Here is a 57,671-nt window from a genome sequence, read left to right as displayed (position 1 = left end):
GGAGCAGCGATTGGGGTAGGTCTGTTTCTAGGATCAGCAACGGCTATCAAGCTTGCAGGACCAGGTATAATACTGGGATATGCATTTGCTGGTATGATTATGTTCTTTATTATGAGGGCACTTGGTGAGATGGCGATTCAAAAGCCTGTTGCCGGATCCTTCAGTCAATATGCTCGTGACTATTTAGGCGCATTGCCTGGTTTCCTAACTGGGTGGAATTATTGGTTTTTATGGGTTGTTACTTGTATGGCGGAGATTACGGCAGCAGGGATTTACATGGAGTATTGGTTCCCGGAAGTACCTCGATGGATTTGGGCACTGGCAGCACTTGTCATCATGGCTGCAGTCAATTTCTTAAATGTTAAAGCATATGGTGAACTTGAATTTTGGTTTGCGTTAATTAAGATTGTAACCATCGTGTTCATGATCGTAAGTGGTATTGGCATGATTGTGTTAGGGATTGGCAATGGCGGAATTGCCACCGGTATCAGCAATCTTTGGGAGCATGGGGGAATCCTTCCAAATGGTGTCACTGGTGTGTTAATGTCTTTGCAAATGGTTATGTTTGCTTTCTTGGGGATTGAAATGATTGGGATTACGGCAGGGGAAGTAAAGAATCCTGAGAAAACACTTGCGAGAGCCATTGATTCTGTTTTTTGGCGGATTCTTATTTTCTATGTTGGTGCATTGATTGTCATCATGTCCATTTATCCATGGACAGAAATTGGCGTCCAAGGCAGTCCATTTGTATTGACCTTTGATAAGCTTGGAATTCCAGCAGCAGCAGGAATCATTAACTTTGTTGTCTTAACAGCTGCACTTTCTTCTTGTAATGGCGGTATTTTTAGTACAGCACGTATGCTATTTAATTTGGCTGAAAATGATGAGGCACCAAAGGGATTAGGAAAATTAAACAAGAATGGTGTTCCTAGTAAAGCCGTTTTAGTAACAGCGGGTGCCCTATTAGTGGGTGTGGTACTTAACTATTTAGTACCAGCAAAAGTGTTTACATGGGTAACAGCGATTTCAACGTTCGGTGCGATTTGGACGTGGTCGATGATTTTATTATCACAAATCAAGTATCGTAAGGGCTTAACGCCAAATCAATTGAAGGGCTTAAAATATAAAATGCCGTTATTCCCATTCACATCTTACTTTTCATTAGCGTTCTTAATTCTAGTAGTAGGGTTAATGGCATTTTTCCCAGATACAAGAATCGCGCTAATCGTCGGACCGCTTTGGCTTGGGATTTTAACAGCCTTCTATTATGGTAAGGGATATCATAAACGCGGAAAAAAAGAACAGGAAAGTGTAAAGCAAGTCGGATAAAAAGAAGCATGTTTTTGGCAGTGATATTGCCAAAAGCATGCTTTTTTTTAAGGGTTTTTTTGCTATAATTTTTATATGAGAATATACTTTTGAACTTAGTAGGGAGAGAGAATTTTGGAAGGTTTTTTTGGTTTAACTTTAAATATTATCCTCACCATTTATTTGGTGATTGATTCTAAAAAGCATGGTAAAAACCCCATCCTTTGGGGGATTCTAGGTTTCATTTTTGGTTTGATTGCTTTAGGCATTTATTTAATTAAGACCGATCGAAAGGTGATTGGTTGGATTGTCACTATTCTTAGTATTATTGGATATTTAGCTCTAATCCTGATCGTTGGCTTAGCGATATTTTTCACAGTCGTAGGTTTCTCATAAATTTCAACAAAAAAGAATAATGAAAAAAGACGATTCAACTGCGAATCGTCTTTTAATTTTCCCTCCTCTGAGGCTGACATAGTAGGGTCTGACTCCCACAGTGAGGTCTGGCCGGCATGTGCGGAGTTGAAACCCTTACACCGCTACTACTAAACTCCGTAAGCGAAGGAAAAATTACACTGAAACAAGAATGTGATTTATTATCGGAAAACCCGGCTAAGCAGTATGGTATTTTTCCAAATAAGGGGCTATAAAATATCAAAAAAGACACACGAGATTTCTTGGATGAATTCTCGTGTGTCTTTTTATTGAATTCCCTATCTCGTTGCAACAATCGATTTCCTTTTATACAACCAAGACCCAAGCAAAAAGGATATTGCTCCCCAAATGACTAATACTCCAATCCCAAACCAGAGTGTACTTGAGAACACGCCCGTTTCATAGACCATACTGTCTCTCAGACCTTCGGCAAAATAGGTGAGCGGCAGGATATTGGATACCGGCTGCAGCCAATCTGGCATTGTTTCAACAGGAAAGAAGACACCGCTCAAAAACATCATAAGGAAGCTGACAATGTTTGCTACACCCATATAAGCATTTTGTGTTTGGCTGAAAGATGAAATGAGGTAGCCTACGGCATTGAAAGATAGTGCACCTATTAAAAAAACAATAAGAAGGCTGGAAAAATTGATGTAAAGGTTTGCCCCAAAGATGAAAACTCCGATTAACGATAAGAGCAGGATTTGGATAATACTGAATAACAGCCTCATGACCATATCACTTAGGCCGAATATTCCCATATTAGCAGGTGTCATCCGCAGCCTTTTAATCAAGCCTTTTCTGCGCATTTCCACTAAATCGACCATTCCAAACAGCCCGCCTTGAGCAATCGATAAGGCGATCATCCCGGTTAAGAGAAAATCGGTATAGTTTAATTCGTTACTTCCACTCGTAACGGATTCAAACTGAATATCAAAAGTAGGGGCTGCACCGACAGCAGACAAATTTGCCTGTTGAACGATTTTATCGAGAATCGCAGAAAGAGCTTGAGTGGTTACCCCTTTTTCATCTTCCTTGTTGACGACAAGTACAAAAGACGTATCCTCTGCCGATTCAGGCAAGACAATTGCCGCGTCGACTTCTTGGTCCTTCACCCATTGTTCGGCCGTGTCTCGACTAACCGGCTCGCCAGTTTTCACATTAAGGATTGGAAGTTGATTGATTTGAGTTAATAGCATTTCAGAGGTCGGATTAGGATTATCTGCTACAATCGCAATTTCTGATTCAAATTCGGTATCTGAACTGCCGCTGAAAATCACCATGAAGATGACCATTAAGATGACGGGGAAAAAGATTCCCCAAAACCATGCTTGTTTTTCACGAAGGGTCAATTTTAATTGTGCAGCGAACATTTTTTTAAATTGTTTCAAATTGTTCATTCTAATCCCTCCATTCCTTCCCTGTAAAAGCAATAAAGACATCTTCCAGACTCATTTCGCGGATGGAGACCTGCTCAACCTGATATTCCCTTTCCTTTGTAAATTTAAATAAGTCCAAAAGGGTATCCTCAGGTTTTATTGTCCAAAGCTTTAATGTCGTACCTTCAAGCTCCGTCCGGGAGACTGAATCGAGATTGTTCGCGAAAACGTCAGCCTCGTTCGCTGCTTCTTCACCGTCAAGGAAGGATAATCGTACTTCTCGTTCTTTGGTTAGTTTTTCAATCAGGGCTGACGGTGTATCGATTGTCACGATGTTCCCTTGATCAACGATACATACACGATCACTTAGTTTTTCTGCTTCTTCCATATAATGTGTCGTTAGAATGGTGGTTTTTCCGAGTTTTTTTAGCTCGAGAATAATATCCCAAATATGACGGCGTGCTTGAGGATCAAGACCAGTTGTAGGTTCATCAAGGAAGATAATGTCGGGATCACTAATCATCGCAAGTCCAATCGCCAGACGTTGTCGCTGACCGCCAGATAGTTTTTTTACCTGGTTTTTACGGTGTTCGGTTAGGTTGATAAGTTCGAGAATTTCTTCTGTTGGCCGGGCTTTTTCATAAAAGGTAGCAAAAAGATCTAGATTTTCTTCTGGAGTTAATAAGTCGAACATCGCACTTGATTGGGGTTGGACCCCGATTTGCATCTTAATCGCTACTGCATGATTCCCCCAGTTCATTTCTCCAAAATGTATTTCCCCTTGATCAGGGGTAACCAACCCTTCAATCATTTCAAGCGTGGTCGTTTTTCCGGCCCCATTTGGTCCGATGATGGTGAACACTTCTCCGGCTTCTACAGAGAAGCTAATGTCCTCTACAGCACGAATCGACCCAAATGTTTTTTGTAGGTTCTTCACTTCTAAAACGTTCATTTACTCTCCAACCTTTCCTCGAAGATCAAGACTTGTATTGGATACAAGTTTCCCTTTTTTTGTATATGTTCTCTTTAAGGAAATCATTCGAACTTTCGACTAATTATGGGTTAGTCCGGAGCTGTTTAACGTATCGTCATAACATGGAGATTCCTAAGTGTCACAGTTCTTTGTAATCGTTTCCTAAACTAGTAGTTAAATCGGTTTAATAATAAATAGATCAAAACTCTTAGTGAATATTAACCAATATATGATAAAACTACTAAAATATAAAATATTTTCTAAAAAGTATATTCTGAATATTGTATTGTTTTGAATTTGTGATTATCATGAAAGCGTGTTTAACTATTTAACCGGATTTATGATTTTATTGTCACATTATGCTACATTTACGATATTTCGCTTAAATTTCTTGATTTATTTAATGAAAATTAAAGATAGTTTTTGCTTTTTTCTATTAAAGTATTAAACCGTTCTAATAGAAGTGCAGTTCCCACTGATTATGTCCATTTCCTCTATTCCCTGCGTTGGCAGATTGAAATTTTATTTAAAACATGGAAGTCATTATTTGAAATCGATGAATGCAAAGCGATCAAAAAGAACGCCTTGAGTACCACCCCTGTTTAAAAAAAAGAATAGGTTTGAGAAAAAAAGATGATTGAAATATGGTGCAATTATACTATTCTGACTTTTTGGAAAATTTATTGACTTTGACTAATAGATATAATATAGTCTTTTCTTGTAAACGCTTTTATTAAACCGGTTTAATTCACAAAGATTTTGTGTCGAGTGAATGAAAAAAGTTGATTCGAAAGTGTTTCATCAAATTTTTAATAGTTTAAGGGAGGATAGCTGATGAAAACTTCTATAATTTGATTTTAAGCAATCAATCATGAGTGTATTTTGGTATTAATAGTGTCTGAGATGAAATAGTATGTGAAAATGAAAGGCAGCCACTGTAGAAGAATCCAAGAGATTTAGAAGTAAGTGCAAAGAAATTTGGAAGAGACTCTTTAGGAAATCAAGAAACAAAGAACAATGGGAAATTATTGTATAGGAGGAAAAATAGTGAACAAATTTAAATCTGCATTATCATTTTTGATGTTGATCACAATGGTTTTATTTCCGATAATGTCGCAAGCAAACGCAGAAGAAGATTTGGTACAAGATCCTTCCGCAAAATCGAAACAGTTGAAAGTAATGAGCTATAACTTAAGATACGCTAGTGCCTCAGGCCCTGATTCATGGGGAGACCGACGACCTGTTATGGCTCAACTGTTGGATATAGAAAAACCGGATATCATCGGAACTCAAGAAGGCCTCTTTCACCAGTTGAAAGATATGGAGGAGGATATGCCTCAATATGACTGGATTGGAGAGGGAAGAAGAGGCGGCAGCAAAAGCGAATACATGGCGGTCTTTTATAACAAAAAACGTTTTTCACCGTTGGAATACGATCACTACTGGCTGTCTGATACACCAAACGTTATTGGTTCAACCACATGGGGTGAAAAATGGGATAACCGAATGGTCACCTGGGTAAAATTTATGGATAAAAAAACAAAGCAAGAGTTTTATTTCGTTAACACTCACTTAGACCAAAGTTCAGCAGAATCGAGAGAAAAAAGTGCAAAATTAATAGTTGAAAAATTATCCGAATTTGAACCACACTTGCCAGTTATCATTACAGGGGATTTTAATAGCAAATCTAATTCCATACCTTATCATACCATCATTAACGATGGCGGATTTACAGATGCTTGGGCACAGGCTGAAACAAAGATTGGAGAAAACCTCGGTACCTTTAACGGTTTAAAGGATCCGACGGGTGGCGGACCGGGTAACATCATTGACTTCATTTTTTATAAAGGTAATTTAAAAGTGAAACAAGCCAAAATAAATGATTATACAAAAAATGGGCAGTTTCCTAGCGACCATTTTCCAGTCATTGCAGATTTAGCCATTGAACCTAGTCAGTACTCAGAAAATTTAGCGTTAAATAAAACGACAATCGGCACAACAGCCTGCAATCAAGCGGAAGCAGCCGGAAATGCATTTGACGGAACTATCTATAATAACAGTAAATTTTGTTCTAAAACAGTACCGGCATTCGTTCAGGTTGACCTAGGATCACCTCAAGCCGTATCTGATTTTGTCATTAAACATGCTGGAAATGGTGGAGAGAATCCGGGATTAAATACGAAAGACTTCAACATCGAGGTAAGTGAGGACGGGACAAATTGGACGAGGGTTGTGGAAGTAACCGGAAACACTTCCAATACAACATTGAATGAAATTTCTCCGGTATCCGCCCGCTATGTGAAGTTAAACGTGGTAAATGCCGGAAGTGACAATGTAACACGAATTTACGAATTTGAAATTTACAGCAATTAGTTTGAAGGGACAAACTTAGTATTCTCCTAAGAATCGTTTGTTTTCTTAAGGTGACGGCGAACTCTCTTGTCAAGTTCAGGACCATATTGATGTACCCAACGCATGATGGTTGTGTGAGCGATGGATAAGCCTAGTTCCTCTATCATTTTCACCAAATCACGAAAACTGAGATTGTACCGTAGGTACCATCTTACAGTTAGCAAAAAAGCGGAGATCTTGAAACAAACAGTGGAAGGCGAAAAAACCAACTATGTTCCTTCCAGTTTTGTTAAAGACCAATAGAATGTACACTTTTTCTAGATAAAGAGGTTGCTAGTTTACTTGTAGAATAAAGAAACAGTCAACTACAACGAGTGTAGTTGGCTGTTTTTCTATCTTGTAAACACTAGCGATTAAATCGATTTAATAAAAACAGAACCAAATACCTACTAATCAATCAAGTTGTATATGATGAAATTATTGATATATAGAAATTTCCCCAAAATGTATATTCTTAATATTGCTTTATTTTAGAATTCTCATTATAATGAAAGCGTACTCAATTATTAAACCGGTTTTATGAATTCTGCCGTGAGTTACAATCGAACTTATACGAATATTTTGTTTTAATGTAAATTTCCACAATGGGAAAATGTCTGGAATCGTTTGTCACTAAAGTATTTTCATACATATTTACGTATTTTATTAGATTAAATAATTTTTTTGGTGCTGATTAAACCGGTTTAATGACCGGAAGAAAGAAGATGAAAAGATGGTTACAATTGCTGATGTTGCCAAAAAAGCTGGAGTTTCCAAGGGAACGGTTTCGAGTGTGTTTAGTAAAAAGAGACCGATTAGTGTCGAGGTAACTGAAAGGGTATTAAATGTAGCGAAGGAACTAAACTACGTCCCGAATCACGCTGCGAGAAGTTTGGCAATGAAGAAAAATATGATTATCGGGCTAAAAATGCCTACGTTGGACACAGAATTAAGCAGCTTTGATTTAAAAGTGATCAATGGTGTCGTCAAAAAGTGTACAGAAAGTGGATACCGAGTCCTTCTTGACCGGGTATATGAAAATGAAGAGTCAGCCATTTTTTCAAGGGATCCAGTAGATGGAGTTATTTTATTAAATCCAAAAGAAGAAGATCCGAGAATTGTTCAATACAAGCAATTAAATTTGCCTTTTGTACTCATAGGAAGACCGGACCAAGAGGATACCTATACTAAATTTGTTGATAACAACAATACAGAGATTGTGAAAGAAGTTGGGGAGTTCCTAATTGAAAATGGCCATCAAGATATTCTCTTTCTCAATGCTTCCTATGGGATGACGGTAGCGGAGGATCGTATGGAGGGCTTAAAGCGGGCCTATGAAAATTTTGGTTTACCTTTTAAAGAAGAGAATGTGGTTTACAACAATCAAGAAAAATATAAGTGTGCTTCCGACTATGGATTTAATAGTTTGCTAGATACCTTTCATGTAAAAAAATACACAGCCATCATTGCAGATACAGATCGTGTTGCATTAGGGGTGCTTCGAGCTGCAAGGGAATTGGGGATTAATATTCCAAGTGACCTGTCTTTGATTGCCTTAAGTAACAATGAAACACTTGCATTGGAGACTACACCGAAATTAACGAGTATCGAATTGTTTCCAGAGAAACTGGGGGAAGAAGCAGCAGAAATCTTGATCAATGTTTTAAATGATCAATTGGCACCAAGGCAAAAAATTATACCTGCAAAATTGGTGATAAGAGATTCTTGTAGAAAACCATCTTTAACTCGATAGCGGACTAGCTATCCTTCAAGGGGGTGAGACACCGAAAGTGAATAAGCAAGAGGAAGGCAGCCTTGAACAGACAAAATGTATAGGTTTGCAAGGCCAAACATTACTAGGGGGATTTGTATGAAAAAGTTTTTAGTCGCTCTTTTAGGGGTACTCCTTATTTTGTCAGGATGTCAATCCCAGGCGGGAAATTCCGCAGAAAAACCAAATGAAAAAGTAGATGTAAAGCCGCCTGATCGTGATTTAGTTAAGGATGGGCTGCCTGCATTTAATGAAGAAGTTGCTTCTTTACCAAAAACGGACTTAGAAATATGGCTTGCAGCTGATTATGCCAATGAGAAGCCGATCCAAGATGCCATAAAAGAATTTAAAACCATTTATCCAAATATTTCCGTTAAGACTGTGGGAATTGAATGGGGAGAGATGACGAATAAAGTAAAACTAGCCGTTTCTAGTGGAGCTGTTCCAGATATGGCGCATAATCACGCATTTGCTTTTGGTGCACAAGGGTTAGCCGAGCCTCTTGATGATTTATGGAATGGATGGGGCGAAGAAGATCAGTTTTTACCAGGTGGAATTGAAGATGTAACCTGGAAAGGTGCTAAATATGGTGTTCCACTAGATATTAATACCCTCATCTATTTATATAACAAAAAGGCTTTTGATGAGGCTGGAATTAAGGAAGCACCAAAGACTCTAGACGAATTAACAGAAGTTTCTAAGAAACTAACAAACAAAGATAAAGGTCAATTCGGTTTTGTTACGAATGCGAGTGGCTGGTCATTTTTTGGAAACGTTGTCGCAGAAGGAACAAACATTTTAAAATTTGATGGTGACAATGCTACAGCCAATTTAAATGATCCAATTGTAGTAGAAACAATGAAAAAATATACTGATTTAGCATTGGTTCATAAATCTTCACCAGTACCGCCTCCACAAGAACGTCAAACAGATCATCCTGTTGCGATGTTTGGGACAGGCAGAGCAGCATCTTTCATTTCAGGACCATGGGATATAGCCCGTATTAAAGATGAGTTTCCTGATGCGTATAAAAATTTAGCAACTGCTGTTATTCCTGCTTCTGAAAGAGGTTCAGTATTGGGTGGAGGAAGTTTATTCGTTCCAAAAGGTTCTAAAAACCAAGTTGCATCCTTTGAACTTATGAAATGGTTTGTCTCTGACAAATATTCTATTAGATTAGCAAAAGAAATGGGACGTCATCCAGTTAAAGAGCACCAGTACAACGATGAATTCTTTAATGATCCATTATTAAAGCCATATATTGAAACGTTAAAATATGCACAGCCTTATAAACTAGAAGCATACCCAGAAGCCAATGATGCTTGGGGGAAAGCTCTTCGATCCGTATTTGATGGTGCTGATGTAGAGAAAACACTTGATAATGCACAGGAAGTAGCAGAAAAGGCGATTAAGAACGCAAAATAATCCAAGATAGGAGGGGTATGTGTCTTTTTACATACCCTTTCTAATTAGGGAGTGAAAAGATTGAAAACAGAAACGGTCCCTTCTATGAATATTAAAAAAGCAAAGAATAATAGGGAGCTACATAAGTTCAAGGATATTCTAGGATCTTACTTATTTGTGTTACCAGCTCTAAGTTTTCTATTTTTGTTCTCGATTGTCCCGATTATCTATTTAATCTGGCTGAGTTTTACAGATTATAGTCTCCCTAATCCAGCGGTGTTTATCGGATTAGAAAATTTCTCGAGAATGCTAGAAGACAAGCTGTTTTTGAAGAGTATTTTTAATACATTAGTTTATACGTTTGGCTCAATGGCTTTAGGGCTGGTTTTTGCATTAGCAATTGCCGTTTTGCTTAACAGACAGCTTAAAGGATTACGTATTTTTAAAGTGTTTTACTTTTTACCAACGATTACTTCTGAAGTTATTACAGCGATGATCTTTTTATGGGTGTTTGATAATAATTTAGGAATCTTAAATTATCTTTTAAAAGTACTAGGAATGGAAAATCCACCAGCCTGGTTACTAGAGCCAACTACTGCCATGCTCATTCTCATTTTTATTGGAGCTTGGCGGGGAGCAGCGTATAATACGCCGATTTTTCTCGCAGCTCTTCAATCTGTTCCACAATCGTATTATGAAGCAGCAAGGTTAGATGGGGCCAATGCATGGAAACAATTTATCCACATTTCCTTACCATCGATTACTCATATGCTGGTTTACAGTATGGTCATGTCAGTGATTGGTTCCTTCCAGGTCGTTGCGGTTGTTGATATTTTAACAAACGGCGGACCAATGGATAGTACAATGGTTGCGATTAAACACATTTGGCAGCAATCATTCGAATTTAACTATGTTGGTTACGGGGCAAGCTTATCTTTAGTTTTATTCCCGTTCTTATTATTGATTACATGGCTTCAACTGAAGCTATCTTCTCGAAAGGAATCATAATATGAAAAAGTCTACGATTATGAAGAATACCACTTTATATGGCTTGTTGTTTTTTGTATTACTCATCTTTCTGGGACCATATATCTGGATGTTTATGACAGCTGTAAAATCACAGGGGGATGTGATGGTATGGCCGCCAAAAATCTTTCCATCTGAATTTCATTGGGAGAACTTTTTGAAAATATGGCAAGAAACCAATCTGCCAAGAGCATTTTTTAATAGTTTTATTGTTGCTGTGATCGCTACGGCTATCAATGTATTCCTTTCCTCGTTAGCAGCTTTTGCTTTTGCGAGATTAACTTTTCCAGGGCGAAATAAGTTGTTCTTAATGGTTTTGGCAACAATGATGATTCCTTCTGGTTTAATGGTTGTACCTTTGTTTTTCATGATGAAAAATATGCCATTTTCTGGTCCTAACGGATGGTTGGATTCGTATCCGGCGTTAATCCTCCCGTTTGCAGTTACAGGTTTTGCCATCTTTTTACTAAGACAAAATTTTTTAACCGTTCCCAGGGAGTTAGATGAACAAGCAACCATTGATGGATGTAACAAGTTTCAAATTTTTTGGAGAATTATCCTTCCTTTAAATAAGCCTGGCCTTGCATTAGTTGCTATTTTTAGTTTCCTAAGTCATTGGAATGAGTATTTATGGCCTTTAACGGTGGCGAGATCGCAGGAAATGTATACGATCCAAATTGCATTAAAAGCATTCCAAACCCAATATAATATCGATTGGCCGATGATTATGGCAGGAGCGACAACTGCTGCACTTCCAATGATTCTACTGTATTTTGTCCTCCAGCCTCTTTTCGAACAGGGCTTAGGTGGAATGGGTTCAACAGGGAAAGAGTAGTTCATTTCTGTTTAATAAGGAATCTATCCATGCAGGAGGAAAAACATGGGGATTGACCAAACGTGTTCAATGCATGAAATCAAAACAAGATTTATTTCAAGTAATGAAGAAGGATTGTATATTGAAATCCCATTCACCCTTCCTGCAGATACGGAACAAATCAAGGTTAAGTTGGAGGTCATTCAAGAGGGTCTGGCTTCCAGCATTATTGATTTAGGTGTAAAAGACCAAAATCGTATCCGCGGCTGGAGCGGTGGTGCTCGTTCTGAATTTTTTATCCATCAGGCAAAGGCTACTCCTGGCTATTTACCTGGTGAAATGGAAGCAGGGGATTGGGCTGTTATCCTCAATGCTTATAAAGTTGCTGCAAAAGGATGCACGGTGAAGCTAACGATTGAGTACACTCTTGAAGAGTTCCGCTGGTTAAAAGGTGATCTTCATACGCACAGTGTCCACAGTGATGGGACCTTCACATTAAGAGAAAAAGCTGACATTTGTGAAGAGGCAGGCCTGGATTTCATAGGGTTGACGGAGCATAACGCTGCCAGCCAAAATGACGCCTTTCCGCGTGATGTCGACACACTTTTTATCCCAGGGATGGAGCTTACGACAAACAAAGGACATTTAAACCTTTTAGGGGTAAACGATCCGATTCGCGATTTTCGTGTGAATACAATGGAAGAATTACACAGTGTGTTAAAAGAAGCTCGTGAAAATGGTGCCTATATTACTTTAAACCATCCACATTGCCGAAACACAGGCTGGAAATGGGAACGGGATTTTGACTATGACTGGGTTGAAGTATGGAATGGACCATGGCGCGATGAAAACCAGGATACGCTTGACTGGTGGCAGGAGCAGCTGGTGTCAGGTAAAAGACTTGTTGCCGTTGGTGGCAGTGATGCGCATCGTCCTCATCCTAATGTAATCCACGGCATGCCGACTACATGGGTGTACAGCAAAAGTTTAACATGTTCTGGGATTTTAAAATCTATCGATAAAGGCCATGTTGTTCTTAGCTATTCACCTAAAGGACCATTTATCAGCTTAACTTGCGGAATGAGCATGACAGGTGATGTATGTAAAAAAACAAATCTGCCTGTCCAGTTAAACGTGAAGGATGTTCAATCTAGTGACGTTGTTAAAGTGATTTCCAATCAGGGAATCGAACAAGAAGTGATGGTTAAGGAAGGCCAGGATACGCTGAAATTATCTTGGACAGCCGGCAGCCGTTCCTTTTATAGGGTGGAAGTATGGCGTGATTTTCCTGAAGTAAGATCACAATCATTAGCAGCGTTATCTAATCCGATTTATTTTATAAATTAAATTGGATGGACACCCATATTCAGGATGACATGAATACAGAAGAAATAGATTTTTAGAAACGAGGGGTTGCGGATGAACTATATTACTCTTAAGGGTTTGGTTGACAACAAATCTATCGAAAAAAAGTGTTCACGTTTAATTATGGGAACAGCCGGCTTTTATCAATTTGATGATAGGAAACAGGCCTTTACGATTATGGATCAGTATGTTCAAGCAGGTGGAAATATGTTTGACTCTGCCCATCAATATATTAATAGTGAAGAGATCTTAGGCGAATGGGCTGAATCAAGAGGCATCCGTAAGGATATCTACATCCTGACAAAAGGAGCCCACCCTGATGATCCGGAACCAGGACCACGCTTGACCCCTGAGATGATCAATAAGGATGTTAAGGAAAGTTTAGCAAGGTTAAGAACCGATTATATCGATTTTTATGCCCTCCACCGCGACGACCTAAGTGTTGAAGTGGGACCAATCATGGAAGTATTAAATGAGCATATTTCTGCAGGCAGAATCCATGCAATCGGCGCTTCAAACTGGTCTCATACACGAATCCAGGAAGCAAATGATTATGCGGTAAAACACGGTCTCATCGGTTTTACTTTTAGCAGCCCGAATTTAAGTTTAGCACAATGTAATAAACCCCGATGGGCTGGTTGTGTTTCCGTAAATGAGGAAATCTCTAACTGGCATAAGGGAACGCAAATGCCATTATTATCTTGGAGTTCTCAGGCGGGAGGTTTCTTTAGTGGCCGTTTCTCACCTGATAATCTAGAAAATGAGGAAATGGTTGAAGTCTATTACAGTGAGGATAACTGGGAGCGCTTTAATCGTGCGCAACAGCTTGCGGCAGAAAAGGGAGCAACTGCAATTGAGATTGCCCTCTCTTATGTGTTGAACCAACCATATCCGACAGCAGCAATTATTGGTCCAGAAAAAGTAGAGGAGCTACTATCTTCGATCAGGGGGTCAGAAATTCTGTTAACTTCTGAAGAAATGGACCTTCTCAACTTACGTGAATCGAAAATAGGAGGAGCGAAATAATATGAGACATAAATTTGCTGCCCAACTTTATACAGTACGAAATGAAATAAGTAAAGATTTTCCCGGAGTGCTGCGTGAACTAAAGAAAATGGGCTATGCAGCTGTACAAATAGATGGTCTTTTTGATTATCCAGCAGAAGAAATTGCTGAAGTTTTAAAAGAAGCAGGATTAAAGACAGCGGGAATGCATATCAGCCTTGACCGGATGAACAATGAGTTAGAAACCGTATTAAAGGAAGCTGACTTGTTCGGGACTACCGACTTTTTCTGCCACTACCTTGAGGAAGAAATGCAAAATGTCGAAGGCTATTTGAAAGCAAAGCATGATCTGCTTAAAGTCGCGAAAAAGGTAACACCAAGAGGTTATCGTGTTGGGTATCATCACCATGATTTTGAATTCAGGACACAGATCGATGGAAAATTTGCACTTGATTATATTTTAGAAAAAGAAGATGGGTTGTCTCTTTATCCAGAAGTTGATACCTATTGGGTTAAAATGGCCGGAATTGATCCTCTTTCCTATATGAAAAAATTCCCTAATCGAATTCCAATCCTTCATCTAAAAGATATGACCAATGATGAAAGAAAATATTTTGCAGAAGTGGGAACGGGATCGATTGACTTTGCACCAATATTATTGTGGGGCGAACAAAATGGGGTAGAATTCTATGCGGTTGAGCAAGATTTCTGTCCTGGTAATCCTTTGGACAGTTTGGAGCTTAGTTTGACCAATCTTAAAAAATTGTCCGAAAAAGTAAACGTATAGAGACGTACACAAGGTGGTGAGCGACAACATGAACGATATTGAAGTAGTGCATGTGATTTTCAAAACACATCTGGATATTGGTTTTACCGATTTAGCAGAAAATGTGACAGAACAATATATAAAGTCCTACATACCAAAGGCTATTGAATTAGCAGAAGGTCTGGAGAAAGAAGCCACTTCAGTCGGTTTTGTGTGGACGACAGGCTCGTGGCTGATCCAGGAGTATTTAAAACAAGCAAATACAGAAGAAAAGCAGAAAATGGAAAACGCGATTGCAAAGGGATTTATCGCCTGGCATGGTCTTCCTTTTACGACCCATACCGAATTAATGGATGCGGAGTTATTTCAATACGGGCTATCGATTGCAAAACGATTAGATTCCAGCTATGAAAAACAAACCATTTCGGCAAAAATGACTGATGTTCCAGGGCATACAAAAGCGATGATTCCTTTTCTGGCACGAAACGGAATCCACTATTTCCATATTGGCGTAAATCCAGCCTCAAAGGTTCCTTCCGTGCCATCGATCTTTGTATGGAAGGGGAAAGATGGCTCTGAAGTTATTGTGAACTATGCCGATAACTATGGGGACGTTCTGAAACTGGATGGATTAAAGGAAGTGATGGTGTTTGCCCATACGGGTGATAATTGTGGACCGCCTTCGATTGAAGATATTAAAGCTGAGTTTGCCAGTTTACAAGAAAGGTTCCCGAACGCAGCCATCAAAGCATCAACCATGGATGCGTTTGCGGCCAAGATCCAGGATATTAAACACAATCTGCCTGTTGTTTATGAAGAAATCGCTGATTCGTGGATCCATGGAGTGGGTACCGATCCCAAAAAGGTGGCGCAATACAGGGAGTTACTTAGACTTAGAAATCAGTGGGTAAGCGAAGGCAGATTAGACGTAAATAGTGAGGAGTATACAAAGTTCTCTGACTGGCTGCTATTAATCCCTGAACATACATGGGGTTTAGATGAAAAGAAATATCTTAATGATTATAAAAACTATGCCAAGCACGATTTCCAGCAAGCAAGACAAAGAAACACGATAGACGAAGATTCTGTGTCAGATAAATATTGCTATATTGGTTCATTTGCGATGGATGAGTATGATCGTTTATCCAAGGAAGTTTTTTCAGGTGCACCGAAAAATCGCGACTATCAATTATTTGAAGATTCCTGGAAGGAACAGCGTGGTTATATTCAAAGAGCAGTTTCGACATTATCCTTCGAGCGGCAGCAGGAAGTGTTAGAAGCTTTCCAGGCACTGAACGCTCAAATTCTGGAACCTGGAAGTGAGAGTTTAGAGCTTAACATGTCTTATTCCCTTGGAGGGCTGACTGTATCGTTTGCAGATGACGGCTCTATTTCTAGTTTAGTAGATAGAAGCGGCAAAGAGTGGGCAAATAAACATAAACGGATTGGTGTTTTTTCCTACGAGTCATTTGGTGTAGAAAATTACAATCAATGGTTTGAGGAATATGTTGAGAACATTGGGCAAACATATCGTTGGTCAGAAGCGGACCAGGGAAAACCCGGATTCGAACTCATCACTCCAAGACCAAAACATAAAATCTATCAACCCAAGGTTGTTTCATTAACAAAAACAGAAACCGCAGCAAGTGATGATGTGAGGGTCCAACTGCGTTTGCCTCAGTATCCAGTAGAGTCATTGGGTGCCCCAAAAGAGGTTATAATCCAATATAAATTTTATAAGCAGGATGACCAAATTGATATTGAGCTTCATTGGTTCGAAAAGGATGCAAACCGCTTACCTGAGGCGATGTGGTTTTCATTTGCTCTTGAAGTCGATAATCCAAACATTTGGAAATTGGATAAATTGGGAGAGCGAATTTCTCCACTCGAAGTAGTGAATAACGGAAACCGCAACCTCCATTCTGTTGATAAAGGTTTGTATTATGCCGGGGCAGATGGTGAAGTTGTGATTGAGACAAAAGATTCACCTCTGGTATCACCAGGTGAAAAAAGACTGTTACAGTTTAACAATACCTTTGCTTCATTAGAAGGTGGATTCCACTTTAACCTCTACAACAATATTTGGGGAACCAATTTCCCAATGTGGTATGAAGAAGATGGGAAAAGCAGATTTACATTGAACTTGAAATCGCATTAATAATACAACATAAAGGTCCAATTTATGGGCCTTTACCCATTTTGGGTAACTCTTCTACCAATGGATGAGGCAGGACGAATTTATTAAATCTTAGCCTGTAAAGAGTACATAGATAAGGTCGAAAAACGGAGGTTAATTTTTGCATATGGGAGGATGTAGTCGGATGACGTTAACGGTTGGAATCATTGGAGCTGGACGTATTGGAAAAATACACGTAGATAATTTAAGGAGGATTCCTCAAGTAAGGGTAAAAAGCGTGTCAGATGTTGCAATTGCACATCTTGAGGAGTGGGCAAAGGAAAAACAAATAGAAATATTGACAGCCAATTACCAAGATATTCTGAACGATCCTGAAATAAATGCAGTATTTATCTGTTCTCCTACCACTACCCATGCCAACCTGATTAAAGAATCGGCTTCAGCAGGGAAGCATATCTTTTGTGAAAAACCAGTTAGTTTTTCAGTGGAAGAAACGGAAGAGGCACTTGAAGCTGTCGAAAAGGCATGTGTAAAGCTGCAGGTGGGTTTTAACCGCCGCTTTGACCCGAATTTCCGTAAAATTCGCGAGCTCGTTCAAGCTGGAGAAATCGGTACCCCGCATATCTTACGTATTACATCACGTGACCCTCAGCCTCCTGGTATTGATTACATAAAAACCTCTGGCGGTCTCTTCATGGACATGGCCATTCACGACTTTGACATGGCTCGCTATATCATGGGAAGTGAAGTGGTTGAAGTATATGCAAACGGTGCAGTGCTTGTTGATCCTGCCATCGGTGAAGCTGGCGATATTGATACCGCAATTATTTCATTAAAGTTTACGAACGGTGCTCTTGGTGTCATTGATAACAGCCGCCAGGCAGTTTACGGATATGACCAGCGTCTAGAGATTTTTGGAGATAAGGGATCAGCTCAGGCTGATAATAACCGCGCTAATACCGTGGAGGTTTCAACTGCTCAACATGTATTCAAAGAGAAGCCATTATACTTTTTCCTTGAACGCTATACACAAGCTTATATCGATGAAGTTAATGAATTTGTAACCGCTATCGTTGAGAATAAAGAAGTCATTTGTAGCGGTAGAGATGGCTTACAAGCGGAGCGGATTGCCAAGGCGGCAAGAAAGTCGCTTGAAATTGGTGGACCCGTACAGCTTCAGCCAGCAGACCAATCTGCAGTATCTATTAATCTATAAACCAGGAAGGATGGAGAAATATGAACCCGCTCAAATTTAACCAAGACCGACCATTTGATTTGATTGCTATTGGACGTCTCTGCGTTGACTTAAATGCAAATGAAATCCACCGCCCGATGGAGGAGACCCGCACGTTTACGAAGTATGTTGGCGGTTCACCTGCAAATATAGCCATTGGATCTGCTAGGCTCGGACAGAAGACTGGATTTATTGGAAAAGTATCGAATGATCAGATGGGCCGTTTTATTACTGATTACTTAGAGAAGAATGCAATTGATACCTCTGCTGTCAAGATTGATCAAACTGGAGCGGTCACTGGGCTTGCTTTTACTGAAATTAAAAGTCCCGAGGATTGCAGCATCTTAATGTATCGGGATAATGTTGCAGATTTGAAGCTGCATCCATCCGAGGTTGAAGAAGACTATATCAAACAATCAAAGGCCTTGTTGGTATCTGGAACAGCATTGGCAAAAAGTCCATCACGTGAAGCCGTATTTCTTGCACTTGAATATGCAGTGAAACACGAGGTAACCATTTTCTTTGACCTTGACTATCGACCGTATACCTGGACAGATGAGGATGAGACAGCTGTTTACTACAATCTGGCTGCAGAAAAATGTGATGTGATTATCGGAACACGTGAAGAGTTCGACATGATGGAAAAATTATTGAATATAAAAGAATCAAATGATGACTATACAGCATCCCGCTGGTTTTCATACCGTGCAGAGTTGATCGTAATCAAACATGGTGGATCCGGTTCCATTGCCTACACAAAAGACGGAGCGTCACACAGAAGCGGTATTTTCCGGACGAACGTATTAAAAACATTTGGTGCAGGAGATTCGTATGCCTCGGCGTTTATTTTCGGTCTTATGAATGGAAAAGAAGTTTCTGAGGCTATGAAGATGGGTAGCGCGTCAGCGTCGATTGTTATTTCTCGCCATAGCTGCTCCGATGCGATGCCAACAAAGGAAGAGCTATTTAACCACATGGATACGGCTGTTTATGAACTAGCTTAAGAGATTCAGTTTCTATTTAACTACAGAAAGGGAGTATTTCAGATGACTGTAACAACTGTAAAAACGTTAAAAAACTATATTGGCGGAGAATGGGTAGAGTCTTCATCGGAAAAAACAGAAATAGTTGTTAATCCTGCAACAGGAGAAGAGCTTGCGATTGTCCCTCTTTCCACAAAAGAAGAAGTGGACCAGGCTGTTCAAGCTGCAAATGCAGCGTTTAAAACATGGTCACAGGTTCCTGTTCCAAAACGTGGACGGATTCTTTTTAAATATCAACAGCTATTAGTTGACCACTGGGATGAACTTGCGAAACTCGTAACCATTGAAAATGGAAAAAGCTTTGCAGAGGCACACGGTGAGGTTCTTCGCGGAATCGAATGTGTGGAGTTTGCAGCAGGTATCCCAACATTAATGATGGGTAAACAGCTTCCGGATATTGCGGCTGGATTGGAATCAGGTATGTACCGCTATCCAATTGGGGTAGTTGGCGGGATTACACCATTTAACTTCCCGATGATGGTTCCATGCTGGATGTTCCCGCTTGCCATCGCATGTGGAAATACTTTTGTGTTAAAGCCTTCAGAGCGTACACCTCTTCTTGCAGCACGACTTGCAGAGTTGTTTGAAGAAGCGGGTCTTCCAAAGGGCGTGTTAAACATTGTCAATGGTGCTCATGATGTGGTTAATGGATTATTAGAGCACAAGCTTGTAAAGGCAATAAGCTTTGTTGGTTCTCAGCCTGTTGCTGAGTATGTATACAAAACAGGCACTGCTAACTTAAAGCGTGTTCAAGCACTTTCAGGCGCAAAAAATCACTCTATTGTCTTAAAGGATGCCAATCTTGATGTGGCAACGTCTCAAATTACGAGTGCTGCTTTCGGTTCAGCAGGCGAACGCTGCATGGCAGCTGCAGTTGTAGCGGTAGAAGAATCAATCGCAGATGAACTAATTGAAAGACTTAAAAAGGCTGCGGATGAGATCTTAATCGGAAATGGACTTGAAAAAGGGGTATTCCTAGGGCCTGTTATTCGTGAAGGCCAAAAAGAACGGACACTAAGTTATATTGAAGCAGGTATTGAACAGGGAGCAACATTGATTCGTGATGGACGTGGTGACGAAGCGGTAAATGGTGAGGGTTACTTTGTGGGACCAACGATTTTTGATAACGTGACGCAAGAAATGAAGATTTGGCAGGATGAAATCTTTGCACCGGTTCTTTCTATTGTACGTGTAAAAGATTTATCGGAAGCGATTGAAGTAGCAAACGCTTCTGCTTTTGCGAACGGCGCTTGTCTTTATACTGACAGTGCGTCTGCAATCCGTCAGTTCCGTGAGACCATTGATGCGGGTATGCTTGGCGTTAATATCGGGGTACCAGCACCGATGGCCTTCTTCCCGTTCTCAGGATATAAAGATTCTTTCTATGGAGATCTTCATGCGAATGGTACAGATGGTGTTGAATTCTATACTAGAAAGAAAATGGTAACAGGGCGGTATGTTTAATTAAAGATAAGGGGGAGTGGTGGGACGGATTAGGTCCGTGCTGCTTCCCTTTTCCTTTGTTTTTATCATGAAGCCAAAAATGGAGAAGAGAATGAAAAAGTGGTCCTCATGAAGGGCTCATGAAGCCCAAAATGATGAAGAAAAGGGAAAAGTGGTCCTCATGAAACCAAACAATCAAGTAGTTATATAGAAAATGGAATCTAGTAAATCATATTCTTTTAATGAGAGGGGATTCGATTAATGGTGGGTACAATTCGTTTAACGACTGCGCAAGCTCTTGTAAAATTCTTAAATGTACAATATGTAGAATTTGATGGCATACAACAAAGATTTATAAAAGGTATTTTTACGATTTTTGGACATGGGAATGTTCTTGGACTTGGTCAGGCATTGGAAGAGAACGCTGGTGATTTAGAAGTATACCAAGGTCGAAATGAACAGGGGATGGCAAATGCGGCAGTCGCTTTTGCTAAGCAGAAGCATCGAAAACAAATTATGGCGTGTACGGCTTCTGTTGGACCAGGATCCGCTAATATGGTTACGTCCGCAGCAACGGCTTCAGCTAATAATATTCCAGTTCTTCTCCTGCCAGGTGATGTGTTTGCGACGCGTCAGCCTGATCCAGTTCTCCAGCAAATTGAACAGACACATGATTTATCGATTTCAACAAATGATGCTTTTCGTGCTGTGAGTAAATATTGGGATCGAGTAAATCGACCGGAGCAGCTGTTGTCAGCAATGCTGAACGCGATGCGGGTCTTAACAAACCCTGCTGATACAGGGGCAGTAACCATTGCACTTCCACAGGACGTACAAGGAGAAGCATGGGATTTCCCAAAAAGCTTTTTTGCAAAGCGAGTTCATCGCATCGAGCGTCGCCAACCTTCAAAGGAAAGCGTGAATGATGCAATTAACCTCATTCAATCAAAAAAGAAGCCGTTATTGATTTTAGGAGGGGGCGTGCGTTATTCGGGAGCGGCCAATTCCTTCCTAAATTTTGCAGATAAACACCAAATTCCTTTTGGTGAAACACAGGCAGGAAAAAGTGGTGTCGAGAGCTCTCATCCTTTAAATCTTGGCGGGCTCGGGGTAACGGGGAATTCAGCTGCCAATTCGATCGCTATGAACGCGGATTTAGTTATTGCAGTGGGAACCCGCTTTACTGATTTTACAACTGCCTCAAAACAATTATTTGCAAATGCAGACGTCCTAACCATCAATATTTCAGAGTTCCATGCAGCAAAGTTGGATGCATTGAGTGTGGTGGCTGATGCACAGGCTGGGCTTGAGGCCATTTCAAAAGAACTTGGAGATTATCGTGCCTCTTATGAAAATGAAATCACTGAAGCAAAAAGAAACTGGGAAGCTGAATTAAATCGTCTGGTACGTATTACATATGGAGAAAACTTTACACCTGAAGTCGACGGACATTTAGATGAATATCTTCCGGAGTATAAAGAAGCATTTGATTCTGAATTGACACAAACAAGTGTCATTGGGAAGGTGAATGAGCTGATTGATGATAATGCGGTAATTGTCGGTGCCTCTGGCAGTCTGCCGGGCGACCTTCAACGGATGTGGGTTTCAAAAGCTCGAAATACCTATCATATGGAATACGGGTATTCCTGCATGGGATATGAAATTGCCGGCGCGCTCGGTGCAAAGCTTGCAGAGCCTGACAAGGAAGTATACGCAATGACTGGGGATGGAAGCTATTTAATGCTCCATACAGAGCTTGTTACAAGCGTTCAAGAAGGTAAAAAAATCAACGTTATCCTCTTTGATAATTCTGGGTTCGGCTGTATCAATAACTTACAAATGGGAAATGGCATGGGCAGCTTTGGTACGGAATTCCGCAAACGGAATCCTGAAACAGGTAAACTAGACGGTCCAATCATGACCATTGATTATGCAAAAGTGGCAGAAGGCTATGGTGTAAAAACATATACCGTTCTAACGATGCAAGAATTAGAAAATGCCATACTTGACTCGAAAAAACAAAGTGTTAGTACGTTGATTGACATCAAAGTCCTTCCGAAAACCATGACACATGGCTATGATTCCTGGTGGCATGTTGGTGTCGCTGAAGTTTCTTCAAAAGAAGGTATTCAGTCTGCCTTTAAAGACAAAGAATCTAATCTTGTAAAAGCTCGTGCTTATTAATAATAGGAGGTAGTAATCATGTTTCAAGGAATGGATGTGAAATTGGCCATCGCGCCAATCGGATGGACAAATGATGATATGCCAGAGCTTGGCAGTGAAGTAACATTTGAGCAATGTGTAAGTGAAATGGCGCTTGCAGGTTTTTCTGGAAGTGAGGTTGGTAATAAATATCCTCGACACACAGAAGTGTTAAAAAAAGCTTTAGGACTCCGTGGTCTTGAAATCGCGAGTGCATGGTTTAGTGCCTTTTTAACTTCGAAACCCTTTGAGGAAACAACCCAAGCATTTATCGAACACCGGGACTTCTTACATGAAATGGGAGCAAAGGTGATTGTCGTTTCTGAACAAGGCAATAGTATTCAAGGGCAAATGGAGACGGCATTATTTGATAATAAGCCTGTTTTTTCAGAGGAAGAATGGCAGCTTTTAATCGAAGGATTGCACCTTCTTGGCGACCTTGCCGCAGAAAAAGGGATGAAAATTGTCTATCATCATCATATGGGTACAGGGATCCAAACGACTGAAGAAATTGACCGGTTGATGGCAGAAACAAATCCTGAAAAAGTTTCTCTTCTATATGATACAGGGCACCTTGTTTTTTCCAGAGAAGATCATATACATGTACTTACTAAACATATGAATCGGATCCACCATGTGCATTTAAAGGATGTACGAATGGAAGTGGGCAATAAGGTTCGTGAAGAGAAGTTGAGTTTCCTTCAGGCTGTTAAAGAGGGAGTATTTACGGTTCCTGGAGACGGAGTAATCGACTTTGAACCTGTTTTTGAAGCATTGGATGCTGCTGGATATCAAGGCTGGTTTGTTGTTGAGGCTGAACAAGATCCTGCTAAAGCGAACCCTTTAGAGTATGCCTTAAAAGCACGAGCCTATATTCGGGAAAAAAGTGGGTTATAAAGGAGGATTACGATGCCATTAGTTAAGATGAAGGATATTCTTTCTCATGCCGAAGAGAATCAGTACGGAGTTGGTGCATTCAGTGTAGCCAACATGGAAATGGTAATCGGAGCGGTGCGTGCAGCTGAAGAACTGCGCTCACCACTTATTTTACAAATTGCGGAAGTATGATTGAATCACTCTCCGCTTCACTTAATCGGACCTGTCATGGTGGCAGCGGCAAAGAAAGCAACTGTGCCGGTTGCGGTCCACTTTGACCATGGCTTAACGGAAGAGAAGATTCGTGAAGCATTGGAAATCGGCTTTTCTTCTATTATGTATGACGGTTCCCATCATCCTCTTGAAATAAATATAACGGAAACGAAAAAAATGGCGGCGATTGCCCGTGAATATGGAGCTACGGTTGAAGCTGAGATTGGGCAGGTAGGCGGAAGCGAAGACGGTTCAGTAGATCTGGAAGTCCTGATTACCTCAACTGAAGAAGCAAAAATGTTTGCTGTTGAAACGAAGATTGACGCATTAGCCATTGCTATCGGGAATGCACACGGAGTATATAAAGGTGAACCTAAATTACGGTTTGATCGTTTAGAAGAAATTAATCGCGAAGTTGATATTCCTTTGGTGCTCCACGGAGGTTCAGGGATTTCTGAAAAGGATTTTCGCACAAGTATTCACCATGGCATTCGAAAAATTAATGTTGCTACTTCTACTTTTCATTCTGTTATAAATACGGTGAATGAAGCGGCTCCCTTCAAGGATTATTTTTCCTATCATGAGACTGTGATTGCAGCTGCCGCAGAAAATGTGAAACGCCATATGGAAATGTTTCAAAGTGTTGGGCGTGTAAAGGAGGACAATGTGTATGTATGAAAAATTTGGTGAATTAAAACCAGGATATACAACGATTACAGATATGGAGAGTAAGCATCCGGATATGCTTCAAGATATCGGAATTTACTCTTTGGCAGCGGGTGAAACGCAAGTGCTCTTTGATTGCAGTAAAGAGTCTGCCATCCTTCTTCTCGAAGGAGAAATTAAACTGGAGTGGAACGGGAACTCTCAGGGAATGAAGCGTGTTAGTGTGTTTGAAGAAGATCCATGGTGTCTGCACATTCCTAAAGAGGTGGAAGTGAAGATTACTTCTCTTTCCCCATGCGAGGTCCTTGTGCAAAAAACAGACAATGAGAACGTTTTTGAAGCAAAATTGTATACTCCGGAGGATTGTGAAAGCACTGTTGCAGGTGAAGGCGTTTGGAATGGAACAGCTGAGAGGATTATTCGGACGATTTTTGATTATAATATTGCCCCTTATTCCAATCTTGTAATTGGTGAGGTTATTTCCTATCCAGGTCGCTGGTCAAGCTATCCGCCGCATCACCATGATCAGCCTGAGGTTTATTATTATCGTTTCGATAAGCCACAGGGTTTTGGCTGCGCAATGGTTGGACCGGAAGCGTACTGTGTCGAACATAATAGTTATATTACCATCCCTGGTGAACTTGACCATCCACAAGCCACTGCACCTGGATACGCTATGTACTTTTGTTGGATGATTCGCCATCTTGAGAATAATCCATGGACAGATAGAATCATGGAGGAAGAGCATAAGTGGATGCTCGAGCCTGGCGCAAAAATTTGGCCGGAAAAGTAATCTCCCCCTGAAATGCAGCATTTTTGATAAAATCAAGAGGAGGAAGCTCACATGCTAGGTGCAATTGAAGCTGGCGGTACGAAGTTTGTTTGTGCTGTCGGAGATGAAACGGGCAATATTATTGAGCAAATTCAGATTCCAACCACGATCCCTGAGGAAACCATGCCGAAGGTTATTACCTTCTTTAGCCAATATCCTGTAAAAGCGATTGGCGTTGGTTCATTTGGACCGATTGATTTGAACCAGGAATGTTCGGCATATGGTACGATTACATCTACCCCAAAGCCAGCTTGGAGGGATTATCCATTCGTTCAAACGTTAAAGGATGCCTTTGGTATACCTATTGGTTTTAATACGGATGTAAACGCTGCGGCATTGGGTGAAGTTACTTTTGGAGCAGCAAAGGGACTGGATAGCTGCTTGTATATTACAGTAGGAACTGGAATTGGTGCAGGTGCCGTTGTACAAGGAAAGCTCCTTCAAGGTCTTTCCCATCCTGAAATGGGGCATATATTGGTGAGGCGTCATCCTGATGATCGATATCAAGGAAATTGTCCTTATCATCGGGATTGCCTTGAAGGTCTTGCAGCGGGTCCGGCAATTGAAGGCCGCTGGGGGATAAAGGGTCTAACTTATCAGATCGGAAGGAAGTATGGGATTTGGAAGGTTACTATATTGCACAGGCTCTCATGCAATATATATTAATTCTTTCGCCAAAAAAAATCATCCTTGGCGGCGGTGTCATGCACCAAAGCCAAGTGTTTTCTTCTATTTATAAGCATTTAAAAGAGCTAGTTGCCGATTATGTTTCCCTGCCGGAGCTGCGTGATTATATCGTGAGTCCAGGTTTAGGAGATGCAGCAGGAATTACCGGCTCACTGATCCTTGCCCATCAAGCGTTAGAAGAATTAGTTTGATAAATTTTAAAAGAAAGAAGCGTAACGGCCATCTTTACGCTTCTTTTTTGTTGTTTAGGAAATTACACTAGCGTTGCATAAAAAGAAAATAAATTAGTTAAGGCACAATTTTCCGGCCCCATTTGGTCCAATGATGGTGAACACTTCTCCGGCTTGGACAGAGAAACTGATGTCCTGAACAGCCCTAATCGCCCCGAATGATTTTTGCAGATGCTTCACTTCTAATACGTTCATTTATTCTCCTACCTTTCCATGAAGCTTTGGACTATTTGCCCTGTTTTTCTATATGTTCTTTTTAAGGAAATCATTCGAACTTTATGTTAAATACGTGTAATTTAGAGCTGTTCAATATTCCGTCAAATCATTTCATACAAACTGTGAACTTAACACTGCACTTATGTTATTAACACGCAAATCCTTATATAGTGGAAGTATAAAGAACAAGTAAATTTTGAAAGGCGGAATGCTTTATGTTTAACAAATCTTTACGAGAAAATAAGATCTCTGCCGCTATTTTAACAGTGATTCGTTTATACCTAGGCTACGCATGGTTCACAGCTGGTTTTCATAAAATTACAGGCGGATTCGACGCTTCAGGTTTCTTAAAAAATGCGGTAGCAAATCCAGTAAAAGGTCCAGATGGCAACATGGTTTACGGTTGGTACGTTAACTTCTTAGAAAGCTTTGCTTTACCAAACATAGATGTCTTCAACTTCATCGTTCCTTGGGGTGAAACATTAATCGGTTTAGGACTTCTACTAGGATGTTTAACAACTGCAGCAATGCTCTTTGGTCTTGTAATGAACTTCTCTTTCTTCCTAGCTGGGACTGTATCTCACAATCCAACTGACATATTCTTAGGTTTCATTATCTTAACAGCAGGTTACAACGCTGGCAGATACGGCTTAGACCGCTGGGTGGTTCCATTCATCCGTAAAACAGCTAAGACTTACATCGGCAAAGACAAAGCTAAAGCAGCTGCATAAATAGCAGGCAGCAAAAAGACGATTCGTCCCCCACGAATCGTCTTTTTGTTACTCCTTTTGTAGCAGCAATGCTTAAAGAAATCAGCTCTAGCTGCCGCTTCGTACGTACTCTTCGCCGTTTGCAGCGTTAACTACAAGCTTTAATGTCTTTAAACGCTTTTGCCACTCAAATAGCTTAGTTTTTATCAACTTTTATGTCATAAATTGCTGGGGTTTTTCCTTCCGGCCATTCAATCTTTAGGTCTAACACAGGCGGGATATGATCTGTTGAGAAATATTGGTAGCCAGAATCAACCGTTCCAAGATTTCTCCAACCTTTTGTAGTTCTTACAGAAACCTTACTTCCTGATAAGCTGTTTGGATCTTCAAGAATGGTAATCCCTGTTACTGACTTTTCTGCTTCCCCAATATGGTAGAGAATTTCACCAGCTTCCGTTCCGGCCGGTTTGAATTTCGTATTGAGTTTGCCATCAATCAGATAATCCTTAGAATTACCTGCTGTATTTGCCGCAGTGGTTGAAATCGTTGGATTATTGGTTTCAGGGTAATACTTGCCATCGTTGATGACTATTTCCTGCATCCGCACCCATTTATCTGAACCGACCTTTGTTCTTGTCATCTTAAATCTTAAGTACTTCATCTTTTGATCTAAATCTCTGACTTCTTTTGTTCGGTATGGGGCTTCGTGCTGGTCAAATATCGCATCGGCCATGTCTGCATTTGCAGCTTCACCCTCATTTGCCCCTTCTTGGCTGCCAAAGGTCATGACGGTCGTCCATTCATTTCCATCTAATGAAGCCTCAAGAATAGCATGTCTTGGATAATCATGCTCGCTCTCATTAATCACTGCTTTTAGACTATTTAGTGTAATTTCTTGACCCATATCATAGGTAATATACTTACCGGCAACTTGACTATTCTTAAACCATCCAGGTGTATTAAAATCACCATCAAAAAGGCCAAGCGGGTTTTCAACACTTGTGTAATTTGTTTCTGTAACGGATTTAGGTTCAACCTCTAAGGATGTTACGGTAAGACTTTCTAACGTAAACTCTACGGGAGTTGCTTGTTTATTTAGCAGCCTTATATATCTGGCATCAGCCGGAGCAGCTTCGCTTTTTACCTTCTCCCACTTAATGCCGTTTAAGGATGTTTCTACTGTTAATCCTTTAACATTTGGGGCTTCAATGTCAATTACATCCTTGATTCTGCTTAATTTTACGCCTAGGTATTCACCTTTGTTGAGCGTAATTGGACCGGCAGCATTAATAGAAGTGGTTGTCTTGTTTTCTGTTAGCTCTATGTTTTTATACGCTTCTACATTTGTAAAGATACTAGCTGTTGTTTCTACCACTTGAAGATCCAGCAGTTCGGCTACCTTGGGTGAAATTTTAGCCTCTAAGTTATTGGTAAATGGCTGCAGTCTCTTTTTAGCTGGTTTTGCTTTCATCGTGCCACTTAATAGTGGGCGGTCATAGTTTAAGCTTTGCTTACGTAAAGCTGTTGCTTTTGAAAAATGATCCCATGTATCTGCTTTATTACCTGCTTCGATAGCTAAATCTGTTTTAATAAACTCAATGTCTGCTAGAACCATATCTCGTAATGCTTTTACAAATGGCGCTAACTCTTCCTTTAGCTTTTCATTTTTTGTTTTTGCTAAAAATTCATTTGCGGCATCGGCGATTATTTGCAGCTGGACAATTGCTTCTGGTGCACCATCTTTTAATGATTCTGCGTTATTCACTTTAGCTGTAATGGAATCTAACAAACTCTTAATATCTTCACTCTCTGACAGTCTAAGTCCGTTAGGATCCGCATCGGACATATGTTTTGCTAACGTATGAAACTCTTCTGCTGCATCTGGTTCGATATAGTTAAAGCTGTCCTCCCAGCTTTTTTGAGCATCAAACTTTTTTGTATTCCATGCATAATCAGCAACAGCAAAGATGGCAATTTTTGAAGCTTCAGCTTCCTGCATCGGGTTTGTCACAGCACCAGCTAGATTTTTAATGCCAGTCTGGAGCATTTCCCCTTTTCCTAAAAACACACGAGACATATCGACATCATTGACAGGCCAGTTGAGCCAGAATAATGGATCTCGTCTTGTGACTCCATTGTTACTTCTGTTCTTAAATGTATCAATGGTCGACTGGACAATCGGGGCGCAGGTTGTAGAACCAGTCCAGAAGATTTGTATATTTTCATCAAATCCCTTTTCATAGGCATTCAACTCCGCAGCGTTCCACGCCCAGCTGGAATTGTAGCTTGCCGGACAGTATAAGATATCATATACATCGCCTTTTTCATCGGCCCATTGGGATACAGCATCCATCAATTGGACCACATAATCAAGTGGAAGATTTCCAACGTCATCACCTAAAACACCGAATTGACGTACCCCCACATCATATAATTGATCGAATTTTGCCAGCATTTTTTCTGTGTTTTCCGGAAGTAAATCCATGGCGGCTTGTTGACCTTGTGTTCGAGCGATATGAGCCACTTCTCCTAATGGGGAGATTGTCCAAACAAAACGAGTTTTCGTCTCATTCCCCACTTGAGCCATTTTGCCGATATCTGCTAACATATCTGCAGGATAAGGCTCTCCCCATTTTTCTCTATGATACGGGTCGTCCTTCGGTGCAAAGACATAGGAGGTCGCTTTAAATTGACCGCCAAACCGCATGAGTGACATACGGTCCTCATTGCTCCACGGAATTCCGTAGTATCCTTCAATAAAACCTCTGATTTCTGTATTGGCGTAGTCGTTAATGGTTAAATGCCGGACAACCTTGTCAGGGGCTTGTGCTAGGATCGCTTCTAACGTCACCACACCATAGAAGCTTGCGTCTGTGTCTTTGCCTAATATCGTAATGGCATTCTTCTGAATGTCTAATTGATAGGCATCAATTTTTGAAAAATCAGTGCCATCGCTATTTACATTTGTGGCTGCATAGGAATCTACCGGGCCATTTGAGCCTTTTGTTCCTACTAAAATATTTATTTTATCATCAGCTGGTTCGGTCCCAATGGTTGGGGCGGAGTAGCCATTTTGTTTAAAAATCGTTTCTACTTTTTTTCTTGTGACGGGATCAATGGTGTTGTCGAAGATGACTTGAATTGCTTTGTCCAACGTGAGAGAGCCTTCATGGTAGGTTACATCTTGAGGTAAAGGGTATATTTCATATTCAATAGGTGAATTCTCCTGCGCTGCTGCAGTAGATTCGTTCATGCTTATTACGGTTGATAACAACATCGTGAAAATGATGGCTAAATTAAGCCAAAACTTTGGTTTCAAAAACCTTCCCTTCTTTCTGTTTAAATTTTTCCCTATGGTTTTTTGCTATCCTCCTTTGCGAATTCTTCAAATATATTGGTTGTTTGCTAGAAAACAAAAAGGCATGGAAAACAACCGGGAATAATCCCGTTCTGTTTTCCATGCCTAGTATGATCCAGTCACATGAAACCAAATATATACCACAATTCTAAAGCGCTTACATGATGGAGGTCAATACATTTCCTATTTTTGGTAAGAAAGTACCGCAAAGAATAATCTATGTAGGTAAAAAGGAGTAACTGGCATTCTAGTAAACATTATCACTGCAGCCTGCTTCTTTAATTTGGACAGTGAATCTATTATTACTCCACTATTATAAAATCGGACTGAATTTTATAATAATTGAAAGTGCTTCCATTTTTGGAAGTAAATAAATTTAAGAGGAGGAGCAATATGGGAAGAAAAGGAAGTAAGTTGTACAGCCGCATTTTATCTGCATCGGCGGCATTCATGTTACTTGGTTCAATGGGTGCACCGGGGGCTAAAGCCGGGGTTAATGGGGACGGAACAGCAATCGTCAATGAGAACTTTGCGGATAAGCTCAGTCTAAAGCCGCTGGCACCAGCCTTCAACGTAGATTCACTCATGGAATGGTCTCCTGAGAAAGATCCTGACGCAGAATTGAACCGCGCCAGCGTCCCTTTAAACCAAGATCGATTCAAAGGATCTCAGATTAATCCACTAGCCAATCCAAAGGCTGGTATCACCTCTGCAGCGATCACGACGTGGAATCATGATGAGGCAAGTTCTGTTGGCAGCAATGACTTTAATGTATACGCTTTCGACAACTGGCAGCTGCTTGACTCTTATATTTACTGGGCAGGAACCAATGAGGGGATTTTTGCCATCCCTACACCAGATATCGTTGATGCCGCCCACCGAAATGGGGTGCCTGTTTATGCAACACTTGGTTTCCCTTGGGGCAGATCAGCGGAAGGGCTTGCTGAAATAGAAAAGTTTACAAAGCAAGCCTCAGACGGAAGTTTCCCAGTGGCAGACAAAATGATTGAAGTAGCAGAGTATTTTGGATTTGACGGTTATTTCTTTAACCAAGAAACGTATGGTGTTAATCAGGAAACAGCTGTACGCATGAACGAAATGATGCGCTATATCAAACGGAAATCAGAACTTCATGTCAGCTGGTACGATGCTCAAGACAATACCGGAAATGTTAACTATCAGGATTCCATCAACAGCAAGAATGACATGTACGTAAAGCCGGCAGAGGATGGGGAATACGCCGTTGATGAGTTCTTTTTAAATTATAACTGGAATACTAGTAAGATTAACACAACAGTTGAAACGATGAATAGTCATAACCGGAACCCTTTTGACGCCTATGCAGGTTTCGAAATTCAACAGAATTCTTATAATACAAAGATTAATACGGAAGCACTTTTGGATGAAAAGAAACAGCCAAAGGTTTCCATCGCGCTTTATACACCAAACTCGACAATGGGGCTGGCGGAAAATCCTGCTGACTTCCACGAAAAAGAAAAAAATCTCTGGACGGGACCGCAGGGTGACCCAACCCTTGCAGATGATTCTTCCGATTGGAAGGGAATGGCTCGGTTTGTGACCGATTCGTCCGTTATTCAGGAAATGCCTTTTACCACTAACTTTAATAGCGGCCATGGGAAACAATATTTTGTTAATGGAACCATCGCTAGTAATCTTGAGTGGAATAATCGCTCCATCCAGGATATTATGCCAACCTGGCGTTGGTGGATTCGCAGTGAAGGCAGCCGAATAAATGTATCCTATGATTTCGATAAAGCATATAACGGGGGGAATTCACTGAAATTCAGCGGAACGCTCGATACCAACTCCGAAAATGAGACTATGCTTTACAGCACCAAACTTCCGATTACTGACAGCACAAAGGTCCGCTTGGTCTATGAAAATCAAACAGGCGCAGAAGTTAAACTTGGTGTTGCATACAGTGAAGATTATTCGCAGGATCATATGAAATACTATTCACTTCCAGCGACTGAAAAGGGCTGGCAGACAGTGATTGTTGATTTGGGAGAAGACGCAGGAAAGACTGCGTATGCCTTAAGTCTTAAGGTTAGTAACTCTGAAAAATACGAAAACTATGCTTTTCATTTAGGTCAGCTATCCATTTATGATTCAGCTGAAGCAGTTTTATCAAAACCTGCAGATGTGGAAATTTTAGAAGAAATGCCGAGAACAGCATTTGAGGCGGAAGCTCGTTTAGGCTGGACTGAGCAGAAGAACGTACTGCATTATGAGATTTACCAAGAGAATGCCGATGGGGTGGAAACACTCTTAGGAGTTACACCAAATAACTATTTCTACACACCGAATATTACTCGAACGAATGAAAACGCTTCAAGCGATAATATTACTTCATTAAAAGTTGTACCGGTCAATCAAGATTATGTACGAGGTGACGCTGCTGTCGTTGACTTTGACTGGGGCATGGGTACGGATGCAACGGAGATTGAACAAAATCCAACCTCTGATAATGTTGTCCTTGGTGCGCAAGTAACAGGTGTGTCAGCAGAAAATGATGCGGAGCCTGCTGCGAAAGCATTAGACGGAACAGCAATTGGTAATAGTAAATGGTGCGCAACGAATGAAAAAACGGGTTATATGACGATTGATATTGGCGAGGAGAAAACAATCAGCCGCTGGCGCGTAGAACATGCTGAATATGGCGGAGAAGCAAGTAACATGAACACCGTTGATTTCGAGCTACTTTATAAAAATGAGAACGGTGAATGGGTCAGTGCTAAAAGGATTACAGATAATACGAAGGCTGTGACCGATATTGTTTTAGACCAGCCTATCACGGCACGAGAATTTAAACTGCAGGTCTACAATAGTGGTACTTCTCCTTGGGGCGCGATCCGGATTTACGAATGGCAGATGTTTGAAAGTGATGCGCTGCCAAGAACGGACAATATTATGATGCATTTTGCAGGTGCTGAAAATAATACGGGAGCCAAAGATAAAGTGACAATCGACAGAGTTCAAAAGGGACAAACGGTTAGATTATACAACTCCTTGGATGCAAAGAATGTATTAGCAGAGAAGGTTGCTGAAAATGACGGAACCATTTCCTTTGAACAGTTGGACTTTGGCCAAGAAGGCGGCAGAATCTATTATACTGTTCAAAATGAAGGTGAAAGAGAAAGTCTAAGGTTCAGCACAGCTTACTTACATGAAAAGGTAACGGAAGTGATTCATCAAATCAATGGTCTTCCTGATGTTGCTGATTTGACGTTAAAGGATAAGGATATCGTCAATGATTGTAAAGTTGCCTACAACAAGCTTCACCCAACATTAAGAGACCAGGTCACTAACTATGATACCTTGGTTCAAGCTATGGATCGTATACAGGAATTGAAAAGAGATTTTAATAATGGAGGCAAATAGGGGGAAGAGCGGGGAGCTCTGACCCTCACATTCTTCTGACACGAAAGGGTCCAGTTTTTCACTGTAACTATGCAGTGGGAAACGGGCCCTTTTTAATAGATCATTCATTTTATGGATTAATTTAATATCGACTGTAATAACTTTATGACTTGCGGCTATTCTATTGCTGTTTACGTCTGGTTTTCTTATTGTAAGTACTAGAAGTATTTTATTTTTCAATAATGACAGCGTTTTCGCGCTTTAAAAATCGTTAAAGGAGTGGAAGTTTCGTGAACAAGACGGCCCATATTATATCTCATTCCCATTGGGACAGGGAATGGTACTTACCTTTTGAGAAACACCGCTATTATTTCATACAGCTTATGAATAATCTTATTGAACAGTTCAAAAAGGAAGGAAGCGGCTTTCAATCGTTTCATCTAGATGGCCAAACGGTTCTGTTGGAGGATTATTTCGCCGTTCACCCGGAGAATCGGGAAATTGTTAAGCAATTAATAAAGGAGAAAAAGCTTCATATCGGTCCTTGGTATGTACTGCAGGATGCGTTTTTAACAAGCTCCGAAGCAAATGTTCGAAACCTGCTGATTGGTATGAATGATACGAAAGCCTATGGGCATGTTTCAAAAATAGGTTATTTTCCGGACACTTTCGGTATTTACGGGCAGGCACCTCAGCTTTTAAAGCAAGCGGGAATTGACACGGCTGCCTTTGGCAGAGGAGTGAAACCGACCGGCTTTAATAACACGGTATCAGACGTTCCTGACTATGAATCTCCTTATTCCGAAATGATCTGGAAATCACCTGATGGTTCAAGTGTTTTAGGGATTCTTTTTGCCAATTGGTATTCCAATGGGAATGAAATCCCGGTGGATGAAGAGGAAGCGCAAGCATTCTGGGATAAGAAACTCCAAGATGCTGAGAAATATGCCTCAACGAATCAGTTGTTGTTTATGAATGGCTGTGATCACCAGCCGCTGCAAAAAACAATTCCACAGGCGATTGAAACGGCATCTGCCCTATATCCTGATTATCAGTTTAAGCATTCGAGTTTTGATGAATATACGGAGGCGTTAAAACAAGCACTGCCTGAGCAGCTGCAAGTAATCGAAGGGGAATTGCGCAATCAGCGGACAGATGGCTGGTCAACCCTCGTAAATACTGCGTCAAGCCGTATTTACTTAAAGCAAATGAATCATCATTGTCAAACTCTTTTGGAAAAAAACGCTGAGCCGCTGGCGGCCATGTTAGCTTTAGCGGGGGGGACCTACCCGCGAGAATACATCCGCTTTATGTGGAAATCACTGATGAAGAACCACCCGCATGACAGTATTTGCGGCTGTAGTGTCGATGAAGTTCACCGTGAAATGGTTACTCGTTTTGAAAGTGTAGCGCAAATGGGAGAGGTATTTGTCGAGGAAAACGCAGCTGCGCTTGTACAAAAAGTTGATACTTCACAGACACCTGAAGGAGGCATTCCGCTAGTTGTCCTGAATACGACCGGATGGGAGAAAAATGAAGTTGTTTCAAAAGTAGTCGACCTAGAAAAGGTGTATTTTTCACAAATGCACTTTGAAGAAATTCCAGTGTATCTCGAGGATCAACCATTGCCAAAATACAAACTGATTGATGGGGAAGGCAAAGCGGTTGACTATCAGCTTGAAAGTCCTGCCGTCGAATTTGGCTATGACTTACCTGATGATAAATTCCGTCAGCCGTTTTTTGCCAAACGAGCAAAGCTTTCGTTTTTCGCAGAGGGAATTCCGTCATTTGGATATAAAACATTCTACCTAGTGCCAGGTGCCAAAGAAGAGCAGGAGTATGTGCCTTCTTCAGAAACCCAGTTCGTAATGGAAAATGAATATGTACATCTACAGTTTCATGAAGATGGCAGCTATGATTTAATGCATAAAGATACCGGTGAGTCCTTCCATCGTCTCGGAATTTACGAAGACACTGGGGATATTGGTAACGAATATATGTACAAGGAAGCAAAGGGGCATGCCGCTATTACGACAAAGGGTGTACCAGCGGAATTTAAATTCCTAGAAAGAAGCACACTCAGAACAGTCCTAGAGTTTACGCACAAATTATTGATCCCGGTCTCTGCAGATGATCACCTAGCGATGGAACGTAATAGGCTTATTTGGCATAAGGAAAGAGAAGCCGGAAGGTCAGACGATATGACAACAATCACCATGCAAACGGTTGTAACCCTTGAAAAGGGAATGAAGGGTCCGGCATTTAAGCTGACTATTAACAACCAAGCAACAGACCACCGTCTGCGTGTCCTGTTCCCAACAGGTTTACGGACGGAAACACATAAAGCTGACAGTATTTTCGAGATTGTCACCCGCCCGAATACGCCGGAGAAGGAATGGGAAAATCCGAGTTTTTGTCATCACCAGCAGCGGTTTGCCAGCCTAGCGGATACCACGATGGGATTAACAGTAGCAACGGATGGTTTGCAAGAATATGAAATCCTGGAGGAGGACGGAACCATTGCAGTAACCGTGCTTCGTTCGACAGCAGAGCTCGGGGACTGGGGTTATTTCCCTACACCAGAGGCACAATGCTTAGGAATGCAAACAGCAGAATGGCAAGTGCTGCCGCATGAAAAAGATGTCATCCAATCGCAGGCATTTGTCGATGCGTATCAATACAAAGTCCCGCTTGTGTCTGTTCAGACAAGCGTCCATGAAGGTTCATTACCGGAAACACATCAGTTTGTTAAAACAGAATCCAAAGGACTTGTTTGGTCGTCTTTGAGAGTAGCGGAAGAACATGATGATGTGATGATTCGCTGGTTTAATCCAGCTGAAGAAGAGGTAAATCTTAAGGCCGATATCCAGGATTATGAATCCTGTAAGAGTAACATCCTTGAAGAAAAAACAGACGATACCCAAGATTCATATGAAGTAAGTAAATATGAAATCATCACACTGGGTTTTCATAAGAAGAGATAGGAGAGGGTAAAATGACGACAGTAATTCCTGAATCCATGCAAAAGCTGATCAATCACGTAAAAGGATTTTTCCCAGAGGATGAAAAGTTACAGCTCATGTTTGAGCAATGCTTTGTCAATACGTATACTACGACAATGAAGAAACAAGAAGATGGAAAAACATTTGTAATTACCGGGGATATTCCTGCAATGTGGTTAAGAGATTCAGCCGCACAGGTAAGACCATACTTAATGGCGGCAGAAGAAGATGAAGAATTGGCTGATTTCCTCGAAGGGGTAATCCGTCAGCATTTTGCTTTTATCCTGCACGACCCTTATGCCAATGCTTTCAACGAAAGTGCTAATGGCAAAGGGCACCAGAATGACCTGACTGAGATGACACCGCATATTTGGGAGCGAAAGTACGAAATTGATTCCCTTTGCTATCCCATCCAGCTTGCCTACCTGTTTTGGAAATCGACAGGACGTACCTCTCATATAAAGGATACGTTCAAACAGGTGATGGAAACGATTATTCATGTATGGCGGACAGAGCAGGATCATGAAAATCAATCTTCTTATCGCTTTGAACGTACAGATTGCCGCCAGTCAGATACGTTAACTCGGGAGGGCAAGGGAGGACGAGTTGTTCCGACAGGCATGACTTGGAGTGCTTTCCGTCCAAGTGACGATGCCTGCACTTATGGCTATCTTGTCCCGGCTAATATGTTTGCTGTAGTCGTCTTAGGGTATGCAGCGGAAATGTGTGATGTTCTTAAGGCTGCAGAATTAAAAGAAGAATGCCTGAAGCTTCGTGAAGAAATTCAAAAAGGTATTGAACAATACGCTAAGCTGGACCACCCGATTCATGGAGATATGTATGTATACGAAACGGATGGAGAAGGGCGTGTGAATTTAATGGATGACGCCAATGTTCCGAGTTTGCTTGCTGCACCGTACTTAGGCTATCTTCCATATGATGATCCCGCTTATTTAAATACACGTTCCTTCCTTCTGAGCAGGGATAATCCATATTATTACGAAGGAAAATATGCAAATGGAATTGGCAGTCCGCACACTCCGGATCATTATATTTGGCATATAGCACTGGCGATCCAAGGGATGACCACAACGAGTAAAGCAGAAAAACAAGAAATTTTAGCTTATTTTAATCAAACAGACGGCGCTACCAATTTCATGCACGAAGGCTTTAATGCCGATTGCCCTGAAGAATTTACTAGAGACTGGTTTGCTTGGGCAAATACGATGTTCAGTGAATTCGTCTTAAGTTTAACGGGTAAGGCAGTAAAAGGCAGTCCGCTTTATGACCAATTAATGAAGAACAAAAGTAATTAAGTTTGAAAATTCGTCAAGTTAATCATATGAAAGGGTGATGGATCATGAAAAAAGTTCCATGGATGATTGTCGTATGTGAATGGATCTGGAGGGCAATTTTGGTCAATCTATACTGGATTGCCTTTACCATCCTTGGGTTAGGGGTCTTTGGCTTTTTTCCAGCATCCATTGCCCTATTTACCATTGTGCGGAAATGGCTGAGAAAAGAAACGGATTTACCTGTATGGGCGAAGTTTAAGCAAGTTTATTTTAAAGAATGGAAAAGAAGCAATGGAATAGGCCTTGTATTTTACAGCATTGGCCTTTTTCTTTTTGTCGATATTCGAATTGCAGAGCAAGTCATGACAGGCGTATTTGCCAGTTTTCTGTTAATCATCTTATATATCTTAGTATTTGTCCTGCTATTGGCTGTTGGTAATTTCTTTTCGATTTATGTCCATTATGAGGTCTCAACGAAAGAATATGTAAAACAATCCTTTTTATTTACCTTAACAGGATTGCCATCCACGATATGGATCGGAGCAGGACTATTGGTTATTGGCATGCTCTTAATTAGGATGCCAGGTCTAATTCCGTTTATTTCCGGAGTTGCTCCTGCTTATTGGATGATGAGAGTCAACTTGAATCGGTTTAACACGATAGAGAAAAGAATGTCTCTTTCTTAGGGGTGCGCAGTGCTTGTTATAAAAGTGAAATGAAATGAGGGAGAAAGATGAAACTACACTTAACCGGTGATGTATCCTCCATAGCGGAAGGGCTTAATCTTGTAATAGGGAATTTAACGGTTCAACTTTCAGAGGATGGCTATCCGATACATGTAAAACAGCAAAAGGGTCCGCTGCACGTTATGAATCACAATGGGCAGGGGGAAATTAGCTTTGAGAAGCCTATTCACTTTTTTCGCGGCTTAGGATTATTCCTTGAACATTTTAATAAAGTGAACGAGTTTGACTTGTCAGAGGAACCACAGTTTGAAATGAGCGGAGTTATGCTCGATGCGTCTAGAAATGCGGTCCCAACCGTTTCTGATGTAGAAAAGCTGCTGCAAAGAATGGCTGTAATGGGATTAGATACATTGATGCTCTATACAGAGGATACGTACGAGGTAAAGGAACATCCTTATTTTGGGTATATGCGGGGAAGATATTCGGCTGAGGAGTTAAAGGCATGTGATGACTATGCGGTGAAATTGGGGATTGAAATGATCCCTTGTATTCAATCACTGGGTCATTTACGGGAAGCGCTTAAATGGAATTATGCCTCCAATTTTAAAGACACAGACGATATTTTATTGGTTGATCAGCCCCAGACATATGAATTCTTGGAAAACTGTATCAGGGCTGCCTCCGAGCCTTTCCGTACCAAGCGTATTCATATCGGTATGGATGAGACGTTCCAGCTTGGTTTAGGTAAATATTTAGAAAAGCATGGCTATGAGAATCATATTGATATCATGAATAGGCATTTGGAAAAGGTCGTTTCTATTACGGAAAAGTATGGTCTAAAACCGATGATTTGGAGCGATATGTACTTTCCCTTGTTTTCGGAAGACAGTAAATACCGAGACGAAAACGGCAAGATTCGCGACGACATACTTGCCTCCATCCCCGATGTGGAGCTTGTTTATTGGAATTATTATCGGAAAGAGCAGGAAGTTTATGAAAAAGATTTTCAACACCATAAGCTGCTCGGTCAGACTCCAATTTTTGCTGGCGGCGCTTGGACATGGAATGGGATTGTCCCTAACTATGGGAAAGCCATTGCGACGACTGAGCCTGCTATGGAAGCATGTAAAAAAGTGGGTATTAAAGAAGTGTTTGTCACATTGTGGGGCGACAATGGAGCCGAAACGCCATTCTCAACATCCTTACCAATCCTACAATTATTTGCGGAGCACACCTATCATAAGGAAGTCACCTTAGAACAAACAGCTGAGCGCTATGCATTCTGTGGTGAAGGAAACTTTGATGATTTTATGGTCCTGAAAAAGCTGGATGAAACTCCTGGAGTCATGAAGGACAATATGAATACATCCATGACCTCTAAAGTATTGCTGTACCAGGATTTATTAATCGGTTTATACGATGAAAATAGTAAAGGATTATCCTTAGGGGAGCATTATGAAAAACTAGTTTCTGAGATTGAAAAAGCAAAACACAACAACCCAAAATGGGAAAGTCTATTTGACTTTTATGAGCAATTGGCAAGGGTTCTAAGCGTGAAGGCGGAAATCGGAATTAAGATAAAAGAAGTTTACGATCAAAAAGATTACGAGAAAATGGGATCAATCCTCTTAGAGCTGGATTGGATTCAAACCAATGTCGACCAATTACGCCAAAAGCACCGAAAAGTTTGGTTTGATTCGTACAAGCCGTTTGGCTGGGAGGTCATCGATATTCGATACGGCGGCGTCATTACCCGAATTGACTCGGTAAAATATCGTATTCAAGAATGGCTGGAGGGCAGGATTTCTGCTATTGAGGAATTAGAAGAAGAACGATTACGCCATGATGGGCCTTGGGAAATTGTTGACGGCTTGGTTGGCGGCAATGTCTATCATCGTATCGTCACTGCAGGAAACTTTTCATTATAAAGGATAGAAATAACTAAATGAGGTGAACAGATTGTTTTTAACGGAAAGAAAATTTGAAGCGCGTATTCACGAATTAGAGGGTTACCGTTATCGTGATTGCGTAGCGATTGAGCAATTTACCACACAGGAAGATGACGGCAAAGTAGGGGCCAATCCACCTATTTCTTATGATGAAACTAGCGTGATGAAGCTGGGTGATTATTGGAAAGGCCGTGATCGATACATCTGGCTTCATGCGGATGTTGATTGCCATCTGCCAATCAGCAGCAAGCAGATAGTCGGGCTGTTCTCCTTCGGTAAAACAGGCGGCGGGAATAATTCAGGGTTTGAATCTTTACTTTTTGTAAATGGAAAACCATACCAAGGTGTCGATTCCAATCACGAAGAGGTCCTCTTTGATGAACAAACCAGTAAGGGGCCAATCCGTTTAGATTTTAGACTTTGGTCGGGCCTAGAAGGCGGCGGCGTTCCAGTTGAGAATGAATTTAAACTGGAGATGGCGAAAATCGGCTGGCTCGATACACGAGTGGACAATTTATACTATACTCTTTTAGCTGGGTATGAGGTGTTAAAAGAAACGAATGAAGCGGATCCAAATTATTCTGTTTTAAAACAACTGCTTCAAGATGCCTTGCTGCAAATTAATTGGACCGAGCCAGGAAGTACCGAATTTTATGAATCGTGCTATGAAGCAGAAACAAGCTTAACAGAAGCACTTCAAGCAATCGAAAAAACTTCCGATATAACGATTCATACCGTTGGTCACACTCATATTGATGTCGCGTGGCTTTGGCGTTTACGGAACACAAGGGAAAAATCTGCCCGTTCCTTTTCAACAGTTCTGCATTTAATGAAGCAGTTCCCGGAATATCTATTCCTGCAAACCCAGCCTCAGCTTTATGATTATATAAAGACCGATTATCCCGAGATATATGAACAAATGAAAGCAAGAATTGCCGAAGGACAGTGGGAAGCAGGCGGTGCGATGTGGCTGGAAGCCGACTGTAATATCCCAAGCGGGGAGTCTTTGGTACGCCAAATCCTTCACGGGAAGAACTTCTTTAAGGAAGAATTTGGTGTAGACTGTACCTATCTTTGGCTTCCTGATGTGTTCGGCTATAGCTGGGCATTGCCGCAGATTTTAACAAAATCAGGAATCAAAACCATGATGACAACGAAAATCAGCTGGAATCAATACAACCGCATGCCACATGATACCTTCTATTGGAAGGGAATCGATGGTTCAGAGATTTTAACACACTTTATCACGACACCGGAACCATGGAACGGTCCGGACTCTTGGTTCTACACGTATAACGGCTTTATTACAGCCAAAACGGTAAAAGGAGCATGGACGGGCTATCGTGATAAGGATTTATCGAAAGACCTGCTGCTTTCCTACGGATATGGAGACGGCGGCGGCGGTGTCAATCGCCACATGCTCGAAATGCGCCGCAGACTGGACATGATGCCTGGTATGCCGAATGTAAAGACGTCAACAGCTGGAGAGTTTTTTGAAAAGCTTCACCAAAATGTAGCGGAGTCTAACGGCTATATCCATAAATGGGATGGCGAATTGTATCTGGAATACCACCGGGGTACGTATACAAGCCAAGCGTTTATGAAACAAACGAATCGTAAATTGGAGCTTTTATATAGAAGAGTTGAATTCCTATCTTCCTGGATTTCTGAAAATGGCGAGTGGATTGGGGATAATGAGCTGAAAGACGGCTGGAAGATTATTTTACGAAATCAATTCCATGATATTATTCCGGGGTCTTCGATTCATGAAGTGTATGAAGATGCTAGGGAAGAATACGCTGAAGCACTGGAAATCGTACAGCAAGTGGAAACGAAGATTGTTGAAAATGGAGTAGATCATGCAGACCGTTTTGTCGTTGTCTTCAATTCAACCCATCAAACCGGCAAAAGAAATGTGTTTATTTCTCAGTTTGCTGAATTTGCTGCAGGGATTTGGACAGATGAAAGCGGCACGGTGTTACCTTCTCAAAAACGCCCTGATGGTTGGCTTGTTGCAGTCAATACACTTCCATCCTTTGGTGCGAAGCAATTGTCTTTTGAACCGGCCGAAGCTGCTTCGGAAACAGCGAATTTTACGTATCATGACCGAAAGTTAGAAACACCGTTTTACGAGGTGGAGTGGAATGAGTTTGGCCAGCTGACCAAGATTTATGACAAGGAAGCAGAGCGCCATGTGTTGGCTGAAGGTCAAAAGGGCAATGTCCTGCAAATTTTTGAAGATAAACCGCTTGCCCATGATGCGTGGGATATTGATTTGTTCTATCAGGAGAAAATGGAGGAAATCCGTGATATCGCTACCTTCGAAGTGGCAGAAAACGGGGAGCTGGCCTTTAGTATTCTTGTTACGTGGAAGTATCATCATTCGCATATTTCTCAGCGGATAGTTTTTTATCAAAATGACCGCAGGATTGATTTTGAAACAAATGTCGATTGGCATGAAAAAAGAAGATTGCTAAAAGCATCTTTCCCAGTCGATATTCGCGCAACTGAAGCGACCTATGATATTCAATATGGCAATGTGAAACGACCGACACATTGGAATACAAGCTGGGATATGGCGAAGTTTGAAACAGTCGGACACCAGTGGGCTGACCTGTCAGAGCCGGATTACGGGGTAAGTTTACTGAATGACTCTAAATATGGCTATGACATTAAGGAAAATGTAATGCGCTTAACGTTACTAAAATCGGCAATCCATCCGGACCCGCAAGCAGACCAGGGACAGCATTCCTTCACTTATTCGCTGTATCCACATAGCGGTGATTGGCGCCAGGGTAAGACAGTGGAAAAAGCTTGGGATCTCAATGATCCAATTGCCGCTGTAGAAGGGAAATGGACAAAAGAAGCGTCATTCCTTGATACTAATTCTGACCACGTCTGGTTTGATGCAGTGAAGCCGGCTTATGATGGCAACGGGATCATTGTCCGCCTGCATGAGTATGAGGGACGAAGAGGGAAGGTTACGCTTGACGTTGGAAAAAACTTCACATCATGGGTGGAAACTAATCTAATGGAAGAAGCAGTGGCGGACGTATGCCATATGCCAATTGAGTTTGACATTAAACCATATGAAATTAAGACCATAAGAATCTTGTAATATCAAAAAATAAGACCAGTTGGCAGGCACCAGCTGGTCTTGTTTTTTCATTTGGAGGATCTAAATCTCAGTTATCTAAGATTTTTGCACTTAATCCCAAATTAGTCAACTATAAATAGTACCGCTTTCACTATAAAATAAAGCTATGGAAGTGCTTACAAAAACTGAGAGGAGGATGAATGTGAAAAAAATACTGAGTGATATATATAAAAACCGAATCTGGCTGTTAATGGTTCTGCCTGGAACGATTTGGCTTCTATTATTTTCCTATTTACCAATGTTTGGACAAGTTTTGGCTTTTAAGAAATTCAGGATTCACCCAGATGGTTTCTTTGCCAGTGTTATTAACAGTGAATGGGTTGGCTGGGAAAACTTTGAATATTTGTTTAGTACAAGTGATGCGTGGATTATAACCAGAAATACCCTAGTATACAATATTATCTTTATTGTAGTGGGGTTAATTGCGGCTGTGGGAACGGCGATCATGCTTAGCGAGCTGGTGAATAAAAAGTTATCAAAAGTCTACCAAACTTCCATCCTTTTTCCGCATTTTATTTCATGGGTTATCGGGAGCTACTTTGTCTTCACGTTCTTAAGTACAGATCACGGCCTATTAAATCATGTTCTTGGCTGGTTCCATATCGATCCGATTTCATGGTATAGCGAGTCGAAGTATTGGCCGTTTATTCTAGTGTTTATGAGCCTATGGAAGGGTGTTGGATACGGAAGTATCGTGTATTTAGCGTCCATCGTCGGGATTGATCGGGCGTATTATGAAGCAGCCATGATTGATGGTGCCTCGAAGTGGAAGCAAATTAAGCACGTTACCCTGCCAATGCTTAAACCATTAATGATTATCCTTACTATCATGAATATCGGAAGAATATTCAACTCGGATTTCGGACTCTTTTATCAAGTACCAAGAGATTCAGGGGCACTGTATTCAGTTACAAATGTTATCGATACATTTGTATACCGCGGCCTTATGAATTTGGGTGATATTGGTATGAGTACGGCAGCAGGTCTATATCAGTCAGCCGTTGGATTTACCCTTGTCATCATTACGAACTATATTGTAAGAAAAGTGGATGAGGAAAGTGCATTATTTTAGATATTAATAGGGTAGTATAAAAAACTTTAGTTTTGAGAATTGACTAGCTTTGCACCTAGAAGCTTGTGCTTTTCTAAGAAGGGAGGGAAGGTCGCTTAGCGGCTAAACTATGCCAAAGGAATTGCAAACTCAATCATCTATCGCTGTGTCACACTCAACGAATGAAATGAAAGGGGGTGGGGCTAAGGCTTTAAGGAAAAAGTATAGAGACCCTCAACACCTGCACCCAGTCGTAAATACGATTATTAGTGTGTTACTAGGAATTTTAGCGGTCATGTGCATTTTCCCCTTTTTCTATGTCATCATTATTTCGTTTACTAGTGAAGAGAGTATAGTAAGAAATGGTTTTCAACTAGTCCCGAAAGATTGGAGCATTGATGCTTACCATTATCTATGGGGAATGAAGGAGCAATTATTCCGCTCTTATGGTGTTACAATTTTTATTACGATTGTTGGCACAATTATTAGTGTATTTATGATAACGTTTTATGCTTATGCCATTTCAAGACCACAATTTAAGTATCGCAGATTTTTCACGTTTCTAGCATTTTTCACTATGCTTTTCAGTGGCGGTCTAGTACCAACTTACATTGTTGTCACCCAGTTCTTAGGTTTGAAGAATACCATTTGGGCATTGATTCTGCCCCTTGCAATGAATGCGTTTTATATTATCATTATGAGAACCTTCTTCCTAAAATCAGTCTCTGAGTCGATTTTAGAATCAGCAAGGATTGATGGAGCAAGTGAATGGAGGATCTTCTTCCAAATTATCTTCCCGCTATCCTTACCGGGAATTGCCACGATTGCCTTGTTTAGTACATTAGGTTATTGGAATGATTGGTTTACAGCGTTACTGTATATCGATGAGCCCAATTTAGTACCTTTGCAATCATTACTCATGAAAATAGAAGCAAATCTTGAATTCATGAGGCAAAATATGGATGTAGCTATCATGCAGTCAAGCTTGTTTAATACCATTCCACAAGAGTCTGCAAAAATGGCCATGGTCGTTATCGCCACTTTACCAATTGCTGTTTCGTACCCGTTCTTCCAAAAGTACTTTATTAGCGGACTGACTATTGGCGGCGTTAAAGAATAAATATATAGAAAGAGGAGAGTTAGAAATGAAAAAAAGATTAATACTTCTTCTTGCATTAGTTCTTACCATCGGAACGATTCTTTCAGCGTGCAGCGGTAAAGACAGTGCTACCTCAAACAAAGAGGGAAAAGATGGACAACCATATGAAATTAAATGGTACACCATTGGAACTCCACAAAAGGATACTGATAAAGTATTCAAAGAAGTTAACAAATATTTAGAGGAAAAAATTAATGCCACAGTGAAAATGACCCAAATTGATTGGGGAGATTGGGCACAAAAATCGCAGGTAATGATTAATTCAGGGGAACCCTTTGATATTATCTTCACAAATGGTACTGAATATGTTCAAAATTCCCAAAAAGGTGCATTCCTAGCAATTGATGATTTATTAAACAAGGAAGGCAAAGATCTAAAAGAAGCGCTCGACCCAGCGTTATTAGAGGGTATTAAGATTGACGGAAAAATATATGGTGTTCCTACCAATAAAGAGGCCGCAAGACAAACGGTTTATACATTTAATAAACGTCTTGTTGACAAATACAACTTTGATATTTCAAAGGTACAACGCTTAGAAGACCTTGAGCCAATGCTAAAAGTTATTAAAGAAAATGAACCTTCTATTACACCAATGGCAACATTTAAAGCTTATCTTCCATTTGACTATGTCTTTAATAATGAAATGCCATTTGCGTTCGCAATTGATGGTGACAGAGAGCATGTTATTAACCAATTTGAATCTGATTTAGCGATGGAAACCTATAAAACGATGCATAATTATTATAAGGCAGGATACCTTAAAGAGGATGCTGCAACAAGTAAGGACAGCTGGCCAATGGATGTAGAAAACTGGTTTGTCCGCATGGGAGATTCCCAGCCATATGCAGATTCATTATGGACACGTGCAGCTAAATATGATTTAGTTTCTGTACCAGCTGAAGAACCAACTACTTTTAATGATTCTGTATCAGGTTCTATCCAGGCCATCTCAGCAACATCGAAAAATCCTGAAAAAGCAATGGAATTCTTAAACCTGCTTAATACAGACCCATATCTTCGCAACCTTGTTGATAAAGGAATTGAAGGAGTTCACTACGAAAAGAATGAGGATGGATCAATTAAAGATCTTCCAGCACGTATTGATCGATACAACTTACCAACTTATTCTTTAGGAAACCATTTCATCCTTAATCTATATGAAAATGATCCTAAAGATAAATGGGAAAAATTCAAAGAGTTTAATGAATCTGCAAAACCAGCACCAACCCTTGGGTTCCATTTCAACAGTGACCCAGTTAGATCGGAACTTGCATCGATTACGAATATCTCTAAAGAGTTCTATCCAGCTTTGGCAACAGGATCTGTTGACCCAGAAGAATACCTGCCAAAATACAATGAAAAGTTAAAAGAAGCTGGAATTGACAAGGTGTTAAAGGAAATACAAAAGCAATTTGATGAATGGAAGAGCGAACAAAAATAATAACAAAAAATCAAGCTGAGTGGATACTCTCAGCTTGATTTTATTGCAATTGAGGAAATCAAAATGGAAATCAGAGGAAAAAGCAGATTCACTCAAAATATTTTTAATAAACTTTTTTTAACCTCATCGCTAACAATCATTGCGACTGTTATTATCCTAATCGTTACGATTACCAACTATTACTCCGAAATTATTATTCAAAAAGAAATTAATATCAATACAAGGACAATGGAAAGGGTAGAGGATTACTTATCCTCAAAGGATGCCGATATTGATCGAGCCAAAAGGGATTTTTATGTGAATGGGGACATGATTGATGATATCACCTTTGCCCTTAACAATGGGTACGAGGAATATTTAAAATACCGTTTAGATAAATTTTCCGAAAGTCAATCATTTGTTCCAAGTAATATCGATACCTATTTAAATGCTTATTTCGGTCAAGATCCTGATATTAATGCAATTGGTATCCGCTCGCTCGAAAATCCTTCCATTGAATATTTGCACATTTATCATAATTTAAGATGGAATAAAAGCATTGTTGACCCTTCATCACGCTCAGAATTTTCGCTTCTTTCAAAAGGTATTCCAAACCTTAGTGGAGATGGGTTGCCTAAAGAACGAAAGTTAAGGAATACCATTACTAAAAAAATGATTATTAATAATCCAGTGTCGCTAAAAAAAATAGGTGAGATTACCATTTTCTACTCTACTGACCGCTTAGACAAAATGGTTAAAAAGCACGATGGGTCCCCTGCTTCCTTATTTTTAGTTGATGCACAAGGCAGTATCGTTTATTCGGACAATAATGGTGATGTTCCCTTAAAACTGATTCATCACATAAAACCTGAAACAAATGAGACAAAAATAAAGTGGGAGCATGGTGATTTTTATATTAACACCATAGCAAACAAAGGAGATTATACCTATGTCAGTGTAATTCCTGATAAAGGGTTGCAAAAGCTAACGGTTATCAGGGGTACCATGTGGTTTGTGATTATCTTTTTTATCATTATCTCTATTTTAATCTCCTATTCCTTTACGCGAAATTATTCACGGCGAATTCATACCATAGTTTCGATTATTCGCCAGGTTGAAAAGGGAAACTTAGATGCAAGGATTCCAAAATCGCAGCGTGAAGATGAATTATCAAAAATCGCTGTGAATATCAATTCGATGTTAGATGAATTGAATAATTATATTGAACAATTTTACCTGTTAAATCTTAAGCAGCAGGAAGCGGAATTAAAGGCACTTCAGGCACAAATTGATCCGCATTTTCTATTCAATACACTGGAGGCTATTCGGATGGTGGCTGTTGTAGAGGGGTCAAAGACTTCTAGTAAAATGATATTCCATTTATCCAAACTGTTCCGCTATTCGTTAGAGTCGAACGATACAGTCCCTTTATATACAGAGATTGAGTATGTGAATCAGTATTTAAAATTGATGCAATTTAAATACCCAAACAAATTACAGGTTAACTTTGATATTCCTAGTGATGTTGAACGAACACTTGTGCAAAAATTAATTTTGCAGCCAATCATTGAAAATTATTTTGTGCATGGTTTTAAAAAGGATCGAACAGATAATCAGTTATTTATTCGTGCAAGGCATCTTGGTGATTTGGTAGAAATTACTGTTGAAGATAATGGTAAGGGGATGACGGAGGAAGAGCATTCCAGAATTGTTCACCATATCAATTCTGAAGAGGGTGATGAAATGAAATCCATTGGATTAAGAAATATCCATCAACGACTAAAATTGAAATATGGGAATCAGTTTGGGATTTCCTTAAATAGTATCCAAAATAAAGGGACTATTGTTACCCTGTCAATTCCAGTAAGGGGGACCAGCCATGTATAAGGTACTTCTTGTCGACGATGAACCTTTAATCACAATAGGGCTTAAGGCGTTGTTGGATTGGGCAGATTATGGCTTTGAGATTGTGTCTACAGCTGAGAGTGGAGAAGAAGCTCTTGCTTATCTAAAAGAAAACCAAATCGACATTCTCGTTACCGATATAATGATGGGGGAAATGACTGGTTTAGAATTAATTAAAGAAGTGAAAATCCTTCAGCCGAAAGTAAAATGTATTGTTTTAACAGGATACCAAGAATTCGGGTTTATTAAGCAAGGTTTATTGTTAGGGATAGAAAACTATTTAGTGAAACCTGTTGATGAGGAAGAATTATTAAAGACAATCCGAAATGTAGGCGATAAATTGAATGCCGTGACGGAAGGTAATCAGGAACAGGAACCGTCAACACTAATGGATAATACGTTATGGCGTTTTTTAAATGGTGAAATTGATAAAAATGATTGTCTTGAAAGGTTGTCCTTTTACAATATTCAATTCAATCAGCCATATTATAATGTTTCTATTTTAAGTTTTGAGAATTATCATAAGGCTGAGATTTCCAAGGATATTAGGAAATATATTGAAGAACACTATTCAGTCGTATGTCTATATAGTCCGAATCAAGAGATACTGATTATTTTTGGAGGTACAAGCGAAGAGGAATTAATCCTATTCAACCAAAGTCTTGTACATGATTTTAATAGTGAACAAAGTAAGCCAGGTATATTTTATTTATCGATGGGAAAGCCGGTTAAAACAGTAGAGGATTTAGAAGAGAGTTTTGCGATTGCAAGGGAATATAGTTTACTTCAGTTATATTCAAATCCTAATGTACTTATTTCTGAACGTTTAACGATAGATAAGCAGGAGGAAATTAAGAAGCAACAGGAATTCAAAGATAATATTGTAAAGTTGTTATTGAAAGCAGATGAGGAAGCCCTGCAAATGGTAGATTCATACTTTCAAGGTATAACGAGTAAATCATCCTTTATTTCACCCCAAGCAGTGAAAAAATACACCTATGATTTAATTTCTTATATTCATTATTCGCTGCAGTCTGACGATCTTTCCTATTACACAGCTGCCGTCGAAAAGGTTGTTTATAGCAAAGATATTCACCAGATGATGACCATTTTAAAGGAATATTGCCGAGAATTAATTCTTTCGATTCATAATCAAGTAAATATGCGCAGTCCTATTGTACAAAATGTCCTTGATTTTATACATGTGCACTATGATCAAGGAGTCTCGTTAAAAACATTGGGTCAGCAGTTTCATGTCAATGCCATTTATCTGGGACAATTATTTCAAAAAGAAGTCGGGGTTGTTTTCTCTGAGTATTTAAACCGATATCGCTTGGAAAAGGCAAAGGAACTTCTCAAAACAACCCATTATCGAGCAGGTGAAATTGGCAAAAAGGTTGGGTATTCCGATACCACTTATTTTTATAAACAGTTTAGAAAAACGGTGGGAGCGACACCAAGTGAATGGAGAAAAATTTAAAACTCCTATGTAATGAAAAGTATAAAAAAGAGACGGTGATGAATAATGGACAAGCCTATTCATGAAAAAAAACTTACTTATCGTTTTCCAAAACATTTTTGGTGGGGAAGTGCTGCCTCTGGTCCGCAAACAGAAGGTGCGGCATTGATTGACGGTAAAAAATCTAGCATTTGGGATTATTGGTTTAGCATAGAACCGGAATGTTTTCATAATGAGGTAGGACCGGGGGACACATCCGATTTCTATCATCGCTACAAAGAGGATATTCAACTTATGAAGGAAACGGGCCATAATACCTTCCGCACCTCGATACAATGGTCAAGGCTGATTCCAGACGGTGTGGGAAAAATTAATCAGCAGGCAGTGGATTTTTACAATCAGGTCATAAATGAGTTAATTGCCAATGATATTGAGCCGTTCATGAACTTATACCACTTTGATATGCCAATGTGCATGCAGGAAAAAGGCGGCTGGGAGTCCCGGGAAGTGGTCGATGCCTATGTAAACTTTGCTGAAACTTGCTTTTCTTTGTTTGGAGACCGGGTGAAGTATTGGTTTACCTTTAACGAACCAATTGTCCCTGTTGAGGCAAGCTATTTATACAATTTGCATTATCCGAAAGTTGTAGATTTTAAGCGCGGGGCACAGGTCGCTCACAATACAATTGTTGCTCATGCAAAAGCGGTTGCAGCATTTAAAAAGATGCATCTTAATGGCCAAATTGGGATTATCTTAAACTTAACACCCTCCTATCCAAGAAGTGAGGAAGCAGAAGATGTAAAGGCTGCTCGTATCGCCGATTTGTTCTTTAATCGCAGCTTCCTTGATCCGGTAACAAAGGGCGAATACCCGAAGGAGTTAATTGATATTTTAAGAGATAGAGAGCTATTGCCTGCGGTAGAACAGGGAGATTTGGAAGTCATTCGTAACCATCCCATTGATATTCTTGGTGTGAACTATTACCAGCCGCGTCGTGTGAAAGCAAAGGAGCAGCCGGTAGCAATAGACGCTCCGTTTATGCCAGAACATCTCTTCGATCCGTATTTGATGCCGGGGCGGAAAATTAATCCGCATCGCGGCTGGGAGATTTGTGAGGAAGTCATCTATGACATCATGATCGATATTCGCGATCATTATGATAATATCCCTTTCTTCATTTCAGAAAATGGAATGGGGGTTGAAGGGGAAGAGAAATTTCGGAATGAACAGGGGTTCATCGAAGATGATTATCGCATCGAGTTTATCCAGGAACATTTGAAATGGGCTCATAAAGCTCTTGAAGAAGGAGCAAATTGCCTTGGTTATCATCTTTGGACATTTATGGATAACTGGTCATGGACGAACTCCTATAAGAATCGATACGGATTAGTAGAAGTAGATTTAAATAGAAATCTAGAACGAACGATTAAGAAATCTGGCAGATGGTATCAACAGGTATCTGAAAACAATGGTTTCTAATAAGTGACTCCTAAACACAATAAATCTATTCATATAGCAGAAAGGAAGTGGCGAAATGGAAAAGTACCTTCTAGGGATTGATTTAGGAGGAACAAATTTAAGGGTCGCGGTCGTAACGTCCGAAGGTCAGCTGGTGGAAGAAATGAATGTAAAAACAGAAAGTGAAAATGGCCCTTATTATGTCATCGATCAAATGATTCAGCTTTGTGAGAAAATCATGCAGGAACGAAACATTGATGCCATCGGAATTGGATCCCCTGGTCCTTTAGATGTAAAACAAGGCTTAATCTTAAGCCCAAACAATCTGCCTGGGTGGGACAATATCCCATTAGTGGACATGTTAGAAAAGGCTTTACAGAAAAAAGTTGTTCTTGATAATGATGCAAATGCAGCTGCACTTGCCGAGGCCATCATTGGCGCTGGCAAAGGGAAAGAGTCTGTTTTCTATATTACGGTGAGTACAGGAGTGGGTGGCGGATTTGTCTTCCGCAAGCAATTGCTGCAAGGTGCGAATTTTTGTGCCGGTGAAATAGGCAATCTCATTGTAGATTCAGACGGACCGCCGCACCATGCCTTGAATGTTGGCGCCTTAGAAACATTGGCTAGCGGGACAGCAGTGAAAAAGCGTGGAATAGAGCAGCTTGGAATTACAGGGCATGCAGGGGAAGTATTCGCACTGGCCATGAACGGAGACAATAAAGCACAAAAGATTGTCGATCAAATGATTACCTCTTTGGCAAAAGGGATAGCGAACATCGTTCACACGGTTGATCCGCACATTATTGTGCTTGGAGGCGGAGTGATGCAGTCAAAAGACTATATTATACCGTTGCTTCTTGAGAGGGTAAATGACTTTTTATATCCACAGCTGCGGAATAAAGTAGAAATAGTGTGTGCCTCCTTAGGTACAAAAGCGGGTGTGATTGGGGCGGCTTTATTGACACAACAAGCAGCGTTTTAGCAAGAGGAGGCTGACCATGAAAGCTTATATGGTATTTGATATTGGAGGAACGTATATTAAGTATGCGGTGATGAATGAGCACGGAATGAAGCTGGAAAGCGGGAAGGTTCCCACTCCTCAGGAAGGATTAGAACTATTTCTACAGAAGATTTCCGAAATCGTTACCGAGTATCAACAGTCTTATGATTTTCAAGGAATTGCACTAAGTTCTCCAGGTGCAGTGGATGTGAAAAGCGGATATATCGGGGGAGCAAGTGCTATTCCTTATATCCACGGTGTACCGATGACAGACTTGATAAGAGAACGAACAGGCCTAGATGTTTCAATTGAAAATGATGCAAACTGTGCTGCATTGGCAGAAGGCTGGCTGGGAGCTGCCAAAGAAACAGATTACTATATTTGTATCGTTATTGGCACGGGAATTGGCGGCAGTATTGTGATGAATCATACCATTTTACGCGGTGCTTCCCTTCACGGGGGAGAATTTGGCTATATGATTATGGGGGACCCGCTTAACAATCCATTGCAATCAACCTGGAGCCAAGTGGCTTCAACAAATGCTCTTGTTCAAGAAGTTGAACGGAGGAATTCCCTTGAAAAAGGAAGTTTGGATGGGGAGAAGGTATTTCGGATGGCTGCAGAAGGTGACGCCATTGCTAATGAATGCATAACGATATTCTACAAAAAGCTGGCAACTGGAATCTATAATATAAAATACGCTCTCGACCCGGAGAAAATTCTGATTGGCGGGGGAATTAGCAAACGGCCAGAAGTTATTGAGGGAATCAATCAGGAATTAAAGAAATTGAAGGATGACATCTCAACACTAGCTATTTCTGTCGAAGCCTGCCAATTTGATAACGATGCCAACTTAATAGGTGCGCTGTTTTACTTTTTAAATAGAAAATAAATATTGCGGTTGAATTAAGTTTTTTGAACCGATATGCGAATTCCGATTTGAAAATAACTTGGAGGTTGGGAGATTTCGAACCATTATTTTGACAACCGGTCTTTAAATATAGAGCAAGGGGCCCCTAGTTCTCTTGCTTCCTTCTGTTATCCAGAAGGGGTTCCCATGCTTTTCAAATGGAGGTTAATTATGTATAAGAATGAACCGATTTTTTTGCAGCCAGTGTTTCAAGAGAGAATTTGGGGCGGGCAGAAGTTAAGAACAGAGTTCGATTATGAGATTCCGAATGATATGACCGGTGAGGCGTGGGTGATTTCTGCGCATCCGCATGGTCCAAGCACGATTACCAATGGTCCGCTTGCGGGAAAAACGTTAGCCGATGCCTGGAATGAACATAAGGGGCTTTTTAATAAGAACGCTGATGAGCAAGGGGAGTATCCATTGCTTGTAAAAATTTTGGACGCAGCTGATGATTTGTCTGTTCAAGTTCACCCAAATGATCAATTTGCCCGTGAAGTGGAAGGTGTTCCTTTTGGGAAAACCGAATGCTGGTACGTGCTAAGCGCCGAAGAAGGGGCAGAGCTTGTGTTAGGGCATTATGCCAAGACAAAAGAGGAATTGGCGGAGAGGATTGATCAAGGTCAATGGGACAAGCTTTTAAGACGCGTAAAAGTAAAGGCGGGTGATTTTGTCTATGTTCCGAGCGGTACGATTCATGCGATTGGAAAAGGTATCGTAATTCTTGAAACACAGCAAAGTTCTGATATTACCTACCGTGTGTATGACTATGACCGGAAAGATGCAGCTAACAATAAACGTGAATTACATCTTGAACGATCTAAACAGGTGACAACCGTTCCGCATCAGGATGCCGAAGTTAAACAGACTGAAACGGTTAATGGCGGTTTAGTTGAAAAGAAATTAGTGGAGGAACAGTATTTCACTGTGTATCACTGGGAATTGAACGGGCAGGCTGATTGTGAAATGGATAAAGACTTTTTACAAGTGAGCGTTGTAGACGGTAAGGCCGCTATCACAATCGACGGAAAATCCTTCGACCTTGAGAAAGGTACCCATTTTATCCTTCCACATGGTGTTCGTCAATTCAAATTAGATGGGAAAGCTGAGCTTATTGTTTCGCATGAATAAACAAACCAAAAAGACCCTAGAGAACTAGGGTCTTTTTGGTGTCAGGCACCATTCCTTTTAGTAACGCAAGGACTGTCCCTTGTCTCATTTAAAATGGAAATTTTCAATGAACTAATTATAGAAAAAGTGGAAAAACCTTATTACATTTTTCTAGTTCATTGACGGAGCATACGGGTCGTAATATTGTAGGAGAAAGGTGGATTGATAGAATATTTGAAAAAATGACAGCGCTATCTATATCTTAATAGGGATGGTAAGGGTATAAGGAAGCTCGCTCAAAAAAGCTTTAATATAAAAACTAGAATAGGGAGAGATGGAAAATGATTGATTTGAAGAAAGGCCAATTGTTGATGGCTGTCTTTTTCGGCATGTGTTTCATCCTGTTATGGCCGAATGCAAGCTTTGCGAAACAACCAGAATCATCTTACTGGTATCCCGAACAACTATTAAACTGGACTCCAGAGAAGGATCCCGACGCTGTGTTTAACCGCAGCCAGATTCCATTAGCCAAACGGGAAGTGTTATACAAGGTAAATGACCATGCACAGTCTGATGCAAAGGTAGTTGCTTTGTCCGCGCTCAACCCGAATACTAGTGGTGTGCCTTCTCAAGGCGGGAAGGACTTCTATGCAAACACTTTCAGTTATTGGCAATATGTTGACCTGATGGTGTATTGGGCAGGTTCTGCCGGTGAAGGCATTATTGTCCCGCCAAGTGCAGATGTGATTGACGCTGCCCATAAAAACGGCGTACCGATTTTAGGAAACGTTTTCTTTCCTCCTACTGTTTATGGCGGAAAGGCTGAATGGGTCGACCAAATGCTAGCTCAGCGGGCTGATGGATCCTTTCCGGCAGCGGACAAGCTGTTAGAAGTTGCAAACTACTATGGGTTTGACGGCTGGTTCATTAACCAAGAAACCGAAGGCGGAAACGCTCAGACTGCTGAAAAAATGCAAGAATTCCTAGTATATCTTCAAAAACATAAACAGAAAGATAAGCAAATCATGTGGTACGATTCGATGACGAAGGATGGACGTATCAATTGGCAAAATGCGTTAACGGATAAAAATAGCAGCTTTTTACAGGACGGCAACAAACGTGTTTCTGACAGCATGTTTTTAAACTTCTGGTGGCGCGATCAGCAATCTTCCGCTGCTAAAGCGAAGGAACTCGGCAGAAGCCCATATGACTTGTTTACTGGGATTGATGTGGAAGCGAATGGAACAAGCACAAACATTCCTTGGCAGGGAATCTTCCCTGAGGGCAAAGCACCTGTAACCTCTTTAGGAATTTATCGTCCGGACTGGGCTTTTAAAACATCTGAAACAATGGAACAGTTTTATCAAAAGGAAAATGAATTCTGGGTTGGCAAGTCCGCAAATCCTGCCTCAACAAACGATAACGGTGCGTGGAAAGGAATGGCACATTATTTCACTGCCAAAACGGCCATTGAGGAATTACCATTCGTCACTCATTTTAATACAGGCAGCGGCAAGTTTTTCGCTGTTGATGGGAAGCAGGTAAGCGAACAGTCATGGAATAACCGCAGCCTGCAGGATATTCTGCCGACCTGGCGATGGCTGAAAGAAGGTGGAGAAGCTGTTCACGTTGATTTTGATTGGGAAACTTCTTATTACGGCGGAAGCTCATTAAAGCTTTCAGGTGCCATTGATGCAAACAATCCAACACATATTAAACTTTATAAAACCAATCTGCCGATTCAAAAGGATACGGAAATCGCACTGACATACAAGACAGATTTGAAAAAGCCAAACATGAAGCTTGGGGTCAGTTTCACCGACACTCCTGATCAATTTATCTATTTCGATGTGAAAAAACAAAGTCACAATCAATGGATAACCGATTCGTTTAAACTGAAAAAATTTAGCGGTAAAAACATTGCAGCCATCTCGCTTTTAGTTGAAAGTGACAACGAGGTGAAAGATTTTACAACAAATATTGGAGAAATCAAGGTTTATAACAAGCAAGAGATACATAATGCTATTCATTCTCCAAAGCAAGGAAAGGTAAGTAAGATTGAGTTTACCAAAGGAATTTATGCAGATGTCGCGCTTGCTTGGGAGCCGTCTGATTCCGATGTGAGTCACTATGAAATTTACCGGAAGCTGCCAAACAATGAAAAGGAATTTGTCGGTGCTACACCGAACCATGTGTATTACCTTTCCAATCTAAAACGGGATGGGAAAGAAACTAGCACCAATCT

Annotated in this window: 37 protein-coding genes and 5 pseudogenes (2 of these 42 running past the window's edge); 37 read left to right on the top strand and 5 right to left on the bottom strand. The window is 40.5% G+C overall.

Annotation, left to right across the window (positions count from 1 at the left end; all coding sequences use genetic code 11):
• Positions 1–1,329, top strand: partial view of an amino acid permease gene (locus TR08_RS11990; RefSeq protein WP_045518409.1) — the 3' portion only. Its footprint begins 78 nt before the window's first position; only the last 1,329 of its 1,407 coding nucleotides appear in the window; its start codon lies off the left edge, out of view; it ends in the stop codon at positions 1,327–1,329.
• 114 nt (positions 1,330–1,443) lie between these two features.
• The gene (locus TR08_RS11985) at positions 1,444–1,704 is read left to right on the top strand and encodes a hypothetical protein (RefSeq protein WP_052427433.1); all 261 of its coding nucleotides are present in this window, start codon (positions 1,444–1,446) and stop codon (positions 1,702–1,704) included.
• 317 nt (positions 1,705–2,021) lie between these two features.
• Here TR08_RS11985 and TR08_RS11980 read toward each other — a convergent pair whose 3' ends face one another.
• Positions 2,022–3,143: an ABC transporter permease gene (locus TR08_RS11980; protein WP_045518407.1), complete on the bottom strand. Its 1,122-nt coding sequence runs from the start codon at positions 3,141–3,143 to the stop codon at positions 2,022–2,024.
• Position 3,144: 1 nt separating this feature from the next.
• Positions 3,145–4,074, bottom strand: coding sequence for an ABC transporter ATP-binding protein (locus tag TR08_RS11975; RefSeq protein ID WP_045518406.1), 930 nt, complete (start codon positions 4,072–4,074; stop codon positions 3,145–3,147).
• 489 nt (positions 4,075–4,563) lie between these two features.
• Between TR08_RS11975 and TR08_RS30970 the strand changes: the two are divergent.
• Both TR08_RS30970 and TR08_RS11970 read left to right on the top strand, forming a co-directional pair.
• Positions 4,564–4,683, top strand: a pseudogene (locus tag TR08_RS30970) (transposase); the annotation flags it as partial.
• 459 nt (positions 4,684–5,142) lie between these two features.
• Positions 5,143–6,468 carry a discoidin domain-containing protein gene (locus tag TR08_RS11970; protein ID WP_052427432.1) on the top strand — a complete coding sequence of 442 codons (1,326 nt, stop codon included), beginning with the start codon at positions 5,143–5,145 and terminating at the stop codon, positions 6,466–6,468.
• A 29-nt stretch (positions 6,469–6,497) separates the two neighbouring features.
• Here TR08_RS11970 and TR08_RS30965 read toward each other — a convergent pair.
• A pseudogene (locus tag TR08_RS30965) lies at positions 6,498–6,716 on the bottom strand (hypothetical protein); the annotation flags it as partial.
• Positions 6,717–7,219: 503 nt separating this feature from the next.
• On the opposite strand from TR08_RS30965, the gene TR08_RS11965 reads away from it, so the two are divergent.
• From TR08_RS11965 to TR08_RS11890, 16 genes and pseudogenes are all read left to right on the top strand, one after another.
• Positions 7,220–8,239 (top strand): LacI family DNA-binding transcriptional regulator, encoded by a 1,020-nt coding sequence (locus TR08_RS11965; RefSeq protein ID WP_045518405.1) that lies wholly within the window; start codon positions 7,220–7,222, stop codon positions 8,237–8,239.
• 117 nt (positions 8,240–8,356) lie between these two features.
• A complete protein-coding gene (locus TR08_RS11960) occupies positions 8,357–9,682 on the top strand; it encodes an ABC transporter substrate-binding protein (RefSeq protein ID WP_045518404.1) in 1,326 nt (441 codons plus the stop codon).
• 60 nt (positions 9,683–9,742) lie between these two features.
• On the top strand, positions 9,743–10,669 hold the full coding sequence (locus tag TR08_RS11955) for a carbohydrate ABC transporter permease (protein WP_052427431.1): 927 nt from the start codon (positions 9,743–9,745) through the stop codon (positions 10,667–10,669).
• A gap of 1 nt (position 10,670) precedes the next feature.
• Positions 10,671–11,522, top strand: a complete 852-nt coding sequence (locus TR08_RS11950; protein ID WP_045518403.1) for a carbohydrate ABC transporter permease — start codon at positions 10,671–10,673, stop codon at positions 11,520–11,522.
• Positions 11,523–11,567: 45 nt separating this feature from the next.
• Positions 11,568–12,848: a CehA/McbA family metallohydrolase gene (locus TR08_RS11945; RefSeq protein WP_045518402.1), complete on the top strand. Its 1,281-nt coding sequence runs from the start codon at positions 11,568–11,570 to the stop codon at positions 12,846–12,848.
• Between the two features lie 72 nt (positions 12,849–12,920).
• Positions 12,921–13,892 (top strand): aldo/keto reductase, encoded by a 972-nt coding sequence (locus TR08_RS11940; RefSeq protein WP_045518401.1) that lies wholly within the window; start codon positions 12,921–12,923, stop codon positions 13,890–13,892.
• A gap of 1 nt (position 13,893) precedes the next feature.
• Entirely contained in the window at positions 13,894–14,658 is a 765-nt protein-coding gene (locus tag TR08_RS11935) for a sugar phosphate isomerase/epimerase family protein (RefSeq protein ID WP_045518400.1), read from the top strand.
• 28 nt (positions 14,659–14,686) lie between these two features.
• Positions 14,687–16,795 carry a DUF5054 domain-containing protein gene (locus TR08_RS11930; RefSeq protein WP_045518399.1) on the top strand — a complete coding sequence of 703 codons (2,109 nt, stop codon included), beginning with the start codon at positions 14,687–14,689 and terminating at the stop codon, positions 16,793–16,795.
• A 163-nt stretch (positions 16,796–16,958) separates the two neighbouring features.
• On the top strand, positions 16,959–17,990 hold the full coding sequence (gene iolG / locus TR08_RS11925) for an inositol 2-dehydrogenase (RefSeq protein ID WP_045518398.1): 1,032 nt from the start codon (positions 16,959–16,961) through the stop codon (positions 17,988–17,990).
• A 20-nt stretch (positions 17,991–18,010) separates the two neighbouring features.
• Positions 18,011–19,012, top strand: a complete 1,002-nt coding sequence (iolC, locus tag TR08_RS11920; RefSeq protein WP_045518397.1) for a 5-dehydro-2-deoxygluconokinase — start codon at positions 18,011–18,013, stop codon at positions 19,010–19,012.
• Between the two features lie 42 nt (positions 19,013–19,054).
• Positions 19,055–20,515, top strand: a complete 1,461-nt coding sequence (locus TR08_RS11915) for a CoA-acylating methylmalonate-semialdehyde dehydrogenase (RefSeq protein WP_045518396.1) — start codon at positions 19,055–19,057, stop codon at positions 20,513–20,515.
• A 243-nt stretch (positions 20,516–20,758) separates the two neighbouring features.
• Positions 20,759–22,678 carry a 3D-(3,5/4)-trihydroxycyclohexane-1,2-dione acylhydrolase (decyclizing) gene (gene iolD, locus TR08_RS11910; protein ID WP_045518634.1) on the top strand — a complete coding sequence of 640 codons (1,920 nt, stop codon included), beginning with the start codon at positions 20,759–20,761 and terminating at the stop codon, positions 22,676–22,678.
• Between the two features lie 18 nt (positions 22,679–22,696).
• A complete protein-coding gene (iolE, locus tag TR08_RS11905) occupies positions 22,697–23,593 on the top strand; it encodes a myo-inosose-2 dehydratase (RefSeq protein ID WP_045518395.1) in 897 nt (298 codons plus the stop codon).
• 12 nt (positions 23,594–23,605) lie between these two features.
• Positions 23,606–24,463, top strand: a pseudogene (locus TR08_RS11900) (class II fructose-bisphosphate aldolase).
• Entirely contained in the window at positions 24,456–25,244 is a 789-nt protein-coding gene (locus TR08_RS11895; protein WP_045518394.1) for a 5-deoxy-glucuronate isomerase, read from the top strand. The pseudogene TR08_RS11900 and the gene TR08_RS11895 overlap by 8 nt, the downstream one beginning before the upstream one ends.
• Before the next feature lie 51 nt (positions 25,245–25,295).
• Positions 25,296–26,161: pseudogene (locus TR08_RS11890) on the top strand (ROK family protein).
• 108 nt (positions 26,162–26,269) lie between these two features.
• Here TR08_RS11890 and TR08_RS31905 read toward each other — a convergent pair.
• Positions 26,270–26,395 (bottom strand): annotated as a pseudogene (locus tag TR08_RS31905) (ATP-binding cassette domain-containing protein); the annotation flags it as partial.
• A gap of 236 nt (positions 26,396–26,631) precedes the next feature.
• Here TR08_RS31905 and TR08_RS11885 point away from each other — a divergent pair.
• Positions 26,632–27,147 (top strand): DoxX family membrane protein, encoded by a 516-nt coding sequence (locus TR08_RS11885; RefSeq protein ID WP_045518393.1) that lies wholly within the window; start codon positions 26,632–26,634, stop codon positions 27,145–27,147.
• A 175-nt stretch (positions 27,148–27,322) separates the two neighbouring features.
• On the opposite strand, the gene TR08_RS11880 is transcribed toward TR08_RS11885, so the two are convergent.
• Positions 27,323–30,445, bottom strand: coding sequence for a beta-N-acetylglucosaminidase domain-containing protein (locus TR08_RS11880; protein WP_045518392.1), 3,123 nt, complete (start codon positions 30,443–30,445; stop codon positions 27,323–27,325).
• Between the two features lie 432 nt (positions 30,446–30,877).
• On the opposite strand from TR08_RS11880, the gene TR08_RS11875 reads away from it, so the two are divergent.
• From TR08_RS11875 to TR08_RS11800, 16 genes are all read left to right on the top strand, one after another.
• Positions 30,878–33,886: an endo-beta-N-acetylglucosaminidase gene (locus TR08_RS11875; RefSeq protein WP_052427430.1), complete on the top strand. Its 3,009-nt coding sequence runs from the start codon at positions 30,878–30,880 to the stop codon at positions 33,884–33,886.
• Positions 33,887–34,155: 269 nt separating this feature from the next.
• Positions 34,156–36,849 carry an alpha-mannosidase gene (locus TR08_RS11870; protein ID WP_045518391.1) on the top strand — a complete coding sequence of 898 codons (2,694 nt, stop codon included), beginning with the start codon at positions 34,156–34,158 and terminating at the stop codon, positions 36,847–36,849.
• Between the two features lie 11 nt (positions 36,850–36,860).
• Positions 36,861–38,183 (top strand): glycoside hydrolase family 125 protein, encoded by a 1,323-nt coding sequence (locus tag TR08_RS11865; RefSeq protein WP_045518390.1) that lies wholly within the window; start codon positions 36,861–36,863, stop codon positions 38,181–38,183.
• 44 nt (positions 38,184–38,227) lie between these two features.
• Positions 38,228–38,848, top strand: a complete 621-nt coding sequence (locus TR08_RS11860; protein ID WP_045518389.1) for a YesL family protein — start codon at positions 38,228–38,230, stop codon at positions 38,846–38,848.
• 47 nt (positions 38,849–38,895) lie between these two features.
• Entirely contained in the window at positions 38,896–40,776 is a 1,881-nt protein-coding gene (locus tag TR08_RS11855) for a beta-N-acetylhexosaminidase (protein WP_045518388.1), read from the top strand.
• 31 nt (positions 40,777–40,807) lie between these two features.
• On the top strand, positions 40,808–43,915 hold the full coding sequence (locus TR08_RS11850) for an alpha-mannosidase (RefSeq protein WP_045518387.1): 3,108 nt from the start codon (positions 40,808–40,810) through the stop codon (positions 43,913–43,915).
• A gap of 175 nt (positions 43,916–44,090) precedes the next feature.
• Positions 44,091–45,026, top strand: coding sequence for an ABC transporter permease (locus tag TR08_RS11845; RefSeq protein ID WP_045518386.1), 936 nt, complete (start codon positions 44,091–44,093; stop codon positions 45,024–45,026).
• Positions 45,027–45,192: 166 nt separating this feature from the next.
• Positions 45,193–46,125, top strand: a complete 933-nt coding sequence (locus TR08_RS11840; protein ID WP_045518631.1) for a carbohydrate ABC transporter permease — start codon at positions 45,193–45,195, stop codon at positions 46,123–46,125.
• Between the two features lie 25 nt (positions 46,126–46,150).
• Entirely contained in the window at positions 46,151–47,605 is a 1,455-nt protein-coding gene (locus TR08_RS11835; protein WP_045518385.1) for an ABC transporter substrate-binding protein, read from the top strand.
• A 63-nt stretch (positions 47,606–47,668) separates the two neighbouring features.
• Complete coding sequence (locus TR08_RS11830) at positions 47,669–49,471, top strand: sensor histidine kinase (RefSeq protein ID WP_045518384.1); 1,803 nt, start codon at positions 47,669–47,671, stop codon at positions 49,469–49,471.
• Positions 49,464–50,969 (top strand): response regulator transcription factor, encoded by a 1,506-nt coding sequence (locus TR08_RS11825; protein WP_045518383.1) that lies wholly within the window; start codon positions 49,464–49,466, stop codon positions 50,967–50,969. The genes TR08_RS11830 and TR08_RS11825 overlap by 8 nt, the downstream gene beginning before the upstream one ends.
• Before the next feature lie 45 nt (positions 50,970–51,014).
• Entirely contained in the window at positions 51,015–52,427 is a 1,413-nt protein-coding gene (locus TR08_RS11820) for a glycoside hydrolase family 1 protein (RefSeq protein WP_045518382.1), read from the top strand.
• A 55-nt stretch (positions 52,428–52,482) separates the two neighbouring features.
• Positions 52,483–53,388, top strand: coding sequence for an ROK family protein (locus TR08_RS11815; RefSeq protein WP_045518381.1), 906 nt, complete (start codon positions 52,483–52,485; stop codon positions 53,386–53,388).
• A gap of 16 nt (positions 53,389–53,404) precedes the next feature.
• Positions 53,405–54,298, top strand: a complete 894-nt coding sequence (locus TR08_RS11810; RefSeq protein ID WP_045518380.1) for an ROK family protein — start codon at positions 53,405–53,407, stop codon at positions 54,296–54,298.
• 189 nt (positions 54,299–54,487) lie between these two features.
• On the top strand, positions 54,488–55,447 hold the full coding sequence (gene manA, locus TR08_RS11805) for a mannose-6-phosphate isomerase, class I (RefSeq protein WP_045518379.1): 960 nt from the start codon (positions 54,488–54,490) through the stop codon (positions 55,445–55,447).
• 320 nt (positions 55,448–55,767) lie between these two features.
• Positions 55,768–57,671, top strand: the 5' portion of a protein-coding gene (locus TR08_RS11800; RefSeq protein ID WP_193747725.1) for an endo-beta-N-acetylglucosaminidase. The gene runs 763 nt beyond the window's last position; 1,904 of the gene's 2,667 nt are visible here — the first part of the coding sequence; the start codon lies at positions 55,768–55,770; its stop codon lies off the right edge, out of view.

It is taken from the genome of Neobacillus niacini (assembly GCF_000759675.1).
In the GTDB taxonomy this organism is placed as follows: domain Bacteria; phylum Bacillota; class Bacilli; order Bacillales; family Cytobacillaceae; genus Neobacillus; species Neobacillus niacini_A.
Note: the sequence above shows the minus strand (reverse complement) of the source record. Positions and strands in the feature narration are given on the sequence as shown.

What these genes read in the sequence shown, in the direction of transcription:
- iolG (WP_045518398.1), top strand. Translation starts at nt 16,959, where the DNA reads ATGACGTTAACGGTTGGAATCATTGGAGCTGGACGTATTGGAAAAATA.
- TR08_RS11960 (WP_045518404.1), top strand. Translation starts at nt 8,357, where the DNA reads ATGAAAAAGTTTTTAGTCGCTCTTTTAGGGGTACTCCTTATTTTGTCA.
- TR08_RS11935 (WP_045518400.1), top strand. Translation starts at nt 13,894, where the DNA reads ATGAGACATAAATTTGCTGCCCAACTTTATACAGTACGAAATGAAATA.
- TR08_RS11810 (WP_045518380.1), top strand. Translation starts at nt 53,405, where the DNA reads ATGAAAGCTTATATGGTATTTGATATTGGAGGAACGTATATTAAGTAT.
- TR08_RS11835 (WP_045518385.1), top strand. Translation starts at nt 46,151, where the DNA reads ATGAAAAAAAGATTAATACTTCTTCTTGCATTAGTTCTTACCATCGGA.
- TR08_RS11930 (WP_045518399.1), top strand. Translation starts at nt 14,687, where the DNA reads ATGAACGATATTGAAGTAGTGCATGTGATTTTCAAAACACATCTGGAT.
- TR08_RS11975 (WP_045518406.1), bottom strand. Translation starts at nt 4,074, where the DNA reads ATGAACGTTTTAGAAGTGAAGAACCTACAAAAAACATTTGGGTCGATT.
- iolC (WP_045518397.1), top strand. Translation starts at nt 18,011, where the DNA reads ATGAACCCGCTCAAATTTAACCAAGACCGACCATTTGATTTGATTGCT.
- TR08_RS11915 (WP_045518396.1), top strand. Translation starts at nt 19,055, where the DNA reads ATGACTGTAACAACTGTAAAAACGTTAAAAAACTATATTGGCGGAGAA.
- TR08_RS11830 (WP_045518384.1), top strand. Translation starts at nt 47,669, where the DNA reads ATGGAAATCAGAGGAAAAAGCAGATTCACTCAAAATATTTTTAATAAA.
- TR08_RS11820 (WP_045518382.1), top strand. Translation starts at nt 51,015, where the DNA reads ATGGACAAGCCTATTCATGAAAAAAAACTTACTTATCGTTTTCCAAAA.
- TR08_RS11945 (WP_045518402.1), top strand. Translation starts at nt 11,568, where the DNA reads ATGGGGATTGACCAAACGTGTTCAATGCATGAAATCAAAACAAGATTT.
- TR08_RS11845 (WP_045518386.1), top strand. Translation starts at nt 44,091, where the DNA reads ATGAATGTGAAAAAAATACTGAGTGATATATATAAAAACCGAATCTGG.
- TR08_RS11980 (WP_045518407.1), bottom strand. Translation starts at nt 3,143, where the DNA reads ATGAACAATTTGAAACAATTTAAAAAAATGTTCGCTGCACAATTAAAA.
- TR08_RS11940 (WP_045518401.1), top strand. Translation starts at nt 12,921, where the DNA reads ATGAACTATATTACTCTTAAGGGTTTGGTTGACAACAAATCTATCGAA.
- TR08_RS11860 (WP_045518389.1), top strand. Translation starts at nt 38,228, where the DNA reads ATGAAAAAAGTTCCATGGATGATTGTCGTATGTGAATGGATCTGGAGG.
- TR08_RS11865 (WP_045518390.1), top strand. Translation starts at nt 36,861, where the DNA reads ATGACGACAGTAATTCCTGAATCCATGCAAAAGCTGATCAATCACGTA.
- TR08_RS11965 (WP_045518405.1), top strand. Translation starts at nt 7,220, where the DNA reads ATGGTTACAATTGCTGATGTTGCCAAAAAAGCTGGAGTTTCCAAGGGA.
- TR08_RS11875 (WP_052427430.1), top strand. Translation starts at nt 30,878, where the DNA reads ATGGGAAGAAAAGGAAGTAAGTTGTACAGCCGCATTTTATCTGCATCG.
- TR08_RS11825 (WP_045518383.1), top strand. Translation starts at nt 49,464, where the DNA reads ATGTATAAGGTACTTCTTGTCGACGATGAACCTTTAATCACAATAGGG.
- iolE (WP_045518395.1), top strand. Translation starts at nt 22,697, where the DNA reads ATGTTTCAAGGAATGGATGTGAAATTGGCCATCGCGCCAATCGGATGG.
- TR08_RS11895 (WP_045518394.1), top strand. Translation starts at nt 24,456, where the DNA reads ATGTATGAAAAATTTGGTGAATTAAAACCAGGATATACAACGATTACA.
- TR08_RS11885 (WP_045518393.1), top strand. Translation starts at nt 26,632, where the DNA reads ATGTTTAACAAATCTTTACGAGAAAATAAGATCTCTGCCGCTATTTTA.
- TR08_RS11950 (WP_045518403.1), top strand. Translation starts at nt 10,671, where the DNA reads ATGAAAAAGTCTACGATTATGAAGAATACCACTTTATATGGCTTGTTG.
- TR08_RS11815 (WP_045518381.1), top strand. Translation starts at nt 52,483, where the DNA reads ATGGAAAAGTACCTTCTAGGGATTGATTTAGGAGGAACAAATTTAAGG.
- manA (WP_045518379.1), top strand. Translation starts at nt 54,488, where the DNA reads ATGTATAAGAATGAACCGATTTTTTTGCAGCCAGTGTTTCAAGAGAGA.
- TR08_RS11855 (WP_045518388.1), top strand. Translation starts at nt 38,896, where the DNA reads ATGAAACTACACTTAACCGGTGATGTATCCTCCATAGCGGAAGGGCTT.
- TR08_RS11840 (WP_045518631.1), top strand. Translation starts at nt 45,193, where the DNA reads ATGAAAGGGGGTGGGGCTAAGGCTTTAAGGAAAAAGTATAGAGACCCT.